Consider the following 57271-nt stretch of genomic DNA (forward strand, 5'->3'; position numbering starts at 1 on the left):
CGGCACCCTGTCGCTTTCGCGGTGGAGAAGCGCTCTGGGTCAGCCGAGCTTCTTCTCGAACTCCGCCGGCAGCTTGTCGAGCGCCCACTCGATCGCGGCCGTGGTGCCCATCGAGAACGCCGACGACACGTCCTTGTCGTCGAACACGATCGCGTGCCCGGCCTCGACCGACGGCACCTTCTGGAACAGCTTGTTCGATGAAGCCTCGGACGCGTCCACGTAGATCGGCAGGATCAGCGTCAGGTCGGCGTCGAGCAGGTCGAGGTTCTCGTCGGACAGGTGCACGGAGAACTCCTTGCCGGCCTGCTGGTCGATGGCCTTCGGGATCTCGAAGCCCAGGTTCCGCATGAAGGTCGAGCGGCTGTCGGTGGAGGCGTACGCCCCGAAGCCCTCGGAGCTGTAGGCACCGACGACGGCCGTCTTGCCCGCGAAGTCCGGGTGCGCCTTGCGGGCCGCGGCGTAGGCGTCGTCGAGGCCGGAGAGCAGCTTCTTGCCCTCGGACTCCTTGCCGAGCGCCTTCGCGATCATGGTCGTCTGCTGCTCGGTCGAGGCGAGGTAGTTCGCGCCGCCCTTCGGGATCGCCAGGGTGGGCGCGATCGCGGACAGCTTGTCGTACCGCTCCTTGTCGCCCGAGGACTTCACGTCGAGGATCAGGTCGGGGTTGAGCTTGAGGATGTCCTCGTAGCTCGGCTCGAGCGTCTGGATGATCTTCGGGGACTTGTCGTACGCACTCTTGAGCCACGGGCCGACACCGTCGCCACCGAAGGCGAGCCAGTCGCTCGCGCCCACCGGCTGCACGCCGAGTTCGAGGGCGGTCTCGGCGTCGCCCCACCCGAGTGCGACGACGCGCTTCGGTGCCGACTCGATGGTGGTGGTGCCGAGGCCGGTCGTGATCGAGACCGGGAACGCGGCGTCGGACGACCCCGAGGACGCGGAGTCCGTCGAGGAGCCGGAGCCGGACGCGCAGCCGGCGAGGACGAGGGACGCGGCGACGACGGCGCCGGCCGCGGCGAGCACGCGTCGGAGACGCAAGGGGGAACGGTTCACGAAGGGTAGCCTAACCTAACGGGGTGCTCAAGAAAACGGCTGGCTAGGCTGGGTGACCGTGGCGTTCACCGAACCAGGCCGCACGCACCTCGCGGTGCTCGGCTCACCCATCGCGCACTCGCTCTCGCCCACGCTCCACGCAGCGGCCTACGATGCGCTCGACCTGCCCTTCACGTACGGGAGGCACGAGGTCGCGTCCGGCGGGCTCGCCGCGTTCGTCGCGGGGCTGGGTCCTGAATGGCGTGGGCTGAGCCTCACGATGCCGCTCAAGCGCGAGGTGCTTCCGCTGCTCGACCGCACGACCCCGCTCGTCGATGAGCTCGGGGTCGCCAACACGGTCGCGTTCCGCCACGAGGGCTCCACGATCGTGCGAGCCGGCGCGAACACCGACGTGCAGGGCCTCGTCCGACCGGTCGAGGCGCTCGGACACCTGCCCGGTGAGCCCACGATCCTGGGCGGCGGTGCCACCGCGGCGAGTGCCCTGACCGCTGCCGTGCGGCTCGGCGCCTCGCTCGTGCGGGTGTTCGTCCGCGACACCGCGAAGACGCACCCGCTGGTCGGCCTGGCCGTCCGGCTCGGGGTGACGCTCGAGGTCCACCCGTTGACCGAACTCACGGGCACCCACCACGGGTTCGTCCTGTCGACGCTGCCGGGCGGAGCCGCCGACGCCTTGGACGTCCGGCCGTCGGGACCCGACGCCGTCCTGTTCGACGTCGCCTACGAACCGTGGCCCACCGCGGTCGCCAGCCGTTGGACCGAGGCCGGGGGGCTGGTCCTGAACGGCCTGGACATGCTGACCGAGCAGGCGATCGGGCAGATCCGGTTCTTCCTGACCGGCGACGAGGACGAGCTGCTCCCCGACGAGGCCGGGGTCCGCCGGGCGATGCGCACCGCGGTCGACCTGCCCGCCGTCATCAGCGGTTAGCCGAACCGGGCAGCCCTCGGTCAGCCGCGGGACCGCGCCTCGGCATCGAGCAGCGCGACGGAGACGTCCCACAGCCGATCGGCCTGGTCGGGATCGAGCGCCCAGGGCAGCACGCCGTGCAGGCCGTCCTCGATCCGCTCCACCACCGCTGCTTCGTGGCAGTCCTCGAAGTAGCGACCCGTGACCCCGTCGAGTTCGGGTGCGGTGGCGAGCAGGACCGAGGTCGCGGCTCCCTGTTCCGGGGACTTCACGGCGTCGGCCGCGGCGAGCTTCGTGGCGGCCAGGACCGCCGGGTCCCAGTGCTTCTGCAGCCCGGTCCAGATCCCGCCGGGCATCAGGGCGTTCGCGGTGATGCCGTCGGCGGCCCACCGTCGGCCGGCAGCGACGGCGAACAGCACGTTGGCGGTCTTCGACTGCCCGTACGCGAGTCCGGGCTCGTAGCGACGTCGGCGGAAGAACAGGTCGTCGAACACGACGGGCGAACCACCGTGTCCGCTCGACGACACGGAGACGATCCGTGCCGAACCCGAGGCGGCAAGGGCGTCGTGCAGCCCGAGCGCGAGGGCGAAGTGCCCCAGGTGGTTGGTCGCGAAGTGCGACTCCCACCCGGCGGGCGTGGACGACTCGGGCGCGTCCATGATGCCCGCGTTGGCGACGAGCACGTCGAGCGGCCCGGACCACGCTGCGGCGCAGGCCTCGACGGAGGCCGGCCGGTCCAGGTGCAGCTCGACGACGGCCGGTGCGTCCGTCCCCGTCGTCCGCGCGATGTCGTCCGCCACCCGTCGGCCGGCCTCGACGTCCCGCACCGCGAGCGTCACGCGGGCCCCGGCTCCGGCGAGCGCTCGGGCGGTCTCCACCCCGATGCCGGACGCAGCACCGGTGACGATCGCCGTGCGCCCCGTCAGGTCGAGGCCGTCGACGACCTCGGCGGCCGTGGTCCGTTCGCCGTAGCGGGTGAGGTCGCGTGCGGGCATGTGGGCTCCTGTCAGCTGGCGTGGTGCGGAGCCGTCAGGCGACGACCCCGTCCACGTAGAACCATCGTCCCTGCTCGCGGACGAAGTCGCTCGTCTCCTCGAGCGTGCCGCGCTCGTCGTCGGAACGCCACCACGCGCGGAACGTGACGGTGCCGTGGGAGTCGAACGGGCCTCCCGAGGTGGTCGCCAGCACGTCCAACCGTGTCCAGCGCTGGGACGCATCCAACTCGAGGCCCGCCGGACGCGTGCGCGGGTGCCAGGTGAGCAGCAGGTACTCCGGCAGGCCCAGCGCGAAGGCGCTGAAGCGGGAGCGCATGAGCCGTTCCGCGGTCGGCGCCACCGCCCCGGCGTGCAGGGGGCCGCAGCACTCGCCGTAGGGGTTGCCGCTCAGGCAGGGGCAGCGCGTCTCGTCGGTGACCACCGGCGGAACGCTAGTCGACGATGGACAGCGTGACCGTGATGTTGCCGCGGGTGGCGTTCGAGTACGGGCAGATCTCGTGCGCACGCTCGGCCAGACGCTGCCGCTGCTCCTGCGGGGCGTTCGGGGCGTAGACGTCGAGCTCCACGGCGAGGCCGAAGCCCCCGTTGCCGATGCCGCCGATGCCGACCTCGGCGGAGACCTCGGCGCCGGTGGTGTCGAGCTCGAGCTCCTTGCCAGCGGCGTGCAGCGCACCGAGGAAGCACGCGGCGTACCCGGCGGCGAAGAGCTGCTCGGGGTTCGTGCCCTCGCCGCTGCCGCCCATCTCCTTGGGCGGACGGGTGTCGAGGTCGAGCCGGTCGTCCTCGCTGCGGACGTGCCCGTCGCGGCCGCCCCCGGTGGCGTGGGCAGCGGCGGTGTAGACGATGTCGAGACTCATGGTCCGAGGTCACCGTGCCCGCCTGGACGATCGCTGAGGGGCAGCACCACGTCGCGGGCGCGGTCGCTCCGGGAGGCGCGCGCTCGGGCGTGTCCGGGTGGGGAGGGTGCGGGCGCGGCCGGGGCGAGGGCGCGGGACGCCGCGCATCGAGTGAGCAGAAGACGTCGAGTCCCCCGCCAGCACCCGACATCTTCTGCTCACTGAACGCAAAGCGCGCAGACACCCCGCACCAGCACCGGGTAGACATGATGAGTGTTCAAGATCGGGTGGCAGGTGTTCCGCGAGCGCCTCCCCGCACTCGTCGACGCCCGGCGCCGCCGCCGCATCCGGCTCGTCGGCAGCATCGCGGTGGTCGTGGCGTTCGTCGGGTTGGTGGTGCTCGCGCTGACGACGGACGCGTTCGACGCCACTCCGCTCCCGCCCGCCGGAAGGGTCGTCGTCGGCCTGCTCCTGTCCGTTGGCTTCGGGTGCCTCGCAGCCGCCTGCGTGCCGTCCGGGCCGAAGGGGTGGGCGATCGCGCCGATCCCGGGCATCGGGTGGCGCACGCAGGAGGCCGTTGCCCGGTACCACCGCAGGAACCCACCCCCGGTCGACCCGAAGCACCGCGACGCCGTCCTCGACCGGCTGCCGGAGACCCGCGACCTGCTCGTCCGCTCGGCGCTCGGCGGCCTCCTGCTCCTGACCGGGTGCGCGGCCACCCTGCTCGCCGTGGTGATCGTCGACGTCGCCGCGATCTCGGCCGGCACCGGCTTGTCCCGCTTGCCGCTGTTCGGGTTCTTCCTCGGCATCACCGGCGCGACCACGGGCATCGGCGGTCTGCGCACCCTCGGCCGGCAGGAGCAACTCCGCGTCGAGGCCGAAGCGCTCCCGCCGGTCCCTCCACCCCTGCCACCCCGCGGCCGCTCCGGCGCGCGGAGCGGCAGCAAGCTCGCACTGCCGGAGGAATGAGCCGTGTTCACGCTCGGCTGGCAGGTCTTCCGTCGGCACGTCACGGACGTGCTCGATCCGGCACGCGTCCGACGCGCCGCCGTGTGGTCCGGCGTCGCAGCGGTCGTCGCGCTGGTCGGCATGGCCATCCTGGAGGCCCGGGTCGACTGGACGGGGACCACTCCGGTCCGCAGCGTGGTCGCGATGGTGCTGCTGGCGCTCGGCGTCGGGCTCCTGACGTTCGCGTGCATCCCGACGTGGCAGCCGCCGGACCCCTCGACGACGATCAACGGCCGGCAGGTGCGGCCCTCGTGGCAGCTCGCCGCGCGGGGTGCCACGCAGCTGTACCTGCAGCGTCGGCCGGTGCCGGTCCTGCCGGAGCACCGCGACATCGTCCGCACCGACACGGTCCTGCTGCGGCGGGGGCTGATCGGCATGCTCGCCCGCGTCGCACCGTTGCTCGGTTCGGGTCTCGTCGCCGTCCTCGGGGCGTTCGTCCTCGGGGCCGCCAGCGGTTTCCACGTGCTCGCGATCGCGGCGTACACAGTCGGGCTGTCGGAGTACTTCGTCCGCATCGGCCGCTCCGAACGAGCCCGCGTGGCTGCCGAGTCCCTCGAGCCCGCACCCGAGACGCCCGCACGCCCCACTTCGTGAGCAGGAACCGCACCGCACCGCTGTCGGCGGCGACGGGCACACTGGGCGCATGTGTGGAAGGTTCGTCGTCTCCGACACCACGGCCGATCTGTTGCCCGAGCTCATGGGCGAGCTCGCCGCCCGGACCGAGCACGTCGACCAGGACACCGGCGAGGTGCACCCCGGCCTCGCCCCGAGCTGGAACGTCGCCCCGACCGACCCCGTGTACGCCGTCCGCCAGCGCCACGGCGAACGCGAGCTGCCGCAGATCAGCTGGGGCTTCGTGCCGAGCTGGGCGAAGGACTTCCAGAAGCAGCGCCCGAAGCCGATCAACGCGCGCATCGAGACGGTCGCGACGAGCGGCATGTTCAAGCGGGCCTTCGCCACGAACCGCTGCATCGTCCCGGCGCAGGGCTACTACGAGTGGGTGGTGCGCGAGGACGGCAAGGAACCCCACTTCGTGCACGAACCCGGCGGCGCCCTGGCGATGGCCGGCGTCGTGAGCGCCTGGCACGACCCCACGAAGCCCGAGGGCGACCCGGACAAGTGGCGGCTGTCGCTCGCGATCATCACCCGTGACGCCCACGTCGCTCCGGGCGAGGTCCACGACCGCATGCCGGCGTTCCTGACGCCCGACGGCTACGACGACTGGCTCGGCGGCGACCTGCACACCGACGACCTGCTGGCCCTGCTCGACCACGAGTCGCTGACGGTGGCCGCGGGACTTGCGCAGTACGAGGTCTCCCGCACGGTGAACAGCGTGCGGAACGACGGGCCGCAGCTCATCGAGCCCGTCGCGTAGGGTCGCGCCCCGCGCGGACAGGGCAGGGCTGGCACGCAGACGCGAAGAACCCCCGCCGGCATGCCGGCGGGGGTTCGAGGATCAGCGATCGGTCAGCAGCAGATCAAGCGGCGGGACGGATGACGTCCGGCAGCACCACGTGCAGGCGCTCGGTCAGTCGCGCCTTCGCTTCGTCGAGGGAGCGGAAGTCCCCGACGTACTGGCCGAAGGTGTCGGCGACGAAGAAGTGGGTGCCCTGACGGTCGACGGTGCCGCCGTAGTAGCCGCCGTAGTTCGCGACCCACAGGCCGGTGTCGGCCTGCGCCCACGTGATGTGGACGGGGGCTGCCTGCACCGGAGCCACGACCTGGGCCTCGATCTCGGCGATGACCTCGATCGTCTGGGTGTCCAGGGTCACCTCGGCCTGCTGGCGGTGGGCGACGGTCGTGCTCATGGTGCTGCTCCTTCGTGCTGTGCTGCGTGCTGGGTGGTGCCGGTGGTTCCGGGTGGTGCGGGCGTCGCGGTCGACGCCGGGGGTCTTGGTGTCCGCCGTCGTCACTCGACCGGCCGGATGACCGGCGGGAGCATGACGTGCAGCTGGTCCTCGAGCTTGGTCTGTGCCTCTTCGAGGGAGGCGAACTCGCCCACGACGAGTCCGAAGGTGTCGGAGGCCACGTAGCGGTCGTCCCGCTTGTCGACGCTGCCGCCGAAGTACCCGCCGTAACCGGCGATCCACTCGCCCTGGTCTTCCTGCACCCAGGTGACCTTGGCGCGCTTCGGGCGCGAGGAGAGCTCTGCGTCGGCTTCGAGGATCGCGATGGTGTCCACGGTCTCGGTGTCGAGGGTGACCTCGGCCTGCGTCGCGTTGTTCACGGTGATGCTCATGTCGCTCTCCTTCACGATCCGGGGTACATCTGCTGACACCAGAACGCTACGAGAACAGCCGCGGGGATCGCCAGCGAGGCCCGTGGATTCACGGGTTCCGTCAATGCGACCCATCGGCCAGCCCCGGATTTCCGGGCAGGTGCGTCGCATTTCCGGGGTACAGGGCCAGGATCGGGGTACTCGTTTTCCGGATCGACGCGATCGGGGGACGAAACGGTGCGGTCACCGGCCTGGAGGCGCGACTCGCTAGCGTCGGCATGTGACCTCCGACAAGCCCCGCGTCGACGACCGCGCACCCGCCACCTGGCGCAGCCGTCGGTTCGCGACGGGGTTGGCCGTCGCCTACGGCGTCGCCCTGGCACTCGTCGGCTTCTGGGGCTCCCCCGTCGACGCTTCGGGCGGCCCGTGGCTCACCCGTGCACTCGCGGCCGCACACCGTCACGGGCTGCCGGACCGCATCGACTACGCCGCGGTCGAGTCGTTCGCGAACGTCGTGTACTTCGTGCCGCTCGGCCTGCTGGTGGTGCTGCTCGCCGGTGCACGGTGGTGGTGGGCCGCCATCGCCACGGGGCTCGTCGTCAGCGCGTGCATCGAGACCGGCCAGGCGCTGTTCCTGCCGGCCCGCACCGCGACCATCGACGACGTCGTCGCGAACGGCGTGGGGGCGCTCCTGGGGGCCGTGGCGGGCGTGCTGCTCCTCAGCCGTGCGGCCCGGCGTCGCTGACGACGATCCCCGCGCACGAAGAAGCCCCCGGAGCAGGTGCTCCGGGGGCTTCGTTCAGTGTGTCGAGACTCAGACGGACTCGCGCTGGCGGCGGACCGAGCCGCGGACCAGCAGGAGGCCACCACCGAGGACGACTGCGCCACCGGCGACCCAGAGGGCCAGGGCGGAGACGGTCGAACCCGTGAAGGCCAGCGTGCCGTCGGTGCCGTTGCCAGCGCCGGCGCCGGCTGCGGGAACCGCAGCAGCGTCAGCCGGGGCGACGGTGAAGGCCGCGAAGCCGACGACGCCCGAGGTGGCGCCGGTGGCGGTCAGGTTGTAGGTGCCCGAGGCGCCCTGGGGGAACGTGACCTTGACGTCGAGCGAACCATCCGAGGCGGCCGTGTAGGTCTTCGAGACGGTCGTGGTCGGCAGCGCGCCGAGCGTGACCGCACCGGCACCGGTGACCTGGACGTTGACGGTCTCGTTGTCCTGGAAGGCACCCGGCGTGAAGTTCACGGCCGCGGTGCCACCGGCGACGGCGCTGCCGGAGACGGAGACGTCGGAGTCAGGCGTGTACCCGGCGGCGTTGGCGACGGCCGGAGTGGCGAGCAGTGCGGCGCCAGCCAGCACCACCGCTGCGATGAGCTTCTTCATGAATGGTTCCCCTAAAGATCTGAATATCCAGACCCTGACACCCAGAGCCCGCTGTTCGCCGGTGGTTGACCCCAGCCAAAGAAATGGCGGTTGTGATGGCGATGTTGACTCAATCTAGCGGAGTTTCCCAGCTTGGTGCCAGATCACGTGGATTTTGGTCACTGGTCGACGTGTGTTCACCCTCGACATCGGCGGGACGAGCAGCGGCGCGGTCGCTCGATTCCGGCATCAACCGACCGAAAGCCCTGATGAGACGGCCTGAGCGACGCCACACACGTGCGCTGTGCGTGAGATCAAGAGTCTTTGCGCTCGAACAGGATCGTCCGGCGCCCCTCGGAGTGGGGGCAACGTGCCGGTTCGTTTTGCGGAGGTTCTGCCGTCACCGAGTGGCGAGTGGCTGCTGACAGTCGAACGTCAGGGGCTTCGTTTTCGTCTGCTGGACGCCTGGAGTGGAACTCGCCTGCACGGCTGCCTTCGCGTACTTCGCCTCGCCGAGGAAGGCCACCCGGAAGGTCAGGCTCTCGCCGGGGGCGAGCAGTGTCTGCAGTTGCGCGACCGGGTGCCCACCGTCGGTGGCCGTCTGCACCGCGGTCGTCTTGCCGTCCTTCGTCGCGCCCAGGAAGATCGCGTCCTCGGGCGCGTACGCGGCGAGCAGGGTCTTGATCTTGCCGGGGTCCACGCCGAAGTCGCCGCCACCGGTGACGTACCGCGGCAGGCTCGTCGCGGCATCGGCCGGTGCGGTGTTCTTGATGGTGATCTGCACGACGGACGTGGGGCGACCGTCCTTGCGGCACACCGAGCTCCCGACGGAGACGCTCTTGTCGAGGTAGTAGTCCATCTTCGCGCCGGTGCCGTCGTTCAGGTAGACGGCGAACTGGCTCGAGTCGGCGGTCGCCGTCGGGAGCTCACCGGCGACCGGGGTCCCACTGATCCTGCGCTGCTCGGCGTTGTCGGCGCTCCAGAGCCGCAGACGGCCCTCGTCCGAGCTCTGGGTCAGCGCAGACACGAACGCCTTCGTGTCGAACCCGCCCGACGAGATCTTCTCGAACACCGCGCCGGCGGCCGACGCGAAGAACGCGTCCTGCACCACCGGATCGGGGTACTTCGCGTAGACGTCGCTCAGCAGGAGCTTCACCGCGTTGTCGGACGTCAGGGTGTCACCGGTCGGCAGCTGCACCGGACCGGTCGCCTTGAGGATGTAGCTCAGCGTCACCGGGTCCATGGCGATGACCCCGTCGACCTGCTGCCCGAACTTCTGCTTCCACATCTCCCGCGCGAGCTTCGCCGAGACGTCGAACCGCGGCGTGAGGGTGACGTCCTGCATGTACTCGCCGGTGATGTTGCCGTAGAGCCCACGCGTGTCGGCGGTCAAGGGCAGGACTGGCTGGTCGTACGGCCCGAAGTCTCCGCTCGAGGCCTGCGCCGACAGATGCAGTGATCCGTCCTTCGCCTCGAGTTCCGCCACTGCGCCGGGGATCCCGCCTCCGGCTCGGAGTTCGGCGTTGTTCTGGAACAGCAGCAGGTAGTTCCGGTCCCCGTCGTGACCGAGCATGGCTGGCGCGAGCTGCACGATGCGGTTCGCTGCGACCGCCTGCTCGGAGGCAGTCGACAGCGCGTTCCGGAGCTGTCCCACGGCGGTGGTGACCGGCGACAGGGTTCCGCTGGTGTCGATCCGTGCCGCGTCGGTGCGCGCCTGCTCGAGCGTCTTGGTGGCCTTCGCGACCGCCGGCTGCGCATCCTCGATCGGCTGCAGGTCGATCCGGCCGTTCTTCGGCGCGAACGAGTCCGACCCGAGCTTCCCGACGACTCCGGCCACCGGGCTGACAGCATCGCGGGCCACATCATCGACGACGACCGACACGTCCCGCACGGCCCGCAGGTTGGTTCCGAAGAACGGCACAGCCTGCGCCGCACCCCAGACCGGGTCACCGGTCAGCGACCGAGCCGACGCGGCTTCGTCCTCCAGGTGGCGTGCGGTCTTCTGGGCAGCGCCGGTGTCGCCGCTCGTCAGCTGGGTCCGCAGCGTGTCGACGTCCCCGACGGCACGCTCCAGGTGCCCCTTCGCGAGCAGGCCACGCACACCGACCCACGCGACGGCGAGGATCAGCAGCAGGACAAGGGCGAGGACGACCCACAGGACGATCCGGGCCCTGGACCCCCGGCGTGCTGCAGTGCGTCGCGACTCGGGCTGGTCGGACATGAAGCGATCCTACGGTTCCGTGGGTCCAGCACCCATCACTGACGGACGGAATCCGCGTGTTCGCGGTACCAGTCGATGGTGCTGCGGAGCCCGTCTTCGAGCCCGATCTGCGCCGTCCACCCGGCTTCCGCCAGCTTCGACACGTCGAGCAGCTTCTGCGGCGTCCCGTCCGGCTTGCTGGTGTCCCAGACCGTCTCGCCCTCGAAACCGACGATCTTGCCGATCGTCTCGGCGATCTCCTTGATGGTGACGTCCGAACCGGTCCCGACGTTGACCTGGTCAGGACCGTCGTAGTGCTCCATCAGGTGGAACACGGCAGCCGCCATGTCGTCGACGTGCAGGAACTCGCGGCGGGGCGACCCGGTCCCCCAGTTCTCCACCGTCGACGCACCGCTGCGGGCTGCCTCGTCGTACCGGCGGATGAGCGCCGGCAGCACGTGGGAGCCGGTCGGCGAGAAGTTGTCGCCCGGGCCGTAGAGGTTGGTCGGCATCGCCGAGATCCACCGACGACCGAACTGTCGGCGGACGGCCTGAACCTGCAGGATGCCGGCGATCTTGGCGATGGCGTACGCGTCGTTGGTGGGCTCCAGGTGGCCGGTGAGCAGCGCGTCCTCGTGGATCGGCTGCTCGGCCATCTTCGGGTAGATGCAGGAGGAGCCGAGGAACACGAGGCGCTCGACACCGTGCTCCACCGCGGCGTCCATCACGTTGACCTGGATCTGCAGGTTCTCGCTCAGGAAGTCGTGCGGGTAGGTGTTGTTCGCCATGATCCCGCCGACCTTCGCGGCGGCGAGCACGACGTGCTTCGGCTGCTGCTCCGCGAAGAACGCGAAGACGGCGCTGCGGTCCTTCAGGTCGAGCTCGGACGAGGTCCGCCCGACCAGGTCGGTGAATCCCTCCGACTCGAGCTTGCGGAGGACCGCCGAGCCGACCAGGCCGCGGTGCCCGGCGACGTACACGCGATCGGACCGGTCGATTGGACCGGGGGTGAAGTCGGTCGTGGACATCAGGAACCCCAGCTCTCGAGTCGGACTTTGTCGATCCACGGACGGCCTTCGTGCTCGAGCGCCGAGATGTCGGCGTCGACCATGATCCGTGCGAGTTCGGCGGTGTCGACCGTGGCCTCCCAGCCGAGCTTCTCCTTGGCCTTCGAGGCGTCACCGACGAGGGCGTCCACCTCGCTCGGCCGCAGGTAGCGCTCGTCGAACCGGACGTGGTCTTCCCAGTTGAGCCCGGCGTGGGAGAACGCCGTCGTCAGGAAGTCCTTGACGGTGAAGTCACCGCCGGTCGCCAGGACGAAGTCGTCCGGCTCGTCGACCTGCAGCATCCGCCACATGCCCTCGACGTACTCGGCGGCGTACCCCCAGTCGCGGACGGAGTCGAGGTTGCCGAGGTACACGTGGTCCTCGAGGCCGGCCTTGATCCGAGCGACGGCGCGGGTGATCTTGCGGGTGACGAACGTCTCACCGCGACGCGGCGACTCGTGGTTGAACAGGATGCCGTTCACCGCGAACATGCCGTAGGCCTCGCGGTAGTTCCGGGTCACCCAGTAGCTGTAGACCTTCGCTGCGCCGTACGGGGATCGCGGCCAGAACGGCGTCTCCTCGTTCTGCGGCGGCGGGGTGGCACCGAACATCTCGGACGAGGACGCCTGGTAGAAGCGCGTGTGGATGCCGGAGACGCGGACCGCCTCGAGCATGCGCATCGTGCCGACACCGGTGACGTCGCCGGTGTGCTCCGGCTCGTCGAACGACACCCGCACGTGCGACTGCGCGGCGAGGTTGTAGACCTCGTCGGGCTTCAGTTCGCTGAGCAGGCTGACGAGCCGCGCACCGTCACCGAGGTCCCCGTAGTGCAGGAACAACTTGGCATCGGGGTTGTGCGGGTCCACGTACAGGTGGTCGATCCGCGATGTGTTGAACGTGGACGCACGACGGATGAGTCCGTGCACCTCGTACCCCTTGCGGAGCAGCAGCTCGGCCAGGTAGGAGCCGTCCTGTCCGGTGATGCCGGTGATGAGCGCACGCTTGGTCAAACGATTCCCCAGTTCTCGCGTTGGAGCCCGACAGTCGTCCAGCGGCCCCTTCAGCCCCTGAGCATACGGAGGTCGTCAGAACGACACGACATCGGCGCGGTGGCGAGCGCACCGCACAACGGCACCCCAACGCGCGTCGTGGACAGTTTCCGAGAAGCGCGCCCTCCGGGCTGTGCGAGCGCTACGCTCCCATTCACTCCCGACATCGATTCGTGGGGTTCGACCGATGAGAAACGTGGCACCGTGGCCCAGATCGTGATCGTGCAACCGTATGTTCCCGCCTATCGATCGGCGCTCTTCTCCGAGCTCGGCCGGCGGCTTCGTTCGAACGGCCACGAACTGGTGATCGTGTCGGGGGAACCAGACCTCGAGCAACGCGAGCGTCAGGACAGCGTCGAACTCTCGAGCGTTCAGCACCGCATCTTCAGGACCCGGTCACTGCAGATCGGCTCAGCGAAGATCCGCACAGCTCCCGGGCGATCTGCATGGGCCACAGCAGACGCCGTCGTGGTCGAACTCGCCGCCGGAGCGATCTACTCTTATCGAGCGCTGCTCAGTTCCACTCCGACGGCTGTGTGGGGGCACGTGGGTTCCTACGTCAATCGAGACTCTTTCGCCTCGAGGGCGTTGCGGACCTGGCAGGTCCGGCGAGCGGATGCTGTCCTCGCGTACACGCCGAGCGGGGGCGATCTCGCAATCGCGTTCGGCGCAGATCCGGCGAAGGTCTCGGTTCTCGGCAACACCTCCGACACCGACGCGTTGCGCGGGGCGGTTCTCGCTGCTCGTGAACAGTCCGAGGAGGACCTGCGCGAAGAGCTCGGCATCGGTGCCGGTCCGTACTTTGCGGTCATCGGTGGCCTCGACGCGAGCAAACGAGTCGATCTCCTCGCTTCGACTCTTGACTGCTTGTGGAGGAGAAGCTCACCGGCGCGATTCGTGGTTGCCGGCAGAGGCCATCTGGAGCACCTCCTGGACCCGGCGGTCAAGCGCATGCAGATCCGCTCCATCGGCTACGCCGGCAACCGGGAGAAGGCAATCATGGCCCGGCTCTGCACGGGGATCTTCAATCCAGGCAGAGTCGGGCTCATCGCTCCGGAGAGCTTCGCCCTCGGGCTCCCGATCGTCACAGCTGAGTCGCCGTTCCACGCTCCGGAGTTCGAATACCTCCGACCGGGCGTCGATTCGATCGTCACGAGCGATTCACCCGAAGCGCTCGCCGACGCACTCGACGATCTGATGGCCCGACCGAGGGAAGCCGATCGTCTCGCTCGCGCTGCGGAGTACCGATTCGGCGAGTACAGGTTCGACGACATGGTGGACCGGATGCAACGAGCCATCGAACAACTGATCCGACTTCCCTGATCAGCGTCGTCGGCGTGCGGCCGTGCTGGCCGGCGACTCTCCACTACGGTCACCCCATCGACCTTTCGAACCGACGGAGACGATGATGTCGATCCTAAACCGCGTGATCAGTGCTCGCCGCGGACCCTTCAGACGCGCGGCAAGGGAGCTTCTGTCGGTCTACGGACTCGAGATACCGGCGGGCGTCGAGATCGGTTCTGGGTTCCAGGTCATGCACCGAGGTTTCGGGATCGTCCTGCATCCGCGAACTGTGATCAGGGACAACGTGACGGTCTACCACGGTGTGACCATCGGACGCGGCGATGTCTGGGTACCAGAAGCCGAATCCGCGCTGGAGGGCTTCATCGTCGAAGACGATGCGATCATCTGCGCCGGGGCGAAGATCGTCTGTGCCCACGGTTGGCTCACCATCGGTGAAGGCGCGGTCATCGGAGCGAACGCTGTCGTCACGAAGAGCGTTCCGGCTGGTGAGATCTGGGCGGGGTGCCCGGCACGGAAGATCGGCAACCGGTGATGACGTCGGAACCCTTCGAGTCGGGAGTCAGCTTCGACGAAGTGCGCGCCGCCTACGCGTCGAGGTACCAGACCGACGTGCACCGTGGAGAGCCTGCTTGAACGCATCGATAGCGGAATCAGGAGAGAGCAGTCGTTCGTAGTAACGAACTCCCGCCGACCCCATCTGCGCTGAGCGTTCGGCATCGGCGCCGACATCGACGACCGCGTCCAACAGTGCTTCTTCATCCCCCGCGGGGACGCACACCCCGGCTCCAGAAGCCTCTACCTCTTCTTCGGTCACGCCCCCTGCGTCCGTCGCGGCGACGACCGGTCTCCCCGCAGCGAAGTACGAAGTCAGTTTGCTCGGCACCGCCATCCCCGACACTCCGGGGAGCTCGTTCACCAGAAGCACATCCGCCGCGACCAGGGCGAGTGCGTACTCGTCATCCGGCAGGGAGCCGATGAAGTCGATCTGCGTCAGATGTTCGGCCATGGCGACGAGACGGTCTTGCTGGTTGCCGCCCCCGATGAAGACGAATCGGACCCGGTCGCCGCGCTGTTCCGCGAGCGCAGCTGCACGAACCACGTTCTCGAGACCCTGCTTGACTCCCATGTTGCCCGTGTGCAGCGCGATGGTCTCGTCGGGTCCCCAGCCCAGCTTCGACCGTGCCGCAGTCCGGTGGCGCCCGTCGACCGGGCTGATGTGGGTCCAGTTCCGGATCACGTTGACCCGCTCGGCGTCGACTCCGAGCAACGACGTGACCGTGTCCCTGAACCGCTCGTGGATGACGGTCACGGTGCTGCTGCGCCGGAACAACCAGGATTCGAACGCCGTGACCACCTTCGCGATCCCCGCCCCGCCCCCGGTCTCGCGGACCCCGAGGCTGTACAGGTCCTGGACCCAGGTCAAGACCGGTATGCGAGGGTTGAGCAACTTCAGACGGAGCATCGTCACCGCACTCGCGAACATGCTCGGAGACACCAGGACGATCACGTCTGCGCGCGCGCAGGACGAAAGGGCGGAGCGAGCACCGAACGAGAGTTCGGACACGAGTCTGCGGAGCGCAGTGGGTCGGCTGGGGACGTAGTGCAGTTTCCGGCGGAGGTGGACACCTCGCAGCGTCTCGTCGCGCTTCCACTGGCCGTACCCCGCCCGTATCTGCCAGTCCGGGTAGTACGGATGCGCAGTGACGACCGTCACTTCGAATTCCCCGCTCGCCTGCAACCCCTCGGCGAGCGAGGTGACGTAGGGCGCGTTGCCGCTCGGCTCCGGCGCGTAGTTCTGTGCGAAGATCACGACAGAGACTCGGGGGGACACCCGAGGACAGTAACAGCCGAGGACTTCCTCGACCGAGTACGGGACGTTGAACTGTGAACCTCGACAAAGAGCCATCGGGGCGCCCCCGGATCATCAGCCTGCGGGCGGCACCAGGGGAGCGCACGTCCTGGGGACGGTCGGCACCGATGGTGTACCTGTGGGGCATCGTGGAACTGTTGTTCGTCACGAATCCCCTCCAGATCAGCTCGCGACTCCGAGTGTCCGTACTACGCCGCTTCGGCGCGGAGATCGGCGAAGGCGTGATCTTCCGCCCCCGTACTCGAGTGCGTTTCCCCTGGAAGCTCCGCATCGGCGACGACAGCTGGATCGGGGAGGGCGTCTGGATCCACAACCAGGACGTGGTGACGATCGGTCATGACGTCGTCGTCTCACAAGACACATTCGTGACCACCGGGAGCCACGCCCACCGTCGGGACATGGGGCTGATCACTCGGCCAGTCGTCATCGAGGACGGAGCCTGGGTCACGGCTCGCTGCGTGGTCCTCGGCGGCGCCCACATCGGTCGGTCAGCCCTCGTCCAACCGCTCTCGGTGGTCCGAGGTGCTATCCCCGAGAACTCGATCGCAGTCGGGAACCCGGCGGTCGTGACGGGCACCCGACATGACTGATCGCGTCGTTCGGCACGTGGTCACCCTCGTCTCCCCGGACGGCCGGTTCGGAGGCCCCACGAAGGTCGCGCTCGACCTCGCCGCTGAGCAACGTCGTCGAGGCATCGATGCCTCGGTGTTCGCGGGAGCCGACGGGTACGAGACTCTGCCGACGGAGTGGCACGGCGTGCCGCTTGGCCTCGCACGCTCCCGGCGACTCGTCCCGGGAATGGGCTTCGCGACCACGATCGCTCCCGGCCTCAGGCGGAAGGTCCTCGAAGGGCTCACCGGTACAGAGATCTTCCACGTCCACCTCGCCCGTGACCTCGTCACGCTGCCGATCGCCATGGCACTGCGCAGTCGGTCGCTCCCGTACGTCATCCACACGCACGGCATGATCGACGCGTCATCGAAGCGGTCGGCGCAGATCGTCGATTCGTTGATGACCGGACGCGTGGTCTCGTCCGCTCGGACGGCACTCGTGCTCACTCCGGACGAAGGCCGTGAGATAGCACGGTTGTCGGCTGGGGCGACGCCATCGGTGTTGTTCGAGAACGGGATACCGTCACGCGACGACTCCGAGCTGCAACGTCGACGGGGTGCGCTGTTCCTCGGTCGGCTGCACCCGCGGAAGGGTGCGACCACGTTCGCCACCGTGGCCGCGGAGTTGGCGAGCCGTTACCCCGACGGCACCTTCCGGATCGCGGGTCCCGATGAGGGCGACCTCTCAAACGTTCGGAACGCACTGGCCGGCGTCCCCGGGGGCGAGCGGGTCGCGCTGGTCGGCGCGGTCCCCCCAGACGAGGTCATCGCCCACATGCACTCGGCTGAGGTGTTCGTGCAGCCCGCCGTCGACGAGCCGTTCGGGATGACGATCCTGGAGGCGATGTCGGCTGGGACACCGCCGATCGTGCACCGCACCTCTGCCCTCGCCCCGGTCATCTCGGAGGCACGGGCGGGGTGGACCTTCGGATCCGTCGACGAGCTCCGGGACCGACTCACGGAAGCGCTCGACTCGCCTCAGGCAACAGCTGCAACCGGAGCACGAGCGAGACGACTTGCACAGGAGCGGTTCTCGCTCTCCCGCGTGGTCGAAGGGCTGCAGGACATCTACGATGCCGGAGCCTGACATCGCAGGGCGTGACCGTGGGCAGCTGCCGGTCCTGCACTGGTTCACCAACATCGCTGCGCCGTACCGTGTCCCGGTTTGGGAACAGATCGCCAGCCGGGCGGACCTCACCGTGTTCCTCCTCGAGAGCGATCGGCAGCGTGTCCGTGAAGGGCGTCGACCCGCCGACTGGTCTGAGCGTGGGCTCCGCGCGCTCCGGCACCGGACACTCCGCACGCTCAAGTTGCGCCGAGGTGAAACGAGCCTGTACACCCTCCTCGATCCTCGATTCGTCTTCCCCCCGAAGCCGAGCGCGGTCCTCCTCGGAGGATGGGAGTCCCCCGCGTACTGGCAACTCCTGCTCGTCGCCAAACTCCGACGCATTCGAACCGTCGGCTTCTACGAGTCAACCCTCAACACGAATCGTCACCGTACGGGTGTCATCGCACGCTCGCGGAGCCTGTTCATGCGCAGTCTCGACGCGGTCGTCGTCCCGGGTGTCGACGCAGAGGACGCGCTCAAGAGCTTCGGTGTCGCGGCCGGGCGCATCCATCGGGGCTTCAACGCCGTCGATGTCCAGCACATCGCGGATCGGGCGCTCACCGCGCGGGCCGGCCACCCGCAGTCACCCGGGCACCGCTTCATCTTCGTCGGACAGCTGATCAGCCGGAAACAGCCCGCACTCCTGTTGCGTGCATTCGCGAAGGCACGTGGGCCTGAGGACGTCCTCGTCTTCGTCGGTGACGGTCCCGAGCGGGGCATGTTGGAAGAGTCGATCCACACCCTGGGACTGCACGACCACGTCGTGTTGAAGGGGACGACACAGAACGACGAGGCGATCGACGAGATGATCGCGAGCAACACACTGGTCCTCCCGTCGTCCGAAGAGGTGTGGGGGCTCGTCGTCAACGAGGGGCTGGCAGCTGGTCTCCACGCGGTGGTCACCGCCAGCAGCGGCGTGGCCGCCTCGACGAAGAACATGCGGGGCGTCTACACGTGTGCGTCCGATGAGGACTCACTCGCGGAGGCGCTCGTGTCGTCGAAGGCGGATTGGCGCGGCCACATCAGCACCCCGGAGATCCTCGAGCACACGCCGGCCGCGTTCGCTTCGGTGTTCCTCGGCGCGCTCGATCAGCGGTGAGTCCGGAAAGCGATCATTCCCAGGAGATCCCACGCCGGACGACGGACGCAGGATTCCCCGCGACGAGACTGTTCGGTTCGTCGACGCTCCTCGTCACGACCGCGCCGCTCGCGATGACGCAGCCGTCGGCGATCTCGACCCCCTTGAAGATCATCGCTCTGCTCCCGACCCACACGTGATCGCCGAGGACGATCGGTGCCGACCGGGGTCGTTCGCGACTTCCGCTCCGGAAGACGTGCTGGTCGTCGTCCAGCATCTGGACGTCCCACCCGATGGCGCATCCACGCCCGACGGTGAGTCCTGAGCTCACGATGATGCGCACGTTCGGGGAGAAGTACGTGTCCTCACCGATGTCCGCGAGTGCCCCGGAAGCCACTTCGATCCTCGACCCGACTCCGATCGCGACCCTCCCGTGGATCCGCAGCGTGCCGCGTACGCGGAGGATGCCGGCGTCTCGACCGGTCGCGAACCCGTACGGACGCGTTCCGAGGGTCAGTCGAGATCGGCCATCGACCAACTCAGGGACCCCCTGCAGACGGAACCGCCGGCCGATGAGTACTCGCCTGCCGCGGACCAACTGCAGGATGGTGCGGAGCCACGAGACACGGAAATCTCCGAACAGCAGAAGAACGAGTCGCCTCATGGCGTCAAGATTAGGTCGTCAGACTTGCCGGACGGACTAGAGTTGCGGCATGCGATCGGGGACACGCACAGTCGCCCTCGTCGTCCTTGCGGCGTTGGTCACGTGCGTGCTGGCGATCGGGGCATCCGCCGATCCACGGACGGCGCTGGTCATCCCCGCTGTGCTCGCGCTCGTTCTGGTCGTCCGCTACTCCTGGGCACGAGCAGCCTTCTTCGTGTTCGGCGCGTTCCTCGTCTTCCAGACGTCGAGCGGTCTGAGCGCACCGAAGTTGTTCTACTTCGCGGTGGTCGGCGTATCGGTGCTGGTGAGCTTGACGAAGTTGCGGGGGATGTCGGAGTCGCCCGCTTTGCGGTCCCTCTTCCCCTCGTACGTGGGCGGAGTCGGGATCATCCTGTGGCAGGTGCTCGTGGTCCTTCCCTACTCCGTCGCGGTTCAGGGCGCGACCTTGTCGAACTGGCTGCGGGACGGTGCGACGTACGTCCTGATTGGCTGCGCGGTGATCATCGCACTCGACGCGATCGGCACCGCGAGCGTTCGCACTTCCCGCATCCTCGTGGTTCTGGTGGGCGCGCTCGCGGCCTACAGTTTCGCCGCGCGCTGGATCGCTGCACGCGGTCTCGTGTCGACGCAGCCTGTTGACGGCGACGCCGCCCTCCTGTCCTCCCTGACCGCACTGACGTTGGCCGTGGCGCTCAGCTTCGCGATGGCGCTGGCAGGCTCGCGGATCAACTGGGCGTGGTTCACCGCAGGTGTGGCTTTCGTGTTCGCAGTCCTGGTCACCGGGACCCGTACCGGAGTGGTCTTCGCAGCAGTCCTGATCGGCATCGTTGGTGCACGGAGCAAACTCCGGGCGCCCGTGCGGCGGATCGTCACGGCCGCCGTCGTGGGTCTCGCGGCGATCGCGGTAGCGGTTCCGCTGACTGCCCAGTTCTTCCAGAACGAGGACTTCCTGGCACAGCGGTTCGCCAGCATCTGGCAGACGATCCAGGACGGCGTCGGCTCGGACCAGTCGGGAGCGATTCGGTCTCGTGCCTACGAGTACTGCCTCACAATGTGGCAACAGAACGTCCTGATGGGCAGAGGCGAAGGCCAGACGTTCATCAACCCCACCACCGGCATCGCAGGCACCGACTTCTCCGTCGACAGCCCGCTCGTCTACCTGGCCAAGTTCGGGGTCATCGGGTGCATCATCCTGCTCACTTGCCTCGTGCTGATCTTCGTGCCGCTCGTACGGCGCGCGCCGATGTTCGAGTGGACGCTCGCGAACACCGCTGTCCGAGGCTGCATCGCGATCCTCGTCGCGCTCTTGCCCTTCGGTGCTTCCCTGGAGGACAAGGGCTTCGCGATCACGGTCGGTCTCGCCGTCCTGCTCGTCGGAGCTGCTCTCGCTGAGCAGACGCCGACGGCTTCAGGCCTGCTTCCTCGAAGCGAGACCAGCAAGGCCTCGCTCCGCGAGAAGCGAAAGCGCGGGCACAGCGGACACGAGGCCTCGACGATACCGGCGGCCGGTCGAGCCTGACTGGCCGTCGAAGTTCGGCCGTTCCCCGAAGCGCTCGATCCGGATCTGCTGCAACGCTGCTGATCGCGCCACCGCACCGGCGAGGACGTGTTCGAAGTAGATTCCGGCCTGCTCGTCGATCGCGACCGCATCGGCGAGGAGGACCCTCCGCCACGTCAGCGCGCCGGCGCCGACGAATCGCGTGTCCGCGAACGACCGGTCGAGGGCCATCCGAACCCGGACGGCGTCGTGCGGAATCGGGAGCACGAGTCGTCGGGCGTTCCGGAGAACGAGTCGGCCCGTCGACTTGTAGATGCTCTGGTCCGGCCCGGAGTCCCGCTCGATCGCGGCTATCCCGTGTGCGATGGCATCAGCCTCGAGGCGGCCCTTGCCTCGACTCGCGTCCGACTCGGACGGGTCGTACTGGACCACTCTGATCCGATGGCGGAGACGGGGATCAACGGATGACAGCAGCTCGGTCGCGGTGGCACCGCTCGTCTCGACCACGGTGAGGCCGAACGGCGTGCCTTCGAGCTGCGTGGCCCAGGTCGAGATCGCGTGCCGGTACTGTTCGCGCCGGGCATCCGGATCGTGTTGCGTCACGTACATCGTCGTGTTCGGACGCACCGTCGCGGTGAGGAGCACGGTCCCCGTCATTGCCTGGCCTCCTTCGACGCAGTGCTCCTGAAGTGCAGGACGCCCGCGGTCAGCGCGATGAGGATGAGCAGCTGCGAAGCCAGCGCGGCCTGGCCCGCCCCGAGGGCGCCGTTCGCGTGCCCGAGGACGAGCACGAGCACGAGTTGCACGATCGCGGCGATCACCATGACGAGCGCAACGTACCGGTCGCGTCCGAAAGCCTGCAGGATGACGACGAGCGGCTGACAGATGATCGACGGGATCACGACGAGCGCGAGCAGCCGGAGCACCCCCGCCGACCCGGCGTAGTCATCGCCGAGGAGCACGTCCACGACGAGCGGTGCCGCGAAGAAGACAGCGATGGCGAGTCCGATGGCTGCGAGAGGCATCCAGAGTGCTCGCCGCAGTTCTGTCCAGGCGGTCCTGAGGTCAGGGCTCCTCGCCGCGTACGGTGCGAGTGCAGACGAGAAGGCCGCAGCCAACAGGCTCATCGGCTGCGTCCATCGACTCACCGCTCCGTAGACACCCGACGCCGCACTTCCGCTGACGGCCGACAGGAGCGAAAGATCCAGGGACTGCGCACTCGTCGCGACCACGGTGATGCCGAAGTACCGCGCTCCGACCCAGGGGTTGACCAGGCGGGGGCGGATGCGGACGGCACGCCCAGGGCCGAGCGAACTCCCGAGGACCGAAGCGAGGACCGAACCTGCCGCAAGCGCGATCCAGAGCGCGACGGTCGACGGGACCTGGACAGCGAGCAGTCCGAAGAAGAACGCCGAGGCAGAGGCACGGTCACTGAGGATGACGAGCGCGACCAGATCGCCACGTGCTGCGCTCCGGAGAGGCACTTGGTACGCCTGGTTGGCCACGAGGGCTGCGGCGATGGGACCAGCGAGCCAGAGGTGCGAAGCGGGCGCTGCGATTACCAGTACGACGGTCCAGACGACCGCGAGCACGACGGTGATGGCGATCTTCGAGAACAGTCGGGTGGCGAACACGTCTCGTCCGAGCGCCTGGCGTGCCAGTTCCCGCGTCCAGTGGTTGTTCGTACCGAAGTCGATGAACCCTGCCGCTGCCGTTCCCAACGCGATCGCGGAGACCACCGATCCGAACGCCTCGGGGCCGACCCCGCGGGCGGCGAAGAGGTAGAGCACCGCGACGAGCACTTGGGACAGCCCCGTCGCTCCGGCGAGCAAGATCGCCTGGTGCGCCATCGGCCGTTCGCCGTTGGACGGACCGCCGTTCACAGGAGCGCGTCGGTGAAGGCCGCGCTCGTTGCTGGCAGCACCGCCCGGGGTCGTGGCTGCCGCGTCGCGTGCTGCAGGAGAACGGCCAAGGATGCTTCGTCGAGTTCGGCCCAATCGCCGAGCTCTCCCAGCGCTGTCACGTCGTGTTTGAGGCTCTGCGCGCCCGCAGCGACCACCCGGGTCCCGGATGCTGCTGCCTTGCCCAGGAGTCCGCTCGGCCCTTCGTTCGAATGTGCGAGCACCAGGCAGTCGGCGGCCCGTACGGCGGTGTCGAGCTCGTCGTCCGACAGCAGTCGGTCGACGACTATCGCAGAACCTGCGGAGACCATCGAGCGGAGCCGGTGCCGCAGGTCCTCACTGATGTCCTCGTCGAGCTGGCCAGCGACGAGGAGCCCCCAGTGCGAAGGGACGTTCCGGAGCGCTTCGACGACGAGGTCGAGGTTCTTCCGAGCGGAGATCGCGCCGAGCACTGCGAACCAGTAGCGTCCGCTGTCCATCCGATGCGCTTCCCGGAACTGTTCGACCGACCGCTCGGACGACGCGATGACCACGGGATCGACCGCGACCGGGAACCGCGCACTGCCTGCCCAACCAGCAGACTTCAGGACGCGGAGATCGACGTTTCGCAGACGAGCCGTCCTGCGGAACGCCGTGGTCCTCAGTTGTGTCTTCACACCATCGACGAACCAGGACCCCGTGGGCTGCGCCGACTCACGCATGATGAGGAGACTCAGGCGCCCCGAGCCCGCCCACCGACGGCGGAGAGCGAGTCGCAGGGCGAATCGGTCTGCGTCGGGGACGACGACACGGTCCGTCTTGAGCTGCTGCGAGAGTTGCGCGAGTTCGTCGTGGCTCACCAGTGCCTGCCGAAGCAGCTCGACCCTGTCGATGACGGAGGCCAAGTGCACTCGTTCGGCCTCGGGGGCCGGGTCCGGTCCGAGGAGGACGACGACACGAGCTCCTGCAGCGATCGCTGCATCCACGAGCACGCGGACGTAGAACAGACGATGCCCGGTCGGGTTCTGTTCGACGATCAGCACGGTGTCCGAGTTCCCCTGCCGCAGCGAGGTCATGACGCTTCCTTCCCCGGCGCGAGCACGGCCCGGACGGTCTTCCAGAGGATCACGACGTCGCCCGTCACCGACCAGTTCTCCACGTAGAACAGGTCGAGGCGGATCGCGTCCTCCCACGAGAGACTCGAACGCCCACTGACCTGCCAGAGCCCGCTCATGCCCGGTTTGAGGAGCAGTCTCCGACGTGCTGCACTGTCGTAGAGCGCCACTTCACCTTCTCGCTGGGGCCTCGGGCCCACCAGACTCATGCTCCCCATCAGCACGTTCAGGAGCTGAGGGAACTCGTCGAGCGAGTGCTTCCTGAGGAATCGGCCCGCGGGGGTGACGCGCGGATCGTTCTCGACCTTGAACAGGGGCTGACTTCCGCGTCCCTGCTCGGAGAGCAACGCAGCGAGCTCAGCGTCCGCTCCGACCCGCATGGAACGGAACTTCAGCATGTGGAAGGGCTTCCCGTTGAGTCCGATTCGCTGTTGACGGTAGAGGACCGGCCCTGCGCTGCTGAGCCGCACAGCGACGGCGATCGCGACGAGCAAGGGGGACAACACCAAGATCATCAAGCTCGAACCCACGATGTCGAACGCTCGTTTCGCGAAGTGGGTGGCGCCTTCGTACCGCGGCATCTCGACGTGCATGAGCGGGAGACCTGCGACGGGTCGCATGTGGATGCGGGGACCGTTGATGTCGGTGAGGCTCGGGGCGACGACGAGGTGCTGACGACCGCTTTCGAGTCCCCAGCTCAGTTCACGCACCGCCCGGGCGCCGAGCTCGTCCGAGCTCGTCACTGCGACCGTGTCGGCACCCGTCGTCGCGAGGGCGGAGAGGGCGTCAGGGATGCGTCCGACCACGGGGATGTCGCCGCCGCGAAGGGTTGATCCGATCGGCGCGTGGGGGACGCATGCACCGACGACCAGGTAGCCCTCTTCCGGATGCTTCCCGAGTTCTCGGCTGATGTACTCGACACTCTCGTCCGAACCGACAAGCAGCACGAGCGCTGAAAACCGCCCGTTCCGTCGCTGCGCGTTGAGCCATTGGCGCCACATCCACCGTGTCAGCAGGAGGACGAGTACTCCAAGCGGGAAAGCGATGAAGACGTACCCACGAGCGATGTCGAGCTTGAAGACGTAGGCGATGATCGCGACGAGCGCGAAGAGGCGAATCGCGGAGTCGACGATCCGTCGGTACTCTCCCGCACCGGTGCCGATGTAACGCGGATCGCGAGTGTCGTAGAGCGACAACACGATCAGCCACGCGACGATCAGCACCACCGACACAGTGGTATACCCGAGTGCGAGGTCAGCCGGGCTCCCCGCCACCTTCTGACTGTCGGAGCCGAACCAGGCGATCTGCACCCCGAAGACGACCCAGGCCAGGGCGAGGACGTCAGTCGCGAACAGCCGTTTCGCGTAGACGGTAGCCCACGACGCATTCTGCTGAGCAGTTCCGTCCCTGACGGTCACCAAGTCGCCCCACCGTCCGTCGAGACCCGGACCGTCGTGCCGTCCCACAGCCACACGTCCTGCCCGGCGCGGTCGATGGTGACGGTGTTGTCGGTGTCGGCTCCGTCGGCGCAGCCGATCGGCGTGGTGGACGACGAGGGCGTCACGTCGGAAGCGGACATGGTCTCGATCTGCACGCCGTCGCACGACGCTGCGCCGACACGGGCGAGCGTGTACTCCCCGCCGTCGACGCCGACCGAGCGCACGCCGCCCAGCGGCACGTCGACCCACGCTGCCTCGCCGGTCCGCCACTCGAGCTGGCCGTCGCAGATGACGACCGAGGTCTTGTCGCCCTGGAACGCGTCGATGGGGTCTGCGCAGGGCGCCTGGACGGTCCCGCTCGCGAGCACGACGCCGTCGGTGCTGATGCCGGCGCCGGCGGCGCCGGGCGCACCGGCTGCCCACGTCACACCGGCGTCGGTGCTGGTCCGCGCGGTCGCGGTGCAGTCGTCGCCGACGCCCGCCAGGATCGAGAGCTCCGCACTGGAGGCCCGGATCGCCATGAGCGATCCGACATCCGTCCCGAGTCCCACCTTGACCCACGTCGCCCCGCCGTCCACGGAGTGTTCCAGCACCGGCCGCGGGCCGCCGCACGATCCGCCGGACGCGCGCCATGCCTCCTGGCCGTCGACGGCTGCCAACAGGCGCCGGCCCTGTTGCTTGGTCCCTGCGGCGTCCCCGTCAGCGGTCGCGCTGGCCCGCGGGGACTCGCTCGCGTGCGGCATCCGTGTGAAGGTCGGGATCGGACCGGCGGGTCCGTTCTGTTCGGGCGCGGTGCGGCCCAGGGCGAGCGAGACGAGCACGACGTCGATGATGATCAGCGCCACCACCACGACGGCCACCACGATCAGGGTGGTCTTCGGCAGCGCACGACCGAGGCCCCGGGTCCCCCGGCGATTCTTCATCGTCCGCCGCTCCGCTCAGCGTCCGGCGCGGCGGAGCACGCCGAGCTTCTTGCTGGCACGCTTCGGCGGGTGCGTCGACGTGGTCACGGTGTTGTCGTCCTCGTCGTGGCCGTAGCTGTACCCGTAGCCGTACCGGCCGTGGCCGTAGGCGCCCGGGCCCTTCAGCGGCATCTTCGTCAGGACGAACCCGGAGATCGGTGCGCCGACGTTCGCGAGCGAAGCGACGGCAGCGGCGAGCTGGCCCTTCAGGGTCTGCCCGGAGGCGACGGCGATGATCGCACCGGACGCCTTCTTGGCCAGGATCGCGGCGTCGGTGACCGGCAGCAGCGGCGGGGCGTCGAACAGGACGTAGTCGAACTGCTGCTCGAGCAGGTCGATCAGGTCCTGCATCGCCCGCGAGCCGAGCAGCTCGGACGGGTTCGGCGGGATCTGGCCGGCGGGCAGGACGACGAGCTTGCCGCGGCCCCAGGGGTGGGCGACGTCCTCCAGGTCGGCGCGACCGATCAGCACGTCGGTCAGCCCGGCGTTGCTCTCGACGTCCATGTACTCGGCGACGCGGGGGCGGCGCAGGTCGGCGTCGATCAGGATGACGCGGAACCCGGCGCTGTCCAGGGCGATCGCCAGGTTCGCGACGGTGGTGCTCTTGCCCTCGGACTGCATCGACGACGTCATGACGAAGGTGCGGGCACCGGTGCCGATGTCCAGGAACTGCAGGTTCGTGCGGAGCGTGCGGAACGACTCGGCGCGGGGGCTGCGCGGATCGACCTGCACGATGAGCGGGCGTTCGGCCGCCTTGGCGTCGAAGGCGATCCCGCCGACGACCGGCTTGTCGCTGATCTTCTCGACGTCGAGTTCGGTGCGGATCCGGTTGTCCAGGGTCTCGCGCAGGATGGAGATGCCGATGCCCAGTGCGAGCCCGACGAGCAGCCCGAGCGCGACGTTGACGGGCACGTTCGGGCTGACCGGCGCGCTCGGCACGTCGGCCTGCTTGACGCGGGTGAGCTTGACGGTGCTCTTGCCGCTCGCGTCGGTGGCCTCGATGTCCTGCACGACGTTGGTCAGGCTCTGCGAGGTCGCGTTCGCGATGTTCGCGGCCTGCACCGGGTCGGTGCCCTCGACCGAGATGGCGATGAGGGTGGTGCTCGTCGGCGCCGTCGCCGACACCATCGTCGCGAGCTGGTCGGCGTTCATGTCGAGCTTGAGCGACGAGATCACCGGCAGCAGCACGATCGGCGTCGACACCAGGTTGGAGTACGTCAGCACCCGCTGCTGGGTGAACGTGTTGCCCTGCGCCAGGTCACTGGCGCTGCCCGACGTCTCGGTGGAGACGAAGACCTGCGCCGATGCCGAGTAGACCGGCTTCTTCAGCAGGGAGAACCCTGCGGCTGCGGCCACTCCCACCAGGGCGAGTACGACGATCAGTACCCATCCCTTGCGGAGCACCGTGATGTAGTCGCGGAGTTCCACGCCTTTGCCTTCCCCGATCATGGCCGTCCCCGTGGTCCCGACACAGGCGCACCGGGGTACTCCCAGCACACGGCATACAAATAGTGCCACAGGAACGAGTCCTGCCCGGGGGAAGTCGCCATCCGGCGCGCGGTGTCCTCTACGGTGGCCCCATGCGTTCCGAGCCGGCCCAGACCGCGACCACGCCGAGCGTGCGGCGGCAGCGGGACCTCATCGTCATCCTCGTCGCGCTCGGCGTCGCCGTGATCCTGACCCGGATCGTCGGACAGGTCACCCGGACTGGGGGCATCCCGTCGCCGGTCCTGCAGGTGCTCGCCGCGGACGCCGCCGTGTGGGTGCCGCTCGTCATCGCCGCCGCCGTGGCGCTCCGTCGGACCCCGTTGCCGGCGATGCTGTCACGGCTGCGGCTCGACCTGGGGATCGTGGTCTTCGCGATCGGCATCGTGATCATCTGCCGCGTGGTGGACGTGTTCCTGTCCCTGTCGTTCACGGGGACGACCGGCCTGGTCCCCGCACCGAGCCTCGGCACGCCGGACGTCGGGCTGCTGCTCGTGTCGGCGATCGGCATCGTCGTCGTCAGCCCGGTGCTCGAGGAAGTGGTGTTCCGCGGGCTGTTCCAGCGCCGACTGGCCGCCGAGCTCACGCCCCGCACCCGGTTCCTCGCGGTGCTGGTCACGGCGCTCCTGTTCGCGCTGCTCCACCTGCTGCTCGGAGCCGGCGGCACGACGCTCGGCGGGTTCCAGGTGTTCGTGACGACGTTCCTGCTCGGCGTCCTCACCGGCACGCTCGTGGCGATGACCGACCGCATCGGCGGTGCGATCCTGGCGCACGTGCTCTTCAACGCGGTCGCGGTCGTCGCGACCTGGCCGCGCTGATCGGCCACGCTGGCGTCCCCAGAAGGGGTCAGCACCGGTCGTCGGCCGTCGCGGAGCACTAACCTGCACTGAGCATGACTCGCCCAACCAGCATCGTCGACAACCCCCTCGTCCGTCAGGCTCCGATCAGCGGCCTGCTGGCGCTGTCGGCGCTGCTCAGCATCGTGATGCCGTCGCTGCCGATCACGGCCCACCACCTGTTCGTGGCGAGTCTGGTGTGCACGGTGGTCGCGACCCTGATGAGCGCCGTCCCCGCGCTCGTGCATGGCGCCGCCTGGCTGGTGCCGGTCCTGCTCACCGTCGACTTCGTGACGATCGCGCTGCTGCGCACCGGGACGGGCTCCGGCTCGTCGCTGTTCACGGCGATCGTGGTGCTCCCCGTGGTCTGGTGGGCGTCGCTCGAGGGGCGTCGCACCGTGCTCTTCGCGATCGCGGGCATCGTGCTCGTGATCCTCGCGCCCTACGTCCTGACCCCGTCCGACGCGCCCGGCCCGAGTGAACTCGTCCGTCTGGGCATCCTCGTCGTCGTGTTCGGCACCGTCGCCGTCGTCGTGCACGAGCTCTCCCGCCGGGCCCGACGCAGTCTGCGGTCCGCCGAGGCACGCGAGGGCAAGGTCCGTGCCGAGATCGACCGGGCAGCCGCGGTGCAGCGTTCCCTGCTCCCGACGACGACGGGCCGCATCACCGAGGACGTCGTCGTCGCCGGTGCCTGCCTGCCCGCCCGGAGCGTCGGCGGGGACTTCTTCGACTGGTACCCGACCAACAGCGGCGTGGCGGTGAGTCTCGGCGACGTCATGGGCAAGGGCGTCGGTGCCGGCCTGATCGCCGCAGCGGTCCGGTCGACGCTCCGGAGCGCCCGGACGGTCGACGACCCGGCCGAGGCGCTGAAGCGGGCGTCCGACGGCCTGAGCGCCGAGGGCATCGGGCCCGACCTGGCCTTCACCACGCTGTTCCACGCCCGGATCTCCGACGACGGCACCCTCCGGTGGTCCGACGCCGGGCACGGGCTGAGCTTCGTGCTGCGGGCCGACGGGCACGTCGACCGACTCCGGTCCGGCGACATGCCGCTCGGGCTCGGCATCCGCGAGGAGTGGGTGACGGCTGAGAGCACCCTGGAGCCAGGCGATCTGCTCGTCTCGTTCAGCGACGGCGTGCTCGACCTGTACGAGGGGCTCGAGGAGACCATCGAGGCGGTGGCCGAGATCGCGCGCGCCGGACGTGACCCGCACGCGGTCGTGCTCGCCCTGTCGGCCCGCGCCGACGAGGTGCCGCACGACGACGACGTGACGGTGATCGCGATCCGTCGGCAGCCGGTCCAGGTGGACTCGGCACGACCGCTCGCGCTGCACGCCGACTGACGGCGGGACGCGTGAGGCGGGCCGCGGGCCGCGGGACGGGGTGGTACGCGCCGCCGCTCGAACCCGAATCGTGCGGCGACGCGTGCAGACGGTGCGTCTGCCCTCGGACGCCCTAGCGTCCTCGGTCTGTGGGGTGACCCGTCGGGCCACCGGGCGGGTCAGTGGACCAGGTCGAGCTCCCACACGGGCGGCACGTACGCGCGGGACCAGCCCTCGCGCAGGCGCGTCACGGCGCGGTCGAAGGCCTCGAGCAGGTCCATCTCCGGCCGCACCATGGACTGCAACTGCAGCTCCTCGGAGGTCGCGAGCAGCTGCTCCGAGCCGCGAGCCGGCTCCATCGTGCCCGGCTCGGGCGACGCCGCGATGTTCAGCGTCGCCGTCAGGAACCGCATGAGCCAAGGGTCCGCCACGATCGCGCGCAGGAACCGGACGGTGCCGTGCTGCTCGGCCAGGGGCATGAGCGGCACGGTGCGCTCCTCGTTCCACCGGTCGATCGTCGCGAGCAGCAGACCGTCCCAGCTCGGGAACGTGCGTGCCACGGCATCGAGGTCCACCCCGGCCGCCGCCGCGACGACCTCGGGGGTCACCTCGTGCAGGGGCCGGGACCGCAGCGCCGTGATCATCCCGAGGATGGCCTCGCCCCGCAGGGAGGGGTCGTCGGGGCTGGTCACCGGCGGCGTCTCGATGTGCATCCGGACACTGCACCAGCCCGTGGCCGCTGCGACCAGTCCCCCGAACGGGAACGTGCGTTCCCCGGACAGGGGCCGAACGCCCTGGTCTCGACGGGTCGCGTGGGTCATACTCGGCCCATGCAGTGGGGACGGATCGCACCGGTCGTGGCACTCGTCGTGGTGCTCGGCGGCACCCTGGCCGGCTGCGCCACCGAGACGAGCGGCGACGACGACGCCGGCCCCACGGGTCCGAGCACGCAGGCCGGGCCGCTGCAGTCCGGGTTCTGCGCCGACTACGTCCCGCTGAAGACCTCGGCCGAGCGCCGCGACGCCGCCGACCTGGTCGTCGACGCCGACGTCACCAAGACCGACCGGACCGTCGAGCTCCAGGGGATCTACGACGTGTACGAGGCGACGGTCACCGACGTCCCGAAAGGCGACGAGGACGCCTCGGGTCCGAAGCCGGGCGACACGATCCGGGTGATCAGCACCTCGGACCAGTGCGAGACGAGCGGCGAACCGGTCGAGTACCTCGAGGGCGACCCCCTCGCCGACGAGGGCACCTTCCGCCTGTACCTCTCCCCCGCCGACGACGGCGGGGACGCCGGGGACGACGCCGTCTGGCGACTCGTCGTCCCCGGCGCCGCCGAGCCGCAGCCCGCCGGCTGACACCGCATCCTGCAGCCTGACGCAGCAGCCGGCTGACACCGGGTCGGCTACGGCTGCTCCGGCACCGTCACGATCCGGTTCTGGTACGCCCACACCACGGCCTGCAACCGCGACCGCACCCCGAGCTTCGGCAGCATCCGCGCCAGGTGCGACTTGACGGTCGACACCTCGAGCACGAGCGACACCGCGATCTCCTCGTTCGACATCCCCTGTGCCAGCAGCAGCAGGACCTCGCGCTCGCGGGCGGTCAGCACGCCGTCGGCCCGGTCGCCGGACACCGGCTGCAGGCTCCGCCGTGACACGAACTCCCGCAGCACCCGCCGGGTCAGGGCCTGGTCGAGGGTGCCGTTGCCGGCGGCGACCTGTCGCACGGCGTCAACGATGGTGTCCGGCTCGGCGTCCTTGAGCAGGAACCCGGAGGCGCCGGCCTCGAGCGCCCCGAACACGTAGTCGTCCAGGTCGAACGTCGTCAGCATGAGCGCCGGGATCGCCGGATCGGCGTCCGGTGCGCAGAAGATCCGCGCGAGTTCGATGCCGTTCATCACCGGCATCCGGATGTCCAGGCAGGCGACGTCGGGTCGCGTCTCGCGCGCCAGCGCGAGCGCCTCGCCGCCGTCGGCGGCCACGCCGACCACCTCGATGTCCGGCTCCGCGCCGAGCAGCGCGGACACCCCGGCGCGGACCAGGGGCTGGTCGTCCGCGACCAGCACGCGGATCACGCGACCACCGCGGTGCCGTCGGCGGCCTGCGCGGGTGCGGCAGGTGCCTCCCGGCCGAGCGCCAGCTCCACCAGCCATCCGCCGGTCGCGGTCGGGCCGGTCTGGAGGCGCGCCCCGACCAGGTCCGCCCGCTCGCGCATCCCCCGCAGCCCGTTGCCGCCCGAGGGAGAGGTCCCCGCTGCCGGCACGGTGGCGGGTGCGTTCTCCACCCGGATCACCACCCGGGTCGCGTCGCGGTCGTCGATGGTGACGGTGCACGGGGCGGACGGGGCGTGCAGGGCGGCGTTGGCCAGTGCCTCCTGGACGGTGCGGTAAGCGGCGAGCTGCGCGAGCGGGCCGACGCCGTCAGCGAGCGGCCGGTCACCCGGCAGCACGTCGAGCCGGACGTCGCTGCGGAACCGGGCTCGTTCGGCCAGGTCGACGATCCCGGCGACCGTCTCGACCGCACGCTCGGCGGGGGCGTCGTCGCGGAGCAGGCCGACCAGGCGGCGGAGGTCCTCGAGCACGGCCGTGCTCTGCTCCCGCACCTGGCGGGCACCCTCGTGGGCACGCTCCGGGTCAGCGTCGATCTGCCGGTCGATGACCGCTGCCATCAGTGCGATCCCGGACAGGTGGTGCGCGGCGATGTCGTGGAGTTCACGGGCCATCGCGGCACGCTCACGGGACACGGCGGCGTCGACCAGGGCGTCCTGCTCACGGTCCACGGCGCTGGCCTCGGCCGTGCGGGCGACGCGGACCTCGCGGCGGGACTGCACGAGCAGGGTGACCAGCAGGGGCAGGCCGACCGCGCCGATCGCCTGCAGCACGCCCTGCCCGAGCGAACCGGACACGGCGGTCGTGGCGTCACCGGCGAGCGCGAGCACCACGTTGCCGGCTGCCACCAGGGCAGCGGCGACCACGAGTGTCGGCCAGAGGCGGGCCAGCGCCACGCGGAGTGCGGCGACGACGACGCCGACGAGCACCGGCAGGGCGGTCAGGCCGAACAGGTCGGACGACTGCGGGGCGAGCGCGGCGACGAGCACCGGGAGTGCGGCGACCACGATCAGCGCGATGCGGGGTGCCCGGCGGGCGGCGAGCAGGGCGGCGGACTGGGCCAGCAGGCCGAGGGCCAGGACGGTCCAAGCGGCGGAGAACACTGCGGGGACCCCCAGCGCCAGGGCGGGGCCGTCCGGTTCCAGGCTGTCCAGGGGCGGCAGGCCGAGCAGCAGCCCGAGGGCGACGACGGCCGTGCCGAGGGCGACGAGGACGTCGACGCGGCGGGCGAGCTGGGCGGGTCGAGGCGACTGCGTGGGCTGCGCTGACTGCGCGGGCTGGGCCGGCTGCGCGGCCGGCTGCGCGGGCTGGGCTGGCTGCGCGGCCGGCTCATCCGGTGCGCGCAGCGCGTCGTGCTCAGCGGGTGCCATCGTTGGATCCTACGAGGCGGGCGCGGGTGGGGACCGGTGTGTCGAGGGGCAGGGCGCGTCGGGCGGGGTCGTAGCCCAGGCGGCCACGGGTCGCGACGAGCAGCACCACGGCGGCGATCGTCGACATGATCGTCAGGCCGATCATCAGCGTGCCGGCGGTCATGCTCGGGTACATCTCGGGGAACAGGGTCGAGATCGTGTTGTTCACGCCGACGTGCAGCAGCAGGGCCAGGGGCAGGCTCTCGCGGGTCTTGTTGAACACCTGGATCATCACCACGTTGAAGGTGATGGTGAACAGGGCGAACACGACGGGCTCGCTCCAGTGCGCGTTCGGCCACCCGCCCCAGTCGCTGAGGTACAGCGGCATGTGCCAGAGCGCCCAGATCGGACCGAGGATCGCCGCCGCACCGAGGCCCCCGAAGCGGTGCTGCAGGCGGGGCAGGGCGAAGTCGCGCCAGCCGGGCTCTTCGCTCAGACCGGTCGAGAACAGCTGGATGATCAGTCCGGGCACGAGCATGGCGAAGGCCAGGCCCGAGGGAGCCCGCACGTCACCACCGGCGAACGGCAGCGCGGACACGACGATCAGGGCCGGCACGACGACGAGCGCCAGTGCGTACCAGTACCAGGCGACCCGCCAGCGCAACAGTCGCCCCACCCAGCGGCGCAGGCCCGCGCGACCGTCGGCGACCGCCGTGACGATGAACGCGCTGCCCAACGGGCCGAGGAGCGCACCGGGCAGGACGCCCGTGAACTGACCGCTGCCCAGGACCTCGGGGAAGTGGATGTCCCACACCCCCATGCCGTGCGGGGACAGGATGTACGGCACCCACGCGAGCCAGCTCAGGCCGAGTGCCATGGTGAAGAAGGACACGAGCGGGTGCCGGGCGATGAGGCCGCGGACACCCCCTCGGTCGCGGGCGGCGGTGCCGGCGGGAGGCCGGACTTGGGTGGTGTTCGTCATGCAGACGACGCTAGGAAACCGGGCGCTCGGGGACGACCGGCTTCGGGATGCACCTGCGGGAGTTCCATCGAAGGATGCAAGTGCCTTTCGCTCGGTTCGGCACTCCTGAACACGCCGTCGTCATCGCTCGACGCCGCCTTGCGCTCGAAACGCCGCCGAATCCGGAGGCGTGTCGAGCACTCGGCGGCGTCTGCGCACGACGACGGCGTCTTCCGAACCGACTCGGCCCGCAGGACCCCGACGTCTCGCAGGTCCGGTCAGGCAGCGCGCTGTGCGGCCACGTGGGCCAGGACGACGGGGTCCTCGCAGCCGCGGGCGAACCCCAGGATGCGCCGGTCGATGTCCCGCTGCAGCACCAGCACGCCGATTCGCTCGGCGATCGGCGCGAGCCACTTCGGCCGGCACGTGAAGTTGTAGCGCCAGACCGCGAGCGTGTGTCCGGGCTGCCCCTCGGCCGCCGTGAAGCGCCAGCCCCCGCCCATGCGCTCGAAGAACCACGAGCCCTTCGTCATCTTCATCCCCACGCTCGACGGCGGGTGGTACGAGACGTACTCGCTCTCCATCGCCAGCCCGAACCGCTGCACCGTGTACGTCCGGACGCCCTTCGCCGGCACGGTGGCCCCGTCCATCAGGTGCTGGCGGCGGATGAAGGGGTCCCAACGCTTCCGGATCGCCCCCTGTGTCTGCGAGACGGCGAAGGCCACGTCGGGCTCGACCGGGACGACGCAGCGGGACTCGACGACGGGCATGAGTCATCCTCGCACGTGGCGGTCGCGCGGGCCTCCCCCACGCGGCGGACGTCAGGCCCGGTGCCGACCGGCACCGGGCCTGACGTCCCGCGATCCCGCGGGCCTGCGGTCAGCGCACGCGCCGTCGACGCCGCAGCGCCACCATCGCGGTACCCGCACCGAACAGGAGCACCGCCGCGATGAGGCCCGGCAGGAGCGAGGCACCGGTGAACGCGAGGTCTCCGCTGCCCGTCCCGATGCCGTTCGTACCGCTCGTACCGGCCGGGCTCGTGCCGTCCGGCGTCAGGGCACCGGGAGCCGCTTCGTTGCCCGGGCCTCCGGCTGCGCTGCCGCCGCCCTGCCCGCCATTCCCGCCGTTCGCGGGCGGATCGACCTTTGCCGTGGTGACCACCGCTGCCGACACGTCGGCTGCCAACCCGGCGGGGTCGCTCAGGTGCAGCGCGGTGACGGTCCGGTCCCGCCCGCGGGTCCGCTGCTCGTTGAGCACGACCTTCCCCAGCCCGCCGGGCAGGGCGATCCGGGTGTTCGCCCGGATCGTGCCCGCCGGGATGGTGGTGCCCGCGATCTGCCCACCCGCGGTCGTCACGGTGGCACCGCCGTGGGTCACCCGGACACGGACGTCACGGAGCTCGCCGGCGATGCTCGTGCCCGGGTAGAGGACGACCCGTTCGAGTCGGACCTCGCCGCGGTCACTCGCCGACCGCACCGTGACCCCGTCGACACGCAGCTGTCCGGTGGCGCCGTCCCCGGCCTCGTCCGCCCGCTCGGTCACGGTGGTGCCGTCGGCGGCGGGCGCAGCGACGGGTTGTGCCGGGACGTCGCTCGGGCCGGATGCCCGGAGCGCGAAGGCGTGCCAGCGTGCGATGGCCGGGTCGTGCGGCTCCGGTGTCGGCGTGGTGCCGCCCCCTCCCGGGGTCGGGTCCGGGGCGGGCTGCGCCGCCGCCAACGTCACCTGGCCGAGCAGCACGTCGGGGTGCGTCCCGGTCAGGTCCTCGTAGCGGAGCGCCGTGAGCGTGACGGTCCCGTCCGGGTTCTCGGTCCGTTCGCCGATGTGGACGCGGACCCGTTCGGTCCCGTCCGGGGCGAGCCCCGTGTACAGGTCGGTGGCGGTGTTGATCCACACCCCGTTGACGAACACGGCGTTCGACTCGTCGTCGAAGGAGACCGTCATCGTGCCGGCCGCCGTCACCTCGGCGTGCAACCCGTTCACGCGGAGTGCCGGCCAGCGGTAGGCGGCGACGGGGTCGGTGGCCTCGTCCGGGATCTGCTCGAAGTGCCCGACCGAAATGGTCGCGGTGTCGCCGTCGTCCCCGATCGCCGCCGTGACGTCGGTTGCCCGGGCGGGGTAGCCGGCGGTCGCGTCGATGCGGGCGGCGGAACGGTGTTCCCCGGCACTGGTGATCCGCGGCTGCGGGGCGACCAGCGCCGTACCGTCCGTCCCCCGGACGCCCACCCCGAAGGCGGCGGTGACCCGAGCGTCCGTCGGGCTGCTCGCCCTCGCCGGGATCGTGACGGCGCCGAGCCGCACGTCGGGGTGCGCCCCCGTCAGGTCGCGGTAGTGCAGCGCGGTCAGGGTCGTGCTGCCGTCCGCGTGCACCGTGCGCTCCCCGAAGGCCACGCTGACCCGCTCCTTGCCGTCAGCGTCGACGCCGGTGTACAGGTCGGTGGCGGTGTTGATCCACACCCCGTTGACGAACACCGCGTTCGACTCGTTCGCGAAGTCCACGGTCATCGTCCCCTCCGGCGTGAGGTGGGCGTCGAGGCCGTACACGCGCAGCGCTGGCCAGCGGTACTCCGCGACCGGGTCCGAGGCCCGGTCGGGGATCTGCTCGAACGAGTCGAGGTGCACGTCCGAAGTACCGTCCGCCGCAGTCGAGACGGTGACCCCACGTGCGGTCGACGGGGAACCGTCGGCAGCGTCGACCCGGTCGGCGGTGCGCTTCGCGACGCCGGTCACCGTGGGCTGCCCGTCGATGAGCACGGTTCCGTCCGGGGCAGTCACCTGCACACCGCTGACGCTCCGGGTGGCCAGGGCGTCGCCGTGGGCCGGGGTCGGCTGCGGCGCGGGATCAGGCGTCGGAGCCGGGGTCGGGGTGGGCGTCGGCGTCGGGGTGGGTGCCGGCCAGCGGTCACCCGCCGCGCAGGAGACCGATCCGGCACGGACGCGCCAGATCTCGGAGGCACCGGCTTCGGCGTCGATGCGGAGCGCGACCGTCGTCGTGGTGCCGTCGGCGGCCGTCGTGGTGCTACCGACGACGACCTTGGTGGCGCCGTAACGGGACTCCGGCAGGTCGCGGCTCCACCCGGGCGTCGCGGTGGCCTCGGTGGTGACGTCGTCGCCGTCGATGGTCAGGCGGTCGAACGACACCGCGGGGGTGCCGCCGGGAGTGCACGCGGCGCGGAGTCCGGTGAACACGACGGGGGGACGATCGCGCAGGGTGAACTCCCCGCTCGCGATCGTCGAGGTCGCCCCGTCCGGGCCGGCCTCCGAGCGCAGACCGCTCGTGCGGGTGGTGTTGAGCTTCAGGACGTCCTGCGTCGTGTCGACCCGGGCCACCGTCGGGTCGCCCGAGTCCCAGCGCACGGCCGGGGTCGGTGCGGTGAGCGTGCCACCGTCGATGTCGGTCAGTTCGACGCCCGACGCGGCGGCGAGGGTGGCGCCGTCGGCCGCGGTGTCCGCGCTGGCCGGCAGCGCGAGCATGGGCGCCACGAGGCCGATGCCGAGCAGTGCCGAGGCCGCGAGCGCGATGACGGAACTGGTGCGTGGACGATCGGTCATCGGCGGGCCTCCTCGGCGAACGCGGTGAAGAAGGCGCGGCCGGCGGGGACGCCGACCCCGGTCACGTCGTCCCAGCCGGGTGCGGACCGGAGTCCCTGCCGACCGGTGTCCCAGAGGAACAGGGTCTCGGGCCACAGCGCTCCGGCATCGGGCCCGCGCGGCGACCAGGTGGCAGCGGAAGCGGGGCGGACGTCGCGGACGGCGTCGGTCCCGAGCATCTCGTAGAGCATCGGCGTGACGAGCCCGATCCGGACCCCCGTGGCGGCCTTGGCCATGGCGACCATCGAGGCGACCATCGGGGTCGCCAGACTCGTGCCGCCGTGCGTGACGTAGCCGGTCACGCCCTTGTGTGGCCCGTACACGACGAAGCCGGTGTTGGGGTCGCCGATCGACGCGACGTCGGGGACGAGTCGCCCGGTCCCCGGTTCGTCGAGCAGCTGGCGCTGCCACGTCGGTCGGCCGTAGACGTCGGACTGGCCGCCGCCGGCGCCGTACGCGAAGCCCGGCGGGATGAGGGCACCGTTGCGCGCGAAGCGGGTCTCGGTCTCCCAACCAGCCTCGACCGCGACGGAACCGTCACGGGCGAGCCCGGTGCTGGTCGCTCCGACCGCGGTCACGTACGGGCTGGACGCCGGCGACGACACGTCGGGGCCGGAGTCGTGGTCACCGACGGCGCTGTTGTCGCCGTCGTTGCCAGAGGACGCGAACACCGAGATGCCCCGGGCCCCCGCCTCGACGAGCACCCGGTTCAGCAGCGTCCGGTCGTCCGCGGTGTCCAGGTCCTCGGTGGACCCGAACGACAGGCTGATGACGTCCGCACTGCCGTGTTCGACGACGTCGAGGATCCGCGAGAACAACGAGGTGGTGCTGCAGTCGTCGGCACCCCAGTACTCGATGTCGGCGTCGGGGGCCATCGCGTGCACCGCCTGCACGTCGAGGTGCTGCTCCTCTGTCCAGCTCTGCGGCCCGCCGCAGCGGGAGGTGTCCGGCGACGCCGGAGCGTGGTGCTGGTACTGCCCCGAGCGGAACGGCTGGGCGCCCGCCGCCCGGAAGTAGGTGTCCGTGTTCGCTTCGACGTCGGGGTCGTCGTAGGCGGCGACGATCGCTATGGTCGCGCCGCGTCCGGTGTACCCGGCCGGCACGTCGTGGACCTCGCGCAACTGGGCCGGCTGGTACCCGCACAGCGCGTTCGATCGGTGCGTGACCGGCACCGATGCGGGCCAGTCCGTCGTGAGGCGCTCGCCCCACCATGCGGCGCACTGTCCGTCGTCGGCCAGGACCGGCGGTCGCGGGACGGTCTCACCCGGTGCCGGGGTGGGTGCCGCCGCTGCTGCAGTGGTCGTCTCGGTCGGTCGGACGGCGTCAGAGTCAACGGCTCCGGACACGCCGACGACGGCGGTCAGCCCGCGTGGCACGGCGAGGGCGCGGACCGGTGCCACGGCGCTCTGTCCGGCGACGTCCCACCGCGCGAAGGAGGTGTGGAAGGCGTCCGCGATGCGCGCGGCCGTCCCGCGAACGGGCAGGGATGCGATCGAGCGCTCGACGGGGCCGACGTGGAGCCCGGCACCGCGCAACCAGGTCGCCACGGCCGGGGCGCGGTCGAGGTGCACGGGGTCGAGGAGGACGGTGAGGGACAACTCGTCGGCGGTCACCGGGTCGCCGCGCTCGGCGTGTGCGGTCCAGGCGGGGACGGAGTCCGCGAGCGGTCGGTCGGGCGAGGGCGGTGCGGGGCGCACGAGGAGCGTGCCGGGGATGATCACGGCGAGCGCGAGCGCACCGATGAGGAAGCGTGGACGCATGGGTTCCTGGTCTGCTGAGAGGCGGGGACGCAGCGCTGCGCGCTGCCACAGCGACCTTACATGCAACTGATAATCGTTATCACTCGCAGGACACGAGCAGTCGGGACAAACGGGAGGCCCGGTGTCAACTGACACCGGGCCTCCTGTCCGTCAGGGGGTCAGACCACGGCGCGCAATGCGTCCGCGATGCCCGTCAGGGCCACGTCGACCTCGTCGGCCACGCGCTGATGCGTCGCCGTCGAGCGACGGTAGGGGTCGTCCACGTCGTCGTCGGCCGGGTCGGCGGGCGGCGGGACCGTGCCCCGCAGCCGGGCGACGCGCTCCACGAGTTCCTGCGGGGTCGTCACGTCGGCCAGGTCACCGGGCTCGAGGCCGGCGAGCACCCGCGCGAACTGCTTGATCGTGAAGGTCCGCTTGGAGGCCCGGGGCGCCAGGGAGACGGCGGCTGCACGGTGCGATCGCTCCGCGGTCAGCACCAGGTCAGCGCTCGCGACGATCTCGGCCGTCAGGTACCGCGACCGGTGCGCCGAGGGGGCGCCCCCGAGCCGGACGGACTGCTCGGCCGCGGCGGCGTCCATCGCGGCGCCGTCGTCGGCGATGGTGCCGGCCGACTCGACCACGAACGCGGGGGCGTCCGGGCCGAGTCGTGCCGTCAGGACCTGCGCGCCGAGCGGCGACCGGCAGATGTTGCCGCTGCAGACGAACAGGATCCGCATCGTCACGCTGCGTCGGTGCGCTCGCCGGCGCGCTGGTCGGCACGCTCGTCGTCGCCGAGCAGGTCGTGCCGCACGACGATGGCGTCACGGCCGGGGCCGACACCGATCGCGGAGATCCGTGCGCCGGACATCGCCTCGATCGCCAGGACGTAGTCCTGCGCGTTCTTCGGCAGGTCGTCGAAGGTGCGGGCTCCGGTGATGTCCTCGGTCCAGCCGGGGAACTCCTGGTACACCGGCTTCGCGTGGTGGAAGTCGGACTGGTTGACCGGGACCTCGTCGACGCGGACGCCGTCGACCTCGTACGCGACGCACACCGGGATCGTCTCGAGCCCGGTCAGGACGTCGAGCTTGGTGAGCACGAAGTCGGTCACACCGTTGATGCGTGCCGTGTAGCGGGCGATCGGGGCGTCGTACCAGCCACAGCGGCGCGGGCGGCCGGTGGTGGTGCCGAACTCGAAGCCGTTGGCGCGCAGGAACTCGCCCGACTCGTCGAACAGCTCGGTCGGGAACGGACCGGCGCCGACGCGGGTCGTGTACGCCTTGACGATGCCGATGATCCGCTCGAGCTTGCCCGGGCCGATGCCCGAACCGGTCGCGGCGCCACCGGCGGTCGCGGACGACGAGGTGACGAACGGGTAGGTGCCGTGGTCGACGTCGAGCATGGTGGCCTGGCCGGCTTCGAACAGGACGGTCTCGCCTCGCTCGAGCGCACGGTGGATCTCGAGGGCGGTGTCGGCGACCATCGGGCGCAGGCGCTCGGCGAACGAGAGCAGCGACTCGACGACTTCTTCCGGGTCGATCGCGCGGCGGTTGAAGACCTTGACCAGCAGGTGGTTCTTCTGGTCGAGCGCGGCCTCGACCTTCTGGCGCAGGATGTTCTCGTCGAAGATGTCCTGGATCCGGATCCCGACGCGGTTGATCTTGTCGGCGTAGGTCGGGCCGATACCGCGACCGGTGGTGCCGATCTGGCGCTTGCCCAGGAACCGCTCGGTCACCTTGTCGACGGTGCGGTGGTAGTGCGTGATGACGTGGGCGTTGGCCGACACGAGGAGCTTCGAGACGTCGACGCCGCGGGCACGCAGGGCGTCGAGTTCCTGGAACAGCACCTCGAGGTCGACGACGACGCCGTTGCCGATGATCGGGGTCACGCCGGGCGTCAGGATGCCGGAGGGCAGCAGGTGCAGGGCGTACTTCTCGCCGCCGACGACGACGGTGTGGCCGGCGTTGTTGCCGCCGTTGAACTTCACGACGTAGTCGATGCGGGAGCCGAGGAGGTCGGTGGCCTTCCCCTTGCCCTCGTCGCCCCACTGGGCGCCGATGATGACTGCTGCGGGCATCTGGTTCTCCTCACGTTGGCGGAGGACCGCACACGGCCGTCCGGGCCGGTGGTCCACCCGAGTCTATCGGCTGGTCACCTGCGCGCCACCCGGCGTGACGCCCCTGTGGACGGCGCGCTGCGCGAGGCTCCGGACGCGACCAGACGGACGGACGGGAGGCGCGGTGCCAGCTGGCACCGCGCCTCCCCTCCGTCGTCCGGTGCGTCCCGGACCGTCCGACGGTGTCCGGATCAGCTCCGGAAGAAGTCCTGGTACGACGGGTCCCCGACGAGCTGGGAGTGCCCCGGCTCGGCCAGACGCTGCTCGATCATGGCCTGGATGACGTCCGGCGGAGTGAGTCCACGACGGCGCCACTCGACCGGGTTGGACCGGAGCTGGTTCAGCGTGCTCTGCATGGGAGCCACACTGGCACCGGTTCACTAGTTTGTCTAACTACCTGTCCCGAACACGCGTTCCGGGCGACGAAGGAGCAGGAGATGCCCGGTCCCCACGAGGGACCCGACATCTCCTGCTCACCGTGTGGCGCGCGAACCGCGCCCCGGCTCCGTCCTAGCGGCGCGTGACCTTCGCGGTCGCGCCGGACTTCGCCGTACCGTCCTCGTACCCGGAGGCATGGGCGGTCACCCGCACGCTGATGCGGTGCCCGAGGTCGGACGAGCCGAGCGTGACCTTCGACCCCGTGGCCGACTTCACGACCTTGCCGTCACGCAGCCACTGGTACTTGTACGTCGCCTTCGTCGTGCTCCAGGTGCCGTGCTTCGCGGTGAGGGTCGAGCCGACCTTCGCCGTCCCGCTCACCGTGACCTTGCTCCCCTTCGCCAGCGCGAGCTTCGGCGGGACCACGTTGATGGTCGACGTGTCGGCCTGCTTGCCCGCCGCGTTGTCGAGGTGGAGCAGCAGCACCGTCGCCTTGGTGACACCCGAGGCGCGGGTGACCGTCAGCGAGTCGGCGTCGGCGAACAGCACGCCGGTGGCGCCGTCCTGCGAGAACGACAGCTTCGGCTTGGTCGGGTCGAACGTGACCGGCTTGGTCTCGTCCACCACCGACGAACCACTGGTGGCGGCACCCGGGGCGTAGGCCGACTCGGTCAGCACGGTGTAGTCGAACTTCGTCGACGCGCCGATCGCCGAGGCACCGACGGTCAGCACCTTGACGGAGCTGTCGAAGGTGTTGACGTCCTGGCCGGCCGCTCCGCCGTTGAGCGGCTGTGCGTCGACCGTCTTGCCCGTTGCCAGGTTCATCGTCGTCGCGAGCGTGGCGTCGATGGTGGCCGACTTCGCGTCGTACACCAGGTAGTCGGGCTCACCGTCACGGTTCGTGTCGATGAGGACCTCGACGTTGGTCACGGCACCGGGGTCGGCATCCGGACCGGCGGTCTGCACACCGAACGCGATGGTGCCCGACGCCTTGTCGTACGACGCACCGTAGGAACGGACGTCGGCCGCCAGCAGCGACTGCTCCGCCGAACCCTCGGGGAACGTCTCGGCCGGGTCGGTGCCACCGAGCACGAACGGGGCGACGGCCGCGTGGTAGCCGGTCGTCAGGCCGCCCTGGTCGAGCGTGCGGCCCTTGAGCGTGAGCTCGGCCGACTTGCCCGGCCCCGTGAAGGGGACCGTGGTCCGCGCACGCACCGCACTGACGGGTTTCGGTGCCACGTAGACACCGAGGCGCATCGGGTTGAGCGTGCTGTCGGTCGGCGCGAAGGCCACGATGCCCGAGGCAGCGGTCACGAACTCGCGCTGGTAACCCTTCTGGACGGCGTCCTGCGTCGGGTCGATGACACGACGGAGCTTCGTCGGGTCGGCGACCGAGAACGTCAGCGTGACCGAAGCGGAGCCGTTGGCGGGCACCGTCACCTGCTTCGAGCTGAGCGCGAAGGTCACACCCGGCTGCGACACCTGCGGCTGGTACGACACGTCGTACGTGTGCGCCGTGCTGTCGGTGTTGTCGACCTGCAGGGTGCGGGTCTCGCTCGTCCCGCTCGCGACCTCGACGACACCGAACGACGCGGTGACGAGCTGGTCGTTCTCGGCGCTGCGGACCGTGGTGCCGGCGGTGACCGCCTGCAGCGCGTCCACGCGACCGGTGCCCTGGCGGAGCAGGGTGGCCGAACGGTTGCCGTCCTTCACGTCGTGCGTCGCCGTGTTCATCAGCGCCGCCTTGACCTGCGGGGCAGACCAGGTCGGGTGCGACTGGAACGTCAGCGCCGCGATGCCCGCGACGTCCGGCGTGGCCATCGAGGTGCCGCTCATCGACATGCGGCCGTCACCGGTGCCGTTCGCCGCCGAGATCACGTTGACCCCGGGGCCGGCGATGTCCGGCTTGACGATGTCGTCGAACGACCCGTGCACACCACGGCTGGTGAACGACGCGAGCGTGTTCACGGCGTCCGCCTCGATGGCGACCTCGAAGCCCTTCAGCTCGTCCGCGAAGCGCACGTGCAGGGTCCCCGCCTTCGCGGTGGCCTGGAGGCTCGCCACGCTCTTCGCGGTCAGCTCGGCACCCGGGATGGTCGCGTTGCCACCGATGCCGGATTCGAACGTGTCGAGCGTGCCCGCCAGCAGGACACCGACACCGCCGGCGGCCTCGACGTTGTCGAAGCGCACGGCGGAACCGCACTCGAGCGCGGCGTCCGTCCACTTCAGCCAGACGACCTTGCCCTTGATCTTCGCGGCGTCGGCGGCGCTGAACGCGGCACAGCCGTCGATGTTCGCGGTCGGGACGACGACGTCGCCCTCGACCGGCAGGGTGCCCTTGAAGTTGGACGAGTACTGCGACCGGTAGGTCTTCGCGACGTCGGCCGGTGCGGTGACCTGCACGCCGTCGTAGAGCGACTGGCCGGTGGCGCTCGCGGCGACGGTGAGCGCACCCTCGGCGTTGCCCGGCGAACCACCGATGTCGGTGAAGTCGTCGGCGTTGCCCGAGGCGATCACGGGGAGCACGCCCCGCGCGGTCAGTGCGTCGATCTTGGCGTTGTCGGGGTCGTCCGGTGCACCGTAGTCGGAGCCGAGCGACAGGTTCAGGACGTTGATGTCCTTGCCCTCGGTGAGCGCCTTGCCCACCCAGTCGAGCGCGGCACCGGTGACGTCGGTCGAACCGCCGTTGTCACCGAAGACCTTCAGGGCGTACAGGCCGGCCTCGGGCGCGGTGCCCGGACCGATCCACATGTCCTGCACCTGCTGCGTGGTGAGCTTGGTGTAGTCGCCGTCGAACTGCTGCTTGTCGGCGGTCAGGCCGTAGCCCGCGATCGAGCCGGACACGTGCGTGCCGTGGTCGCCGCCCTTGCCGTCGATCGGGTTGTCGTCGGGAGCCGGCACCGGGTCGTAGGTGTTCGGGTCCTCGGGGTTGGCGTTGTACGTCGCACCGGCGAAGTCGTACCCGCCCAGGAACTTCGACGCGTCGTACAGGCTCGGGTCCGGGGCGCCGCTGCTCGCGTTCGCCAGGGCCTGCTGGTACGCCTCGGTGGTGCCGGGGCCGCCGAAGTCGGCCTGCGTGTAGTCGAGACCGGTGTCGAGGACGGCGACGTTGACGCCCTTGCCGGTGTGGCCGGTCTGCTGCCAGGCGTTGAGCGAGCGCGTGTAGACGTCGCTCGCGGCGTTCTTCGGCGAGACTCCGTCGGCACCGGGGCGCACCAGGCTCGGGTCGACGCCCGAGGGAGCGGCGTCGGCGTTCTCGTTGACCGTCGGCTCGACGATCTTCTTCGGCGTGAGCGGGATGATGCTCTCGACGTCGGAGCGCTCGGCGATCTTCCGGAACGCGTCGACGTCGGCGACGACCGCGACGCCGGGCACGGTGTACTCGGTCGAGTAGAGCTCGGTCGCGTCGGCATCGGCGCGCTTGACGGCCGACCGCACCGCGGCGACGGTGGACTGGATCGCCTCGACGCGGTCCGCGGCGGCGGAGGACTGCCTGCGCGACTGGGTCAGGTCGCCGCCCTTGGCCTTGGCGTCCACCTCGAGGGCGCCCTGGCCGGTCGTGCGCACGAACGCCGCGACGGTCTTCGTCGGCTTGGCGTCGCGGAGCGGCGCGGAGAGCTTGAGGTCGGCCACCGGGATCCCGGCCGGAGCAGCGGAGGCCGCGCCCCCGACTGCGAGACCGCCGCATGCGAGGGCCGCGACGGCGATGCCGGCGGTCAGGACGCGGGTGAAGCGATGGGGGGTGGGTTTCGGGTCGGTGTTCGGTGTTGCACGGTTCAAAGAGGGCACTCCAGGCTCAGTCCGTGGTTCGCATGAGATTCCTGTGAAGCTATGCGTTCGTTCTCAGGGAAGACAGTCCGCACTTTGGGGGACACCCCTCGTCCAGGGGACGGAACCTGTTAAGTTGCACACACGTGTGCACGTTATTACGATGGGGTGCGTGACCACCACCGAGCACCCCTCCCGCGCGCCCCGCCGCGACGCCACGGAGAACCGGGCAGCACTCCTCGACGCGGCGCGGACCTGCCTGCAGCAGGACCCGGACGCCTCCATCGAGACGATCGCCGCCGCGGCCGGCCTCTCGCGTCGCGCGGTGTACGGGCACTTCCCCTCGCGCGACGACCTGGTGCGCGAGGTCGTGACCGCCGGCGCCGCCCGGATCGCCGCCGCCATGCCCACCGCCTCGGACCTGCAGGGGCTCCCGCCGGCCGCACGCCTGGCAGCCATCGCGGTGACGCTCTGGACCGAGGTCTCGCACGTCCGCTCGATGGCCCGGATCGCCGTGCGCAGCCCCTTCGCCGAACCCGTCGCCGAGGTCTTCGCCCCGTTGCGCTCACAGGTGCGTCAGGCGTGCGCGCTCGGCATCGCCGACGGCGCGATGCGGGACGACGTCGACCCCGAGACCCTCGGCCGCCTGGTCGAGGGCGCGTGCATCGCCGTCCTCGACGAAGCCACCCGCTCCGGCACGAGCGACGAGGACGGACGGCGGATGGTGGTGGTGTCGGCGCTGGGCACGGCCGGCATCGACTGGCGCACCGCACTGCTCTCCGAACCCGCAGCTCCCGCTCCCGCCCCGAAGGACCACGTATGACCCTCGAACTCGACCACGTCGGCATCGGCGAGGAGCCCGGCGCACCCCTGCCCGTCGTCTCCGCCGTCGCCGCGCCCGGACGCCCGGGGGTCCTCGCCGTCGAGACCGAGCAGGCACCCGTGCTCGCGTCCCTCGTCGCCGGTGGCCGCATGCAGCCCGACACCGGCCGCCTGCTGCTCGACGGGCACGAGGACCCGGCAGCCGTCCGCCGCGCGTTCGCGCTGGTCGACACCCCCGGGATCGCCGAACCCTTCCCCGTCCTGACCCTCAAGCAGATCGTGCGCGAGGAACTCGCGTTCGCCGGGCAGCGCCCGAACCGCGAGCACGTCGACACGGTGCTCGACGAGCTCGGACTGCGGGACTACGTCGACACCGCCGTGCAGCGGGTCCCGACGGCCGTGCGCATCCGGCTGCTCGTCGAGCTCGCGCTGCTCCGCGACGGTGTCACCGGCATCGTGATCACCTCGCCCGAGCGGCACGGCGGCGCCGTCGAGGACTGGTTCCAGGTGGTCCGCGACGTCGCCCGACGGGGCGTGACCGTGGTGCTGGTGACCTCGAAGGCCGCCGCCGCGACCGTCGAGCACCTGCTCGACACGATCGAGACGCACGACGACGTCGCGGCGCCCGGCGTCGCCGAGACGCTCGAACAGCCCCAGACCGAGGACCCCGAGGACGTGGCCCGAACCGACGGAACCGAGCCGGGCCTCCTGGCCGCTCCTTCCGTCACCACAGCATCCGCAACCGTCCCGACGGAGGCACAGAAGTGACCACCACCTCGCTCGTCCGCGCAGAACTCGCGCGGCTCACCGCGACCCCGCTCGCACGCCTGGCGTTCATCGCGCTGATGATCGTGCCGCTGCTCTACGGCGGCGCCTACCTGTGGGCGAACCGCGACCCGTACGCGAAGCTCGACCAGATCCCCGCCGCGATCGTGGACCTCGACGCCGGCGCCACGCTGGACGGCGACCAGGTCGACTACGGCAAGGACGTCACGAAGGAAGCCATCGACGGCGCTGACTTCAAGTGGACGAAGACGAGCGCCGCCGACGCCCGCTCCGGTGTCCGGAACGGCACCTACGACTTCGTCGTCACCATCCCGCACGACTTCTCCGAGCACCTGGTGTCCGCGCAGTCCGACGACCCGACCCAGGCGAAGCTCGTCATGACGACGGCCGACACGAACTCGTACCTGGCCTCGACCATCGCCGAGCAGGCGGGCAAGACCATGCGCACCGCCGTCGCCGAGCGCGTCGGCAAGCAGGCCGCGAAGACCCTGCTCGTCGGGCTCGCCGACGTCCGCGACAGCCTCGGCGACGCCGTCGACGGTGCCGATGAGCTCGCTTCCGGGGCCAAGAAGGCGGACCGGGGTGCCCACACGCTCGCGGACGGCACCGGCAAGCTGTCGTCCGGTGCGGCGGAGCTCGCCTCCGGCACGGCGTCGTTGCCGTCCCAGACCCAGCAGTTGGACAGCGGGGCGCAGCAGGTGGCGTCGGGGGCGTCGACCCTGGCGTCCGGGCTGGCCAGCGCGCAGCAGCAGACGGCGGCGCTGCCGTCGCAGACGCAGCAGTTGGACAGTGGGGCGCAGCGGGTCGCGGCCGGCAACAAGAAGCTCGCCGACACGGTCGACTCCTACAGCCCCGACGTCGAGTCGCTCCAGCCGCTGGACGCCAGGACGGTGATCGCAGGCATCACCGACAACCTGCCCGAGGGCGTCGAGCTCACGAAGGACCAGCAGACCGCCCTGGAGTCGTCCGTCACCGACGCCGTCACCCGGGTCAACAGCGCCGGCGCTTCGGCGAAGAAGACCTACGAGAGCACGAAGTCCTCGGTGGACAAGCTCCGAGACGGCTCCGCACAGGTCGCAGCCGGTACGTCGTCGCTCGCCTCCGCGGCGCCGACGCTCGCGTCCGGCATCTCCTCGGCGGCGACGGGGGCGTCCACGCTCGCATCGGGGGCCGCCCAGGTGGCCGACGGCACGTCGAAGCTGGCCTCGGCCGCTCCGACCCTGTCGTCCGGTGCATCGCAGCTCGCGACCGGTGCGAAGACCGCCGACCAGGGCGCCTCGTCGCTCGCGTCAGGGTTGGACAAGCTCACGACCGGCTCGTCGAAGCTCGCGTCGTCGCTCGACCAGGGCCGCACGAAGATCCCGGCGTCGAACGCCTCGGAGCGTGCATCGCAGGCCTCGGTCATCTCCGACCCGGTCAAGGTCGGGGACGACAACGTCGCCGCCGCGTCGAACTACGGCGCCGGCCTCGCGCCGTTCTTCATCTCGCTCGCGGCCTGGATCGGCATGTACGCGCTGTTCCTCATCCTCAAGCCGATCTCGAAGCGTGCGATCACGGCGGTGCGGAAGCCCCTCGCGGTGGTGTTCGGCGGCTGGCTGACCCCGGCGCTCCTCGGCCTGGTGCAGATGGTGGCGCTGTTCTTCATCGTGCGCTTCGCCCTCGACCTGAACGTGGTGCACGTCGGTGGCACGATCGGGATCATGGTGCTGGCCTCGGCGACCTTCGCGGCGATCATCATGGCCCTCAACGTGCTGCTCGGCTCGGTGGGGCAGTTCCTCGGACTGGTACTGATGCTCGTGCAGCTCGTCACCGCCGGCGGGACGTTCCCGTGGCAGACGCTGCCGGGGCCGTTGGCGGCGCTGCACTTCGCGCTGCCGATGACGTACTCGGTCGACGCGATCAGGCAGACGATGTACGGCGGGAACCTCGGCGCCGCGTGGTCGGACGCGGGCGTGCTGCTCTGCTGGCTGCTCGGGGCGCTCCTGGTGTCCTTCGTGGTCACGGCGCGGCAGACCCGCTCCCGCACGCTGCGCGACCTGCGCCCGAGCCTGATCGGGTAGCGGGCGCGGGCGGCGGCGCCGCGACATCGAGTGAGCAGAAGACGACGGGTGTGCAATAGCGACCCGTCGTCTTCTGCTCACTCGACGCGACCTCCGCGTGCAAGGAGCGTCTTCAGGTGCGCCACTGCGGCTGAGCGGTGCAGCGTCAGGTCGGACTTGGTCCACCGGACCACCACCCAGCCGAGTCGTTCCATCTCACGGTAGCGGCGGAGGTCACGGCCCCACTGCTCGGCGTCGGTCCGGTGGTGGTCGCCTTCGTACTCGATGACGATGCGCTGCTCGGGGTAGGCCATGTCGACACGGCCGACGAACCGACCGGCTTCGTCGAGCACGTTGACCTGCAGTTCGGGCTCGGGCAGCCCCGCGCGGACGATCGCCAGCCTCGCTCGGGTCTCCTGCGGCGACCCGGCGCCCACCCGCACGAGCTCGAGTGCAACGCGCAGCTTCCGCACGCCACGACGATTCCCCGCCCCGGCGAGCGCGGCGGCGAGGTCCTCCAGCGCGGTCGCGCAGGCCCGCGACGTGACGATGGCGTCACCCAGGACGACGAGCTCATCGAGTCCGAGCAGGTCACCGCACTCCACCCACAGCGTCGCGGGGCTGCTGGACGGAACACCCCGGCGTTGCCGGGTGCTCACCCGGTCAGCCGCCACGCGGTGCCCGACCACACCGACGCGCCGGGGCTGCGCCTGCGGGTGCACGCTGGTGATGTGCACCGGTGTGTCAGGGCCGCACGGCACCGGCAGACCCCACAACACCGCCGCCGAGGTGTGGCTGACGAACTGTCCGGGCAACAGGACCGGCCGCAGTGCCTGGATGCGGCGGATCGGATCGGGTGGTCGGTCCCGGGGCCATCGGATCGATCGCGTCGGGCATGTCAGGTCCTTCCGCTGGAGTCGTTGTCGGGGAACTCCGGCTCGATCAGCCGCGCCGATGTCGAAGGCCCGGCCTCGCAGCGCCGGAGGGAGTGGTCGTGGTCGCATGCCGACACGCTCGCGCCCCGCGCCGACGCCCCGCTCACCGAACCGGAGTTCCGTGCAGAAACGGCACCGCGCCTCCCCTGTGGAGGACTCGCGAACCCAAGGGAGTGAGCAGAAGACGACGAGTGGCTGTTCGGGACCCGTCGTCTTCTGCTCACTCGACCACCCGCACCACCACCCCGCCCGCCCGCCCATGTCACGTCAACCGCTACGATCGACGCACGAGCCAACGGAGGTCGAAGCGCATCATGGGAGACGGCAAGCCCGCGACCATCTACGACGTCGCCGCACGCGCCGGGGTCTCCAAGTCCCTCGTCTCCCTCGTGCTGCAGCGCTCCCCCCGGGTCAGCGACCAGCGCCGGGCCGCGGTGCTGAAGGCGATCCAGGAGCTCGACTACCGGCCCTCCACCGCGGCCGTGTCCCTCGCCGGCACCCGCAGCCGCACCATCGGCGTGGTCCTCGACGATTTCCGCAACCAGTGGTTCGTGGACCTGCTCACCGGCCTGCGCGAGAGCCTGCAGGACCAGGGGCACCGGCTCGTGGTCGCCGACCGCTTCCTCAACACGGGGCTCGACGCCTCACCGGTCGAGGGCTTCCTGTCCATGCGCGTCGAGGGCATCGTGATCGCCGGCGAGCCGACCACCGACCTGGCGATCCCCGCCTCGATGCCGCTCGTGATCGCCGGCGGCCGCGTCGCGATCCCGCGCGCCGACACGGTGGCGAACGACGACCACGCCGGTGGCGGCATCGCGGCGCAGCACCTGCTCGACCTCGGGCACACCCGACTCGGGTTCGTCGGTGCGAGTTCGGCGGCCTCGGCGGAACGCCAGGCCGGGTTCGAGCAGGTAGCGGCGACACGTGCGTCCGTCGTCACGACGGTGCTGCCCGGCGAGCCCACCGAAGAGGCCGGTTCGCGTGCCCTCGGCATGCTCCTCGACGAGCACCCGGACGTCACGGCGGTCTTCGCCGCGAACGACGTGATGGCCCTGGGTGCCCTGTCCGAACTCGCCGAACGCGGGTTGCGCGTCCCCGAGGACGTCTCCGTCATCGGCTACGACGACACCCCCGTGGCCGCGATGCGGTACGTCGGCCTGACGAGCATCGACGACCGCAGTGTCGAGATCGGCCGCGGCGCCGGCGAGCGTCTGCTCGCCCGCATCGCCGATCCGCGGATCGCCGCGACGGAACTGCTCGTCGAACCCCGCCTGGTCGCGCGCCGCACCACCGCCGCGCGCTGACGCGGCCCCCTGCCCCCGGCCGGGAGGCCCGCCCCGCGTCCGTCACGCCCGCTTCGTGAGCAGGAATGGTCGGGTCCAGGGCCCGTACCCGACCGTTTCTGCTCACGACGTCGCGCCGGGCAACTCCGCGTGCTGGACGACCCAGCTGTGCATGACGATCGCCGCGGCGGCCGAGGCGTTGATGCTCCGCGTCGACCCGAACTGCGTGATCTCGAGGTGCGCGTCGGCACCGGCGACCGCCTGCTCGGTGAGCCCGGGGCCCTCCTGCCCGAACAGGAACACGCAGCGCTCCGGGATCGTCGCGGTCTCGATGCGTTCGGCACCCGGGGTGTTGTCGATGGCGACGACGGGACGCGCTTCATCGGCCATCGCGGCGAGGAACGCTTCGACGTCGGGGTGGTACCGGACGTGCTGGTAACGGTCGGTCACCATCGCCCCGCGCTTGTTCCACCGCCGCCGTCCGATGATGTGCACCGTGCCGGCGAGGAACGCGTTGGCGCTCCGCACGATCGACCCGATGTTCAGGTCGTGCTGCCAGTTCTCGATCGCCACGTCGAACGCGTGCCTGCGGGTGTCGAGTTCAGCGACGATCGCGTCCATCGACCAGTACCGGTAGCGGTCGAGCACGTTCCGGGAGTCCCCGGCGGCCAGCAGCTCCGGGTCGAGCCTCGGGTCGTCGGGCCAGGGTTCCGGGTGCGGCCCCACCCCGTTGGTCGTCAGCTCGTGCGACGGTTCGGGCGCAGTGGTCACCCGACCAGCGTACGGCCGGGCGCGGGGTCGGGCGCCGCGGGCTCAGGCGGTGCGGGCGATGCGCGCCTCGATGCCGGCGATCAGGATGTCGAGGCCGAGCGCGAACCGGTCGTCGTAGGAGTGCTCGCCGAGGATCTCGCCCACCAGGCGGTGCCGCTCGGGTCGGCCGGCCTCGGAGTCCCCGCGTCCGACCTGCACCCCGGCGTGCCCGACCACGAAGTCGTACACGACGAAGAAGGCGTACATCGCCTCGGCCGGCGGCAGCCCGGCGTCCTGCAGGGCACCGACGACCTTCGCCACGACGGCGTCCGACTCGGTCGAGGCGAGCGGGGCGCGCTGGCTGTGCGACTCGAGCACGAGCGGGTGGGTGCGCATCAGGTCACGGAACGTCGTGGCGAAGGTGCGGACGACGGCGTGCCACTCGTCGGGCCAGACGAAGGTGGCGGTGAACTCGTCGACCGTGCGGCGGACGAGTTCGGCGTGCAGGTCGTCCAGGCCGCCGATGGTCCGGTGCACGGTCATCGGGGCGACGCCGAGCCGGACGCCCAGGGCACGGAAGGACAGCCGGTCGAGGCCGTCCTCGTTCGCGATGGTCGTGGCGGCGTCGATCACCTGCTCGCGGGAGAGCACGTTCGGGCGGCCTCGGCGTCGTCGCGGCGTCACCTCGAGCTCCGTCTCCGACACCGGGGTGGGTCGGGGCGCGGTGGACGGGGTTCCGGGTTCGACGAGCACGAGGGGGCCTCCTTGATTCGGTACGTGTCCCGAAAAGCGTAGGGCAAACCCGACCGCGGTTCGGTGTCTCGACCATCTCGGGTCTGGCAGCAGCGCGCAAGAGCCGCCCCGGGCCTCCCGGCCCTTTCCGAGCCGGCCACGAGCCGACGCGAGCCGGACCTGAACCCCCGCGCAGTAGGGTGAGGCGCATGGCGACCCGAAACGACGTCGAGTGCTGGCTGACCGACATGGACGGCGTGCTCGTCCACGAGAACCAGGCGCTCCCCGGCGCGCCGGAGCTCATCCAGCAGTGGCTCGACGACGGCACCGAGTTCCTCGTGCTGACGAACAACTCGATCTTCACGCCGCGCGACCTGAGCGCCCGGCTGCGGGGCTCCGGCCTGCACGTGCCCGAAGAGCGGATCTGGACGAGTGCGCTCGCGACGGCCGACTTCTGCAAGTCGCAGATGCCGGGCGGGTCCGCGTTCGTGATCGGCGAGGCCGGCATGACGACCGCCCTGCACGAGGCCGGGTTCATCATGACCGAGACCGCTCCCGACTACGTCGTCGTCGGCGAGACCCGCAACTACTCGTTCGAGGCGATCACGAAGGCCGTGCGGCTCATCCGCGACGGCGCACGGTTCATCGTGACGAACCCCGACGCCACCGGCCCGAGCGCCGAGGGGGTCCTGCCGGCCACCGGCGCCATCGCGGCCATGATCGAGAAGGCGACCGGCAAACAGCCCTACGTGGTGGGCAAGCCGAACCCGATGATGTTCCGGTCGGCGATGAACCGGATCGGCGCGCACTCCGAGAACACCGGCATGATCGGCGACCGGATGGACACCGACGTGCAGGCCGGCATCGAGGCGGGGCTGCACACCGTGCTCGTGATGACGGGGATCAGCGACCAGGCCGAGATCGACCGGTACCCGTTCCGTCCGAGCGAGGTCATCTCCGGCGTGCACGAACTCGTGCGCACCGAGCCGTTCGAGGTCGAGCTCTAGCCCTGACGACCCACCGGCGTCGGGCCGTCGGCAGTGCGCCGGTGGCCGGTCAGTTGCCGGCAGCCGACTCGCGCCAGCGCGCCTGACCGATGATGTTCTGCGCGTAGGAGACCCGGTTGAACACGTCGACGCGCTGCTCCTCGGAGAAGACCTGCACGAACTCGGTGTGCGACTGACCGTTCGCGGCCCAGATCGACACGGAGACGTTGCCCTGCGTCCGTCGCTCCTTCGCGAGCAGGAACAGGAGTCCGAGCAGGAAGAACCACACCGTGATGACGGTCATCACGATCGCCCACGTCGGGATGTGCGACGTCGACGACGACTGGTCCTGCGCGGTGATGTTCACCTGCGCGGCCGGCCAGGTCCCGCTCGGCGTGACGATGCGGTCCTGCGTCACCCCCACGGATCCGATCGAGACGAGTACTGGGCTCGGCGCCGGCGCCCCACCGGTCGGCTGCATGCTCATGGTGGAACCCTAGCGGCCCACGCACCCCGGGCGGCTTTCGGAGTGCAGCCTGCGCCGGGGGGGGGTGGGTGGCGAGGTCGCACGCGGGGTGGGTGGCGGCGCTCGGTGGGCGGCAGCGGCGCACAGTGCGGAGTTGGGCAGCGGGCACCGGGTTGGTGGTTCCGTGCGAGCCTGCAGCGCCGCACCCAGCCGTCAAGCTCGCACCGCATGAACGAACCCGCACCGTGCCGAGCCCGGGGAGACGGGGCGCAGCCGGACACGTGGCCGGTGGCAGGCCGTGCGGTGGGCCGTTCGGTTGGCGGCGGCGCACGGTGCGAGGTTGGGCAGCTGGTGCCGCGGTGCTGGTTCGGTGCAAGCCTGCAGCGCCGCACCCAGCCGTCAAGCTCGCACCGCATGTACGAACCTGCACCGTGCCGAGCCCGGCGAGACAGAGCGGGCGCGAGGTTGGCGGCGGCGCACCGTGCGAGGTTGAGCAGCGGGTGCCGCGGCCGGGCGCGAGGTTGGCGGCGGCGCACGGTGCGGGGTTGGGCAGCTGGTGCCGGGTTGGTGGTTCCGTGCGAGCCTGCAGCGCCGCACCCAGCCGTCAAGCTCGCACGGGGGCGCGCACTCCGCACCGTGCGGCGCGCACCCCGCACCCCGCACCGTGCGGCGCGGCGCACGATGACGATCCGGTGAACAGAACCGTTCCGCGGTGAACGACGGGAAAACTGCCCCGGGAGCGACCCTAGGGTTGCCCTGGTCGAGCTGAAAGCGGCTCTGACCAGGGTTTTCTGTGAATTGCTACAGGATGGGGTCATCGGTGCCGATGTCGGTTCGTGCCACGACGGCAGTGGTCGTCGGCGCACTCGGAGCACTCGTGGGGACCGCGATCGTCGCCCCGCACCTGGTCCCTCCGACGTCGCCGCACACGAGCGCGGTCACCGTGCAGGCCGGCACCGACGCCTGCGGAACGGGGTGGCCCGCGAGTCCGGACCGCGCTCTCGCCGGCCCCCAGACGTTCCGGATCCACAACACCTCCGTCGCCGGGATCGAGGTGCAGCTGGTCGACCCCACGAACGGCGCGGTCTACCTCGACGCGGAGGGGCTGGGAGCGGGTGCGACGCACGACTACGGCGTCCGACTCCCCCGCGGCCAGTACCGGTTCCGTTGCCTGCCCGCCGACGCGAACCCCGGCACCGGGGCCGTCGTCCACCTGCGCGGCGCCACGCACGTCAGCGACGAGACCCCCGGGATCGTCCCGGTCACCCGCGACGACCTGATCCCCGCCGCCAAGTCGTACGGCGACTGGATCGAGAGCCGCCTGCCGACGCTGCTCGCCGACGTGCGTGCACTGGACGCCGACGTCCGGACGGGTGACGTCCGGGCCGCACGACGGGACTGGCTGGTCGGTCACCGCGAGTACGAGCAGCTCGGAGCCGCCTACGGCGCGTTCGGGGACGACGACACCGCGATCGACGGGCTCCCCGCCGCCGGACGGACCGCACTCGACGACCCGCACCTGACCGGCTTCCACCGCGTCGAGGCGCTGCTGTGGTCGGCAGCGCCCGGCAGCCGCGCCGTCGCACCCGCCGACGCCCTGGTCGCCGCGGTCGAACACCTGCGCCGGACGTTCCCCACCCAGCGGGTCGACCCGCTCGACATCGGCCTGCGCTCGCACGAGATCCTCGAGAACGCGCTCCGCTTCGAGGCGACCGGGGCCACCGACGCCGGCAGCCACACGGCACTGGCGACGATCGACGCGAACATCAGCGGGACGGAGCACGCGCTCGAGCCGCTCCGGTCGATCCTGCGGACCCGCTACCCGGGCCTCCGGGCCACCGACCGTGCGCTGGCGACCCTGCGCGCCGACGTCGAGTCACACCGACGGACCGACGGCAGCTGGGACACCCTCGACGGTCTCGACCGCAGCGCCCGCGAGCACCTGGACGCCGACCTCGACGCTGCGCTCGAACAGCTCGCGCCCGTCGCCGCCATCTGCGACCCGAGGAGGACCTCGTGACCGAACGACCGCAGCGCCCGGGCCCGGCGGGCCCCCGGAGCCAGCAGCGCCCACGCGGGATGGACGCGGCGACGTACCGCCGGATGGCCGAGGCGCACGCCCGCCTCGGGCTCTCCGCCGACGGCAGTGTGTGTCCCGCCGGCGCACCGGACGACCAGCAGCAGCCCGGCCCCACCCGCGGGGTCGGACGCCGCGCGTTCCTGACCAGCGCGGTCGGGGCAGGTGCCGGAGCCGCCGCGGCGGCAGCGAGCCTGACCGCCGGGCGTGGGACGGGCCTCCAGGCAGCCGCCGCGACCACCGGCGGTGCCGACGCCTCGTACGCGTTCCACGGCGCGCACCAGGCCGGGATCACCACACCCGCGCAGCGACAGTCGGCGTTCTTGGCGTTCGACGTGACCGCGGCCGACCGCGGGGACCTCGCCGACCTGCTCCGGACGATCACCGAGCGGGCCCGGTTCCTGACCCGCGGCGGCACGCCTGCCGACGTCGGGATCACCGCGCCGCCGGCCGACTCCGGCGTGCTCGGACCGCAGGTCGCGGCCGACGGGCTCACCGTGACGGCGAGCGTCGGCGCCTCGCTCTTCGACCACCGGTACGGCCTGTCGGGGCAGCG

Annotated in this window: 54 protein-coding genes (1 of these 54 running past the window's edge); 21 read left to right on the forward strand and 33 right to left on the reverse strand. The window is 70.5% G+C overall.

Annotated features, from left to right (window positions below; genetic code table 11):
- Positions 1-39: 39 nt before the first annotated feature.
- Complete coding sequence (locus BIU95_RS03785; protein ID WP_071250470.1) at positions 40-1047, reverse strand: iron-siderophore ABC transporter substrate-binding protein; 1008 nt, start codon at positions 1045-1047, stop codon at positions 40-42.
- Between the two features lie 58 nt (positions 1048-1105).
- Between BIU95_RS03785 and BIU95_RS03790 the strand changes: the two genes are divergently transcribed.
- Entirely contained in the window at positions 1106-1972 is an 867-nt protein-coding gene (locus tag BIU95_RS03790) for a shikimate dehydrogenase (RefSeq protein ID WP_031259323.1), read from the forward strand.
- Between the two features lie 20 nt (positions 1973-1992).
- Here BIU95_RS03790 and BIU95_RS03795 read toward each other — a convergent pair whose 3' ends face one another.
- The 3 genes from BIU95_RS03795 to BIU95_RS03805 are packed head-to-tail and all read right to left on the reverse strand — an operon-like array spanning position 1993 to position 3803.
- Positions 1993-2946 (reverse strand): SDR family NAD(P)-dependent oxidoreductase, encoded by a 954-nt coding sequence (locus tag BIU95_RS03795; RefSeq protein ID WP_071250472.1) that lies wholly within the window; start codon positions 2944-2946, stop codon positions 1993-1995.
- 34 nt (positions 2947-2980) lie between these two features.
- A complete protein-coding gene (locus BIU95_RS03800; protein ID WP_017886282.1) occupies positions 2981-3367 on the reverse strand; it encodes a YchJ family protein in 387 nt (128 codons plus the stop codon).
- A 10-nt stretch (positions 3368-3377) separates the two neighbouring features.
- Complete coding sequence (locus tag BIU95_RS03805) at positions 3378-3803, reverse strand: organic hydroperoxide resistance protein (protein ID WP_017886283.1); 426 nt, start codon at positions 3801-3803, stop codon at positions 3378-3380.
- Positions 3804-4055: 252 nt separating this feature from the next.
- Here BIU95_RS03805 and BIU95_RS03810 point away from each other — a divergent pair, with 252 nt between their 5' ends.
- The 3 genes from BIU95_RS03810 to BIU95_RS03820 are packed head-to-tail and all read left to right on the forward strand — an operon-like array spanning position 4056 to position 6165.
- Entirely contained in the window at positions 4056-4751 is a 696-nt protein-coding gene (locus BIU95_RS03810; RefSeq protein WP_071250474.1) for a hypothetical protein, read from the forward strand.
- A gap of 3 nt (positions 4752-4754) precedes the next feature.
- Positions 4755-5384 carry a hypothetical protein gene (locus BIU95_RS03815; protein ID WP_071250476.1) on the forward strand — a complete coding sequence of 210 codons (630 nt, stop codon included), beginning with the start codon at positions 4755-4757 and terminating at the stop codon, positions 5382-5384.
- Positions 5385-5433: 49 nt separating this feature from the next.
- Entirely contained in the window at positions 5434-6165 is a 732-nt protein-coding gene (locus BIU95_RS03820; RefSeq protein WP_071250478.1) for an SOS response-associated peptidase, read from the forward strand.
- Between the two features lie 103 nt (positions 6166-6268).
- On the opposite strand, the gene BIU95_RS03825 is transcribed toward BIU95_RS03820, so the two are convergent.
- Together BIU95_RS03825 and BIU95_RS03830 are read right to left on the reverse strand one after the other, a co-directional pair.
- Entirely contained in the window at positions 6269-6598 is a 330-nt protein-coding gene (locus BIU95_RS03825) for a hypothetical protein (RefSeq protein ID WP_231564075.1), read from the reverse strand.
- Between the two features lie 101 nt (positions 6599-6699).
- Entirely contained in the window at positions 6700-7029 is a 330-nt protein-coding gene (locus tag BIU95_RS03830; RefSeq protein ID WP_056069418.1) for a hypothetical protein, read from the reverse strand.
- 259 nt (positions 7030-7288) lie between these two features.
- On the opposite strand from BIU95_RS03830, the gene BIU95_RS03835 reads away from it, so the two are divergent.
- Positions 7289-7753, forward strand: a complete 465-nt coding sequence (locus BIU95_RS03835; RefSeq protein WP_017886289.1) for a VanZ family protein — start codon at positions 7289-7291, stop codon at positions 7751-7753.
- A 69-nt stretch (positions 7754-7822) separates the two neighbouring features.
- Here the strand turns inward: BIU95_RS03835 and BIU95_RS03840 are convergent, their stop codons facing one another.
- From BIU95_RS03840 to gmd, 4 genes are all read right to left on the reverse strand, one after another.
- Positions 7823-8386, reverse strand: coding sequence for a hypothetical protein (locus BIU95_RS03840; RefSeq protein WP_017886290.1), 564 nt, complete (start codon positions 8384-8386; stop codon positions 7823-7825).
- Between the two features lie 379 nt (positions 8387-8765).
- Positions 8766-10586 (reverse strand): DUF4012 domain-containing protein, encoded by a 1821-nt coding sequence (locus BIU95_RS03845; protein ID WP_017886291.1) that lies wholly within the window; start codon positions 10584-10586, stop codon positions 8766-8768.
- Positions 10587-10621: 35 nt separating this feature from the next.
- A complete protein-coding gene (locus tag BIU95_RS03850; protein WP_042539117.1) occupies positions 10622-11593 on the reverse strand; it encodes a GDP-L-fucose synthase in 972 nt (323 codons plus the stop codon).
- Positions 11593-12621, reverse strand: coding sequence for a GDP-mannose 4,6-dehydratase (gene gmd, locus BIU95_RS03855; protein ID WP_071250482.1), 1029 nt, complete (start codon positions 12619-12621; stop codon positions 11593-11595). Before gmd ends, BIU95_RS03850 begins: the two co-directional genes overlap by 1 nt.
- A gap of 243 nt (positions 12622-12864) precedes the next feature.
- Here gmd and BIU95_RS18120 point away from each other — a divergent pair, with 243 nt between their 5' ends.
- Entirely contained in the window at positions 12865-13983 is a 1119-nt protein-coding gene (locus BIU95_RS18120) for a glycosyltransferase family 4 protein (protein ID WP_071250485.1), read from the forward strand.
- A 103-nt stretch (positions 13984-14086) separates the two neighbouring features.
- The gene (locus BIU95_RS18125) at positions 14087-14497 is read left to right on the forward strand and encodes a serine O-acetyltransferase (protein ID WP_175470716.1); all 411 of its coding nucleotides are present in this window, start codon (positions 14087-14089) and stop codon (positions 14495-14497) included.
- Positions 14498-14524: 27 nt separating this feature from the next.
- On the opposite strand, the gene BIU95_RS03870 is transcribed toward BIU95_RS18125, so the two are convergent.
- Positions 14525-15775, reverse strand: coding sequence for a glycosyltransferase family 4 protein (locus BIU95_RS03870; RefSeq protein WP_071250488.1), 1251 nt, complete (start codon positions 15773-15775; stop codon positions 14525-14527).
- A gap of 74 nt (positions 15776-15849) precedes the next feature.
- On the opposite strand from BIU95_RS03870, the gene BIU95_RS03875 reads away from it, so the two are divergent.
- The 3 genes from BIU95_RS03875 to BIU95_RS18510 all read left to right on the forward strand — a co-directional run bounded on the left by BIU95_RS03875 (position 15850) and on the right by BIU95_RS18510 (position 18653).
- The gene (locus BIU95_RS03875) at positions 15850-16425 is read left to right on the forward strand and encodes an acetyltransferase (protein WP_071250490.1); all 576 of its coding nucleotides are present in this window, start codon (positions 15850-15852) and stop codon (positions 16423-16425) included.
- On the forward strand, positions 16418-17533 hold the full coding sequence (locus tag BIU95_RS03880) for a glycosyltransferase (protein WP_083389214.1): 1116 nt from the start codon (positions 16418-16420) through the stop codon (positions 17531-17533). Before BIU95_RS03875 ends, BIU95_RS03880 begins: the two co-directional genes overlap by 8 nt.
- 445 nt (positions 17534-17978) lie before the next feature.
- Entirely contained in the window at positions 17979-18653 is a 675-nt protein-coding gene (locus BIU95_RS18510) for a glycosyltransferase (protein ID WP_175470717.1), read from the forward strand.
- A 13-nt stretch (positions 18654-18666) separates the two neighbouring features.
- On the opposite strand, the gene BIU95_RS18515 is transcribed toward BIU95_RS18510, so the two are convergent.
- On the reverse strand, positions 18667-19029 hold the full coding sequence (locus BIU95_RS18515) for a DapH/DapD/GlmU-related protein (RefSeq protein ID WP_175470718.1): 363 nt from the start codon (positions 19027-19029) through the stop codon (positions 18667-18669).
- A 373-nt stretch (positions 19030-19402) separates the two neighbouring features.
- Between BIU95_RS18515 and BIU95_RS03895 the strand changes: the two genes are divergently transcribed.
- Positions 19403-20815: an O-antigen ligase gene (locus BIU95_RS03895; RefSeq protein ID WP_139179631.1), complete on the forward strand. Its 1413-nt coding sequence runs from the start codon at positions 19403-19405 to the stop codon at positions 20813-20815.
- Here the strand turns inward: BIU95_RS03895 and BIU95_RS03900 are convergent.
- The 6 genes from BIU95_RS03900 to BIU95_RS03925 all read right to left on the reverse strand — a co-directional run bounded on the left by BIU95_RS03900 (position 20705) and on the right by BIU95_RS03925 (position 27618).
- Entirely contained in the window at positions 20705-21301 is a 597-nt protein-coding gene (locus tag BIU95_RS03900; protein ID WP_139179632.1) for a hypothetical protein, read from the reverse strand. The two genes, BIU95_RS03895 and BIU95_RS03900, sit on opposite strands and share 111 nt — an antisense overlap.
- A gap of 146 nt (positions 21302-21447) precedes the next feature.
- Positions 21448-22677: a lipopolysaccharide biosynthesis protein gene (locus BIU95_RS03905; protein ID WP_071250500.1), complete on the reverse strand. Its 1230-nt coding sequence runs from the start codon at positions 22675-22677 to the stop codon at positions 21448-21450.
- Positions 22674-23579 carry a glycosyltransferase family 4 protein gene (locus tag BIU95_RS03910; protein ID WP_139179633.1) on the reverse strand — a complete coding sequence of 302 codons (906 nt, stop codon included), beginning with the start codon at positions 23577-23579 and terminating at the stop codon, positions 22674-22676. Before BIU95_RS03910 ends, BIU95_RS03905 begins: the two co-directional genes overlap by 4 nt.
- A gap of 167 nt (positions 23580-23746) precedes the next feature.
- Positions 23747-25207, reverse strand: coding sequence for a sugar transferase (locus tag BIU95_RS03915; RefSeq protein ID WP_254783258.1), 1461 nt, complete (start codon positions 25205-25207; stop codon positions 23747-23749).
- Entirely contained in the window at positions 25204-26151 is a 948-nt protein-coding gene (locus tag BIU95_RS19025) for a hypothetical protein (RefSeq protein WP_071250504.1), read from the reverse strand. The genes BIU95_RS03915 and BIU95_RS19025 overlap by 4 nt, the downstream gene beginning before the upstream one ends.
- Before the next feature lie 15 nt (positions 26152-26166).
- The gene (locus BIU95_RS03925) at positions 26167-27618 is read right to left on the reverse strand and encodes a polysaccharide biosynthesis tyrosine autokinase (RefSeq protein ID WP_071250506.1); all 1452 of its coding nucleotides are present in this window, start codon (positions 27616-27618) and stop codon (positions 26167-26169) included.
- 152 nt (positions 27619-27770) lie between these two features.
- On the opposite strand from BIU95_RS03925, the gene BIU95_RS03930 reads away from it, so the two are divergent.
- Both BIU95_RS03930 and BIU95_RS03935 read left to right on the forward strand, forming a co-directional pair.
- Entirely contained in the window at positions 27771-28493 is a 723-nt protein-coding gene (locus tag BIU95_RS03930; protein ID WP_071250508.1) for a CPBP family intramembrane glutamic endopeptidase, read from the forward strand.
- A 74-nt stretch (positions 28494-28567) separates the two neighbouring features.
- On the forward strand, positions 28568-29851 hold the full coding sequence (locus BIU95_RS03935) for a PP2C family protein-serine/threonine phosphatase (protein WP_071250510.1): 1284 nt from the start codon (positions 28568-28570) through the stop codon (positions 29849-29851).
- Between the two features lie 158 nt (positions 29852-30009).
- Here BIU95_RS03935 and BIU95_RS03940 read toward each other — a convergent pair whose 3' ends face one another.
- Complete coding sequence (locus BIU95_RS03940; RefSeq protein ID WP_139179634.1) at positions 30010-30543, reverse strand: hypothetical protein; 534 nt, start codon at positions 30541-30543, stop codon at positions 30010-30012.
- 117 nt (positions 30544-30660) lie between these two features.
- Here BIU95_RS03940 and BIU95_RS03945 point away from each other — a divergent pair, with 117 nt between their 5' ends.
- Positions 30661-31191, forward strand: a complete 531-nt coding sequence (locus BIU95_RS03945; RefSeq protein ID WP_042539126.1) for a hypothetical protein — start codon at positions 30661-30663, stop codon at positions 31189-31191.
- A 47-nt stretch (positions 31192-31238) separates the two neighbouring features.
- Here the strand turns inward: BIU95_RS03945 and BIU95_RS03950 are convergent, their stop codons facing one another.
- From BIU95_RS03950 to BIU95_RS03990, 10 genes are all read right to left on the reverse strand, one after another.
- The gene (locus BIU95_RS03950; RefSeq protein WP_042539128.1) at positions 31239-31910 is read right to left on the reverse strand and encodes a response regulator transcription factor; all 672 of its coding nucleotides are present in this window, start codon (positions 31908-31910) and stop codon (positions 31239-31241) included.
- Entirely contained in the window at positions 31907-33313 is a 1407-nt protein-coding gene (locus BIU95_RS03955) for a sensor histidine kinase (protein ID WP_083389217.1), read from the reverse strand. Before BIU95_RS03955 ends, BIU95_RS03950 begins: the two co-directional genes overlap by 4 nt.
- The gene (locus tag BIU95_RS03960; protein WP_071250513.1) at positions 33300-34274 is read right to left on the reverse strand and encodes a CPBP family intramembrane glutamic endopeptidase; all 975 of its coding nucleotides are present in this window, start codon (positions 34272-34274) and stop codon (positions 33300-33302) included. The genes BIU95_RS03955 and BIU95_RS03960 overlap by 14 nt, the downstream gene beginning before the upstream one ends.
- A 257-nt stretch (positions 34275-34531) precedes the next feature.
- Positions 34532-35023 (reverse strand): SRPBCC family protein, encoded by a 492-nt coding sequence (locus tag BIU95_RS03965; protein WP_042539130.1) that lies wholly within the window; start codon positions 35021-35023, stop codon positions 34532-34534.
- A 109-nt stretch (positions 35024-35132) separates the two neighbouring features.
- Positions 35133-37802, reverse strand: coding sequence for a hypothetical protein (locus BIU95_RS03970; protein ID WP_020381105.1), 2670 nt, complete (start codon positions 37800-37802; stop codon positions 35133-35135).
- Positions 37799-39601, reverse strand: coding sequence for a S8 family serine peptidase (locus BIU95_RS03975; protein ID WP_017886317.1), 1803 nt, complete (start codon positions 39599-39601; stop codon positions 37799-37801). Before BIU95_RS03975 ends, BIU95_RS03970 begins: the two co-directional genes overlap by 4 nt.
- Before the next feature lie 158 nt (positions 39602-39759).
- Positions 39760-40317 (reverse strand): hypothetical protein, encoded by a 558-nt coding sequence (locus tag BIU95_RS03980; protein WP_031259331.1) that lies wholly within the window; start codon positions 40315-40317, stop codon positions 39760-39762.
- A gap of 2 nt (positions 40318-40319) precedes the next feature.
- Positions 40320-41654, reverse strand: coding sequence for an adenylosuccinate synthase (locus BIU95_RS03985; RefSeq protein ID WP_017886319.1), 1335 nt, complete (start codon positions 41652-41654; stop codon positions 40320-40322).
- A 230-nt stretch (positions 41655-41884) separates the two neighbouring features.
- On the reverse strand, positions 41885-42049 hold the full coding sequence (locus BIU95_RS18520; RefSeq protein ID WP_159557278.1) for a hypothetical protein: 165 nt from the start codon (positions 42047-42049) through the stop codon (positions 41885-41887).
- A gap of 154 nt (positions 42050-42203) precedes the next feature.
- The gene (locus tag BIU95_RS03990) at positions 42204-45851 is read right to left on the reverse strand and encodes a S8 family serine peptidase (protein WP_017886321.1); all 3648 of its coding nucleotides are present in this window, start codon (positions 45849-45851) and stop codon (positions 42204-42206) included.
- A gap of 160 nt (positions 45852-46011) precedes the next feature.
- Between BIU95_RS03990 and BIU95_RS03995 the strand changes: the two genes are divergently transcribed.
- From BIU95_RS03995 to BIU95_RS04005, 3 genes are read left to right on the forward strand one after another with little or no spacing between them, the layout of a single operon-like run.
- Entirely contained in the window at positions 46012-46662 is a 651-nt protein-coding gene (locus BIU95_RS03995; RefSeq protein ID WP_017886322.1) for a TetR/AcrR family transcriptional regulator, read from the forward strand.
- Positions 46659-47429 (forward strand): hypothetical protein, encoded by a 771-nt coding sequence (locus BIU95_RS04000; RefSeq protein WP_017886323.1) that lies wholly within the window; start codon positions 46659-46661, stop codon positions 47427-47429. Before BIU95_RS03995 ends, BIU95_RS04000 begins: the two co-directional genes overlap by 4 nt.
- A complete protein-coding gene (locus BIU95_RS04005; RefSeq protein ID WP_071250514.1) occupies positions 47426-49507 on the forward strand; it encodes a YhgE/Pip domain-containing protein in 2082 nt (693 codons plus the stop codon). The genes BIU95_RS04000 and BIU95_RS04005 overlap by 4 nt, the downstream gene beginning before the upstream one ends.
- A 77-nt stretch (positions 49508-49584) precedes the next feature.
- On the opposite strand, the gene BIU95_RS18525 is transcribed toward BIU95_RS04005, so the two are convergent.
- Positions 49585-50145, reverse strand: coding sequence for an endonuclease domain-containing protein (locus BIU95_RS18525; RefSeq protein ID WP_217639426.1), 561 nt, complete (start codon positions 50143-50145; stop codon positions 49585-49587).
- 590 nt (positions 50146-50735) lie between these two features.
- Between BIU95_RS18525 and BIU95_RS04015 the strand changes: the two genes are divergently transcribed.
- Entirely contained in the window at positions 50736-51725 is a 990-nt protein-coding gene (locus BIU95_RS04015) for a LacI family DNA-binding transcriptional regulator (protein ID WP_017886326.1), read from the forward strand.
- A 102-nt stretch (positions 51726-51827) separates the two neighbouring features.
- On the opposite strand, the gene BIU95_RS04020 is transcribed toward BIU95_RS04015, so the two are convergent.
- A complete protein-coding gene (locus BIU95_RS04020; protein WP_056069460.1) occupies positions 51828-52475 on the reverse strand; it encodes a TrmH family RNA methyltransferase in 648 nt (215 codons plus the stop codon).
- 42 nt (positions 52476-52517) lie between these two features.
- Positions 52518-53207 carry a TetR/AcrR family transcriptional regulator C-terminal domain-containing protein gene (locus tag BIU95_RS04025; RefSeq protein WP_017886328.1) on the reverse strand — a complete coding sequence of 230 codons (690 nt, stop codon included), beginning with the start codon at positions 53205-53207 and terminating at the stop codon, positions 52518-52520.
- 188 nt (positions 53208-53395) lie between these two features.
- Between BIU95_RS04025 and BIU95_RS04030 the strand changes: the two genes are divergently transcribed.
- Positions 53396-54193, forward strand: a complete 798-nt coding sequence (locus tag BIU95_RS04030) for an HAD-IIA family hydrolase (RefSeq protein WP_071250518.1) — start codon at positions 53396-53398, stop codon at positions 54191-54193.
- A gap of 49 nt (positions 54194-54242) precedes the next feature.
- On the opposite strand, the gene BIU95_RS04035 is transcribed toward BIU95_RS04030, so the two are convergent.
- A complete protein-coding gene (locus tag BIU95_RS04035; protein WP_042539144.1) occupies positions 54243-54659 on the reverse strand; it encodes a hypothetical protein in 417 nt (138 codons plus the stop codon).
- An 805-nt stretch (positions 54660-55464) separates the two neighbouring features.
- Here BIU95_RS04035 and BIU95_RS04040 point away from each other — a divergent pair.
- Positions 55465-56658, forward strand: a complete 1194-nt coding sequence (locus BIU95_RS04040; RefSeq protein WP_031259338.1) for an EfeM/EfeO family lipoprotein — start codon at positions 55465-55467, stop codon at positions 56656-56658.
- Positions 56655-57271: the 5' portion of an iron uptake transporter deferrochelatase/peroxidase subunit gene (efeB, locus tag BIU95_RS04045; RefSeq protein ID WP_235045660.1), read on the forward strand. 808 nt of this gene lie beyond the right edge of the window; only the first 617 of its 1425 coding nucleotides appear in the window; the start codon lies at positions 56655-56657; its stop codon lies off the right edge, out of view. The genes BIU95_RS04040 and efeB overlap by 4 nt, the downstream gene beginning before the upstream one ends.

The organism is Curtobacterium sp. MCBA15_007 (assembly GCF_001864905.1).
Classification (GTDB): Bacteria; Actinomycetota; Actinomycetes; order Actinomycetales; family Microbacteriaceae; genus Curtobacterium; species Curtobacterium poinsettiae.

Excerpts from the sequence above, each read along its gene's own strand:
- BIU95_RS18520 (WP_159557278.1), bottom strand. The coding sequence starts at position 42,049 with ATGCAGAGCACGCTGAACCAGCTCCGGTCCAACCCGGTCGAGTGGCGC.
- BIU95_RS19025 (WP_071250504.1), bottom strand. The coding sequence starts at position 26,151 with ATGAAGAATCGCCGGGGGACCCGGGGCCTCGGTCGTGCGCTGCCGAAG.
- BIU95_RS03845 (WP_017886291.1), bottom strand. The coding sequence starts at position 10,586 with ATGTCCGACCAGCCCGAGTCGCGACGCACTGCAGCACGCCGGGGGTCC.
- BIU95_RS03970 (WP_020381105.1), bottom strand. The coding sequence starts at position 37,802 with ATGACCGATCGTCCACGCACCAGTTCCGTCATCGCGCTCGCGGCCTCG.
- BIU95_RS04015 (WP_017886326.1), top strand. The coding sequence starts at position 50,736 with ATGGGAGACGGCAAGCCCGCGACCATCTACGACGTCGCCGCACGCGCC.
- BIU95_RS04030 (WP_071250518.1), top strand. The coding sequence starts at position 53,396 with ATGGCGACCCGAAACGACGTCGAGTGCTGGCTGACCGACATGGACGGC.
- BIU95_RS03960 (WP_071250513.1), bottom strand. The coding sequence starts at position 34,274 with ATGACGAACACCACCCAAGTCCGGCCTCCCGCCGGCACCGCCGCCCGC.
- BIU95_RS03820 (WP_071250478.1), top strand. The coding sequence starts at position 5,434 with ATGTGTGGAAGGTTCGTCGTCTCCGACACCACGGCCGATCTGTTGCCC.
- BIU95_RS03955 (WP_083389217.1), bottom strand. The coding sequence starts at position 33,313 with ATGGCACCCGCTGAGCACGACGCGCTGCGCGCACCGGATGAGCCGGCC.
- BIU95_RS03850 (WP_042539117.1), bottom strand. The coding sequence starts at position 11,593 with ATGTCCACGACCGACTTCACCCCCGGTCCAATCGACCGGTCCGATCGC.
- BIU95_RS04035 (WP_042539144.1), bottom strand. The coding sequence starts at position 54,659 with ATGAGCATGCAGCCGACCGGTGGGGCGCCGGCGCCGAGCCCAGTACTC.
- BIU95_RS03880 (WP_083389214.1), top strand. The coding sequence starts at position 16,418 with ATGACTGATCGCGTCGTTCGGCACGTGGTCACCCTCGTCTCCCCGGAC.
- BIU95_RS03805 (WP_017886283.1), bottom strand. The coding sequence starts at position 3,803 with ATGAGTCTCGACATCGTCTACACCGCCGCTGCCCACGCCACCGGGGGC.
- BIU95_RS03795 (WP_071250472.1), bottom strand. The coding sequence starts at position 2,946 with ATGCCCGCACGCGACCTCACCCGCTACGGCGAACGGACCACGGCCGCC.
- BIU95_RS18510 (WP_175470717.1), top strand. The coding sequence starts at position 17,979 with ATGCGCAGTCTCGACGCGGTCGTCGTCCCGGGTGTCGACGCAGAGGAC.
- BIU95_RS03930 (WP_071250508.1), top strand. The coding sequence starts at position 27,771 with ATGCGTTCCGAGCCGGCCCAGACCGCGACCACGCCGAGCGTGCGGCGG.
- BIU95_RS03965 (WP_042539130.1), bottom strand. The coding sequence starts at position 35,023 with ATGCCCGTCGTCGAGTCCCGCTGCGTCGTCCCGGTCGAGCCCGACGTG.
- BIU95_RS03840 (WP_017886290.1), bottom strand. The coding sequence starts at position 8,386 with ATGAAGAAGCTCATCGCAGCGGTGGTGCTGGCTGGCGCCGCACTGCTC.
- BIU95_RS03935 (WP_071250510.1), top strand. The coding sequence starts at position 28,568 with ATGACTCGCCCAACCAGCATCGTCGACAACCCCCTCGTCCGTCAGGCT.
- BIU95_RS04000 (WP_017886323.1), top strand. The coding sequence starts at position 46,659 with ATGACCCTCGAACTCGACCACGTCGGCATCGGCGAGGAGCCCGGCGCA.
- BIU95_RS04040 (WP_031259338.1), top strand. The coding sequence starts at position 55,465 with ATGTCGGTTCGTGCCACGACGGCAGTGGTCGTCGGCGCACTCGGAGCA.
- BIU95_RS03980 (WP_031259331.1), bottom strand. The coding sequence starts at position 40,317 with ATGCGGATCCTGTTCGTCTGCAGCGGCAACATCTGCCGGTCGCCGCTC.
- BIU95_RS03830 (WP_056069418.1), bottom strand. The coding sequence starts at position 7,029 with ATGAGCATCACCGTGAACAACGCGACGCAGGCCGAGGTCACCCTCGAC.
- BIU95_RS03825 (WP_231564075.1), bottom strand. The coding sequence starts at position 6,598 with ATGAGCACGACCGTCGCCCACCGCCAGCAGGCCGAGGTGACCCTGGAC.
- BIU95_RS03975 (WP_017886317.1), bottom strand. The coding sequence starts at position 39,601 with ATGCGTCCACGCTTCCTCATCGGTGCGCTCGCGCTCGCCGTGATCATC.
- BIU95_RS03985 (WP_017886319.1), bottom strand. The coding sequence starts at position 41,654 with ATGCCCGCAGCAGTCATCATCGGCGCCCAGTGGGGCGACGAGGGCAAG.
- BIU95_RS03945 (WP_042539126.1), top strand. The coding sequence starts at position 30,661 with ATGCAGTGGGGACGGATCGCACCGGTCGTGGCACTCGTCGTGGTGCTC.
- BIU95_RS03940 (WP_139179634.1), bottom strand. The coding sequence starts at position 30,543 with ATGCACATCGAGACGCCGCCGGTGACCAGCCCCGACGACCCCTCCCTG.